Here is a 57,671-nt window from a genome sequence, read left to right on the forward strand (position 1 = left end):
CCTAGCATACAGTGGCGGGACCGTGCCGGAATTGCACCGGCTTCCCTTTTCACAGCCTGCACTACATCTGCCACAGGCTGACCTAATCCGCTGAGATTATTGTAACATGGACAGCTTCCCTTGCACTTACTTAGTGATTATAGGCCAAATAAGATAGGCTTACAACCGCCAGCTACTGGTACAAGTGAACAAAAAACAACTTCCTTATTCCAGCTCTACAGGTCCAAGGTAGCTTCCGATAATGCCATCTGCTGTGAACTTAAGCTCTAGTCGGACAGCCCCTCCCGGCTCCACCTGTACATCCCAGAAGTCTAACCCGGCAACGGTCATGGCAGCCAACTGACGAATAACTCCGCCATGGGTAACAGCCAGAACGGACAAAGGAATCAAGGATGGCAAAGTGACTAAGGGAGGCGATCCCTTCATATCCAGCTGATCCACAGATGAGACCTGACCGCACAACAGCCGCAATGTATCCACAAAAGAAAGCATCCGGGCTTCCATGCTACTCCAGCTCTCACCCTGTGGTGGCGTGAATCGACGTGGTTCATCAATCCAGGCCCGATATAGCGGGATCTCCTTCAGCGTAGCATAGGTCTCTCCTTCCCACGCGCCGAAATTCAGCTCACGCAGCCTTTCATCACGAATCGCCTTCGGCAGCAGCGCAGGAGCAGCGCACTCCAGCGTCTCCAGACATCTCCGGAGATCACTGCTGTAGATACGGTCAAAGCTCTGCGCGGAGAGCCAACTGCCCAATGAACGAAGCGAATCATGTGCTTCTGCCAATAGCGGCTCGTCCGTGTGTCCTAGATAGCGTTTCTCCCGGTTCCACTGTGTAGCTCCGTGGCGAACCAGCGTTAGCTCCACTTTGTCGCGCATCGCCTGATCTCCTTTCCCATCCAAGGTGAATGGTGCAATATCCACATTCAATGATCTTGATTCATGGACCTCATAATCCGACACTGCTGAACGAAATGGATAACAAGCCTTCAGATCAGCCTTTATTCATAAGCCATCCTGAGCATACACTAATTGGCTTATGCGATGAGAAGCCAGATGCCTGTAACAGCCAGACACAAGCCAACAAATAGATTACAGACCACGAACATAAGTCTTACTGTTCGGCGTATATGCTCAGCCTGCAGCTGCTCAAGTGGCTGTCCCATGTAAGCCCGGAATGAACAGACACCATGGTATACATTATATCCACCAAGCCGAATGCCCAGCGCACCTGCCACGGCCGCTTCCGGGTAGCCACTATTCGGGCTGGGATGCTGACGAGCATCCTGCCGCACCGCCTGAATACTACCACTGACGCTGCTGCCATTCAGCCATGCTGCGATGAAGAGCAACAACGCGGTCAGGCGTGCAGGAATATAATTGGCTACATCATCCAGACGAGCTGAAGCCCAGCCCAGGTCCTTGTACTTCTCGTTCTTATACCCAACCATGGAATCAAGCGTATTCACCGCCCGATAAGCCATCGCCAGCGGTACTCCACCAAGCAATGCGTAGAAGAGCGGTGAGATAATCGCGTCCACGATATTTTCAGCCACCGTCTCGACCGCACCTCGTGTAATCTCCGGCTCGTCCAGCTCGTTGGTATCCCGCCCAACAATCATGCCCAGCTCCTGTCTGGCTGCAGGCAGATTCCCCTGCACCAGCTGCTGATACACCGCCATGCCAGCATCCTTGAGTCCTTTGGAGGCTATAGTTGTCGCTAGTAGTATAATCTCAGCCCCGATGGCAAGCCACGGATGAAGTATGGCGAGCCCCGCAATAAGAAGCCAGGTTATTCCATAGGCTCCACCTGCGATGCAGAGGGGCAAGAGCAGGCCTGCCCATTTAAGCGCCTGAGGTGACTGCCATCTGCTCCGAATTCCTTTTTCCAGCAGAGTGATGCCCTTGCCCATTCCGATAACCGGATGTGGAATCCAGCGTGGATCGCCGATGAGACGGTCCAGCACATACGCTGCCGCGACAATGACACTAACGACCACTTCGCCGTTCCCCCTCCAGCACAGCTTCCAGGACGGACAGCAGCACCTGATTGGCTTCCTGATCCTTGACCGCAATGCGAAAATGGCTGTCTGTCAAGCCAGGATACATAGCACAGCTGCGAATCAGTACACCACGACGTCCCAGAGCATCCTGAAGCTCTACTGCCTTCCACATTCCTGGTGCCCGAACGAGCAAATAATTAGTCTGACTCGCCGTCACTCCGCAGCCCAGCTCGGATAGACCGCTTAGCAGACGTTGTCTTTCCTGAGCTATCAGCTTCAGCGTCTGATCTTCGTAAGCTTGTCCACTGCTCAGACAGGCTTCGCCAGCCAGTAGAGCGAGTCCGTTCACACTCCAGGTCACCTGCTGGTCCGTCATGCGACGAATGACGTCAGGTGCTGCCAGCGCATAGCCCAGTCGCAGACCCGGAATGGCATAAAATTTCGTCATGGAGCGGATCAGGATCACCCGTGAATAGCGTTCGAGGTCCGGCAGCAGTGTGATTCGTTCAGCTGCCGGAATGAAATCCATAAATGCCTCATCCAGCACCAGGTAAGTCCCTGAACGCTCAGCAACTGCGGCAACAGCCAGCAGCTCATCTCTCCCATATTGCACCCCGTTCGGATTGTTCGGCTGCCCCATGAACAGGATATCCACCTCCGAGATCAAGCGCTCGATGTCTTCCACATCCGCTCTCCATTGAAGAGAAGCCTTGCCATATACCCGACTGAGGCTTGCCCCGAACTTGAGCGACAGCTCGGCATACTCCGAGAAGCAGGGCTCGACCAAGCCGACCCGTTGTGGTCTTAATCCAAGCAGAATGAGCGCCATGCTCTCAGCTGCGCCATTGCCGATGCTGATTCGCTCTGGAGAGACGCGCAGTCTTCGGCTTAGCAGACTCTTCAGAGAACGGTGACCCGGATCAGGATACCTGATGACAGACTGCAGCCCGCTCATCAACGCCTCCTTTACCTCTTCGGGTGGTCCGAGCGGATTGATGTTGGCACTGAAGTCAAGAAAATCCGCAGCAGGTAAGCCATACAGCCCTGCGGCTGTCTCACGGTCTCCCCCATGTCCGTATATTTCAATCATACCGATTCATCCTTTCTGGGCGAACATGCCCAGTAGCTGGTTCCCATTATGGGGCCGTCCTTCCTGCTCCGTCAATTCAAAATCAGATCAGGCGGTGCAGAGAGCGTCTGTGAATGTTATAATTTTGATAGAATCGACAAAATACGTTCGACTTCGATGCGCATAATGAGGAATCTCAGTATACGAACTGACTCGGTTAGCAGAGCTATCTGGCACATTCTATGGACGTTTCACCTTTTGTGCCATGTATCTCGCGCTACATACTTCGTGTGCCTTCTTCATGAAAGCTTGAGAGCCTCTTGCTGAACGTATGCATTATGCAGACAATATTGCTTAGACGGAGGAATGAACATGCTGTTCATCGACAATCAGGGCATTACCGACCCTGCGATTAATTTGGCAATTGAGGAGTATGCCCTTAAGCATTTACCGCTGGACGATAGTTACTTGCTTTTCTATATCAACAAGCCTTCCATCATTATCGGGAAGCATCAGAATACGGTGGAAGAGATCAATGCCGAGTATGTCAAGGACAATAATATTCAGGTTGTTCGTCGTCTGTCCGGTGGCGGCGCGGTCTATCATGATCTTGGCAACCTCAACTTCAGCTTCATTACCAAGGACGACGGACAGTCATTCCATAATTTCCGTAAATTCACCCAACCGGTAGTCGATGCGCTTCACGACATGGGCGTACCTGCAGAGTTGACTGGACGGAATGATCTACAGGTAGGCGAACGCAAAATCTCCGGGAATGCCCAGTTCTCTACACGCGGCCGGATGTTCAGTCACGGCACACTGATGTTCAATCTGAATCTGGATGATGTACAGGCTTCGCTGAACGTCAATCCTGAGAAATTCAAGTCCAAGAGCACCAAGTCCGTACGCAGCCGCGTAGCCAATATTGCGGATCTGATGGACAAGCCGATGACGATTGAGGAATTCCGGGCGGAGCTGCTTCGCCATATCTTTGGCATGGAGGCCGAGCAGGTGCCTCAGTATCAGCTGACCGAGCAGGACTGGACCAAGATCCATGAGATTTCCAAGGAACGCTATCAGTCCTGGGCCTGGAACTATGGTCTGTCACCAGCAAGTAACATCAAGCATGTCAAGAAGTTCCCGATCGGTCTCATTGATATTCGTATGGATCTGAAGGATGGTCACATTGAGGAGATCAAGATCTATGGCGACTTCTTCGGTGTAGGTGATGTTGCGGATATTGAGGACGCTCTGCGTGGCCAGCGCTATGAGGAGTCGGCTGTGAGAGAAGCCTTGTCCTCCCTGGATCTCAAGCATTACTTTGGTAATCTGGAGACAGACGATTTCATCGGATTGGTACTGCTTGAGGACTAGTACCTCGACCAGCTCAAATGCAGCATAGACCAGTTGCAATCGAGGAGCCATGTTGAACATGGCTAGGCTTGCTGAATTTATGCCAGACAAACAGGGTAAGTAACCCTAGAGAGAATTTACAGAGAGAATAGGAGCGAGAACCATGTACAAATTGATGGCTATTGATATTGATGACACGCTGATTAACGATGACAAGGAAGTAACCCCTGCTGTCCAGCAGGCGCTGGAGGCTGCAATCGCCAAGGATGTTATTGTGACGCTGGCTACAGGCCGCGCTTATTCGTCGGCTCAGGCTATTGCCCGCCAGACAGGTCTGAATGTGCCAATCATTACTTTCCAAGGGGCTCTGATCAAAAATCTGCTCGATGAGCAGGTGCTCTATGAGCGCTATCTTCCACTTGTAGCAGCTCGCAAGCTGTACGAGTTCTGTCTGGAGCGCAATCTTCACCTGCAGACCTACATCGGTGACAAGCTCTATTCACGCGAGGAGAATCAGAAGCTCATTGATTACTGCGCTCTGAACAAGACACCTTATTATATTGAGCCGGTATTCAGCAAAATGGTCGAGCAGCCTACGCACAAGATGCTCGTCATTGATGAGCCTGAGGTGCTGGATGAAATCGCTCCGATCCTACGCGAAATGCTGGGCAATGAGGTGCATATTACGAAGTCCAAGCCGCACTTCCTGGAGTTCATGCATCATGAAGGTACCAAGGGCCATGCCTTGTCATTCCTTGCGGACCATTATAAATGCGATCTGTCCGAGACCATTGCAATTGGCGATTCCTGGAATGACCATGAAATGCTGGAATGCGCAGGCCTTGGAGTAGCCATGGGCAACGCAATCCCTGCATTGAAGGAGCTTGCCGACTACGTAACCTTGAGCAACAATGAGGATGGCGTCAAGCATGTCATCGACAAGTTTATTTTGAACGCCAACTAAGGAAACTGCCATTGTATCGACTTTTTGGGGTTGGTACACCACAACAGCCCTGATTCCCATGAAGCTATTCGCGGATCAGGGCTGTCTATAGTCTATAGCCTTTAATCTATAGAACCTTGGCCTTATCCTATGTGAGGGTGTAGTTATGGCCTCCCTCTGTCCGTTACTATCCACTAACGCCTAGACTCCCCAGTTCTTTCAGCTTGATCTCATATCTGGTCTGGTCACGTCACTGATGCTTAATTGAGCCAGACAGCCTCACCGAATTCTTAACCTGAACGGAGGAATATCCAATTGCGTACCCGGAGAGCTCCATTGTATATTTTGCTGTCTCTACTCGTTGTTGTCCTGAGCGCACTTGCATACCGCCAATACTACATTAGCAATCGTGATACCGAAGTCGAAAGGTATTTACTACAGACACAAGGATACCAGCAATCCGATATCCACCGCATCGACACCAGTATCGGAAAAGCTCCTGTCGTTAGCACCGAGGTCATTTTCACGGATGAGCCAGAGGCAAGATACTTCTACAAAAAAGAAAACGGGAGCATCCGCCAATACAGCAGCGCCCCCGTCCATGACGTGAATGCCCACGTCAACTACAAGCATCTGGATAACCTTCAATAGGAGTCTGTGAAATCTGTAGTCTGTGAAGTCCGAATGTCGGAGATTTCCGATACGAAGCCCTATTCCTCTGTTCATAAGGTTCTCCTGCCGTATCGTCCCTTCCACTTCACTATCCTCCATATGACTACCCTGTCATGACATCTGCTTTGGAACAGGTGCCGTACGTCCCATCCGTGCTCTGATCCAGCGCATGACGCCTTCATTCATTGTCAGCAAACCAGACACAATCAGCACCACACCAGCCCATGTCATCCAGGTGACATGCTCACCGTAGAACACCACTCCCAGCCCTACAGCAATTGGCGGTGAAATATACAACCATGTTGCTGGAAATAAGGGATTGGTACGTGCTACCAACCAGTAGAACAGGCTGTGCCCGACCATAGAGCCAATCACCGTCAAATACACCAGTGACCAGACTGCAGGCGATACAGTAATGGCCGTGTAGTCCCAAGCTTCTGTGAAGCATGACAGTATCCCCAGAAGCAGCCCACCGTACATCATCTGCACCGCATTCAGCGCAACAGGGTGAGATTCCTGGAACTGAACAATGACTCGTTTGGAATACAGCGCTCCAGCGGCATAGCACAGCTCACCCACCAGAATGACAATACATCCCCACATCCACAGCCCGCCTCCTGCAATAGACAGACCCGGCAGCATCACCAGCACAACACCGGCAAAGCCCGTCACACAGCCTGCCAGCATACGGACCGACATCGGCTGCCGTAGCAGCAACGTCTGGATCATCATAATCATCAAGGGACCTGTAGCCGACAGGATCGCTCCAATGCCTGAGCTGACATACTGTTCTGCCCAATATAATGCCGCGAAGGTGCCAAAGGTAAGCCCTAAGCCCGTCAGCAGCATCTCCTTGCGAAGCAGCAGCGACCACTGCGCCTTCCCTCTCAGCTTCATCCAGGAATACATTAGTATCCCGGCCACCAAAAATCGCAAGCCTGCGGACAAAAATGGCGGTAGCCCTGCTTCCACACCAATCTTAATAGCCAAGAACGTCGTGCCGAATACTAGACACATCACAATATAACCTAATGCAATCATCAGAGCCCCTCCTTCATCTGTCATTCATCATACAGCAGCTACCATAGAACAGAATGAATATGACAGAACAGATTGTGATGATTTCGAGAGGATTTGCGGTACAATAGAACACAACATCATCCAAGTTCGGGAGGCCCCATATGAAAAATGGTCAGTTGCAGCATAATGGTCAGGCAGATCAGGGTCGGCCCCCATCCAGACTTGAGCCGAGCCATCGCCTGAAGCTGTATGAGCAGGTAATTGAATATTTACGGGTGCGAATGGATAGCGGTGAATGGAAGACGGATCAGAAGCTCCCTTCTGTACGCAGCTTGGCGGAGGAGCTAGGAGTTCACCGCCTTACGGTGTTCAAAGCGTATCAGGTGCTGAAAGAGGAAGGCAGCATCTATGTCAGAGACAAGTCTGGCTACTATGTCGGAGGTAAGGAGGCCACTGCTCCATCTGATCTGGCGGACGATCCCGCCATCTCGGTCTGGCGTCACTGGGACTCACTCCCGCGCATTCATTCATTACAGGCGACCTACCAATTCTCTCAGTCGCTGATTGATCCCACTCTCCTGCCGAACCATTACTGGAATGTACTGTTACGCTCACTGACCGAACAGTATCCACGCTTGCTTGGCAGCTACTCCACTCTGGCTGGTGACGCCGAGCTACGTGAGGCACTCGCGATGCAACTAACGGAGAAGGAGCATCTCTATCTCACTGGCGATGAGATTCTCATTACTTCAGGAGCCCAGCAGGCTATTGATCTGACCGCGCGGGCACTCGTTCGACCTGGGGATCGGGTGCTCCTAGAGCGTCCCTGCTATGGTCCAGCTATGGAAATTTTCCGTAAACAGGGCGCACAATTGACCTTCCTCGATATCCATCCCTATGGATATGATCTGGAGGAGCTCGAACGGATATTACGAGTTGAGAAGCCAAGGGTGTTTTATCTGACGCCGACGTTCCACAATCCCACGGGATTTACAGTTCCGACGGAGCAGCGCAAGCTGCTACCCGAGCTGGCCGAAAAATACGGCTGCTATCTGGTGGAGGATGACAGCACCTATGATATTTATTTCAAAAAACATCCCCCGGCCCCCGTCTTCGCTTACGATACCTCCGGGAGAGCCTTATATATTCGCAGCTACAGCAAGTATGTAGCTCCAGGTCTGCGCATAGCGATTCTGATCTGCCGACCTGACTTAATGCCGTTACTGCATGCGGTAAAAGCGCTCGCGGATAATGGATCGCCGCTGCTCAACCAGAAGCTCTTCCTTCAATATGTACAATCCCCACGCATGGAGCAGCACCTGTCCAAGCTCCGCACAGCCCTGCAAATGCGCAAGGATGTCATGGAAGCATGCCTGCGGGAAAGCACGTGGACATGGACCAGCCCGCATGGTGGACTGAATCTGTGGGTAGAATTGCCGCCTGGAGTCGACACCGCTCACCTTCTGTACCAATGTATGGAGGCATCTGTCTCCTTCGTCCCAGGGAAGGTATTCGACTCATCCCCCTACAAGCACCATGGCTGGATACGTCTGTCTTACTCTTACGTGAATGAGTCGCAGATTCGGCTAGGCATCGGTAAGCTGCTGGAGATTGCACAGAGGCTGTGAGCAGAAGACATAATAGCCAGACGCGCGAATTTAAAATAGCATGGCATAACAAAGAGGCTGTCTCATAAGTAGATATTCTACTGGCGGAGATAGGCCCTCTGTCTTCTCAAAAGCTTAAAACGTCAATAGAGCAGCGATTCTCCCATTATTGGAGAATCGCTGCTCTGCGTTTTTGGTCATTTGCTGCTAGCTTCAATAGATTATGGGCGAGCGAAAGCCAGCCGACCTCCAGTATCACCTTTTTCGATGCCGCGAAGCAGAAATCGCCGGAAACCCCGCTTGTTCTTCAGTTGTCCAAATACGCTTTCTGGCTCCGTCATTCGGCGTACGGCTAAGAGGTATCCTTCCTCGCTTTGCAGCAATTCCCGAGCCTGTTTCTGGTACCGTAATCGTTCCAAACTCACCACGACTTCCCGATTTCCCCTTGCCTTCGTGCAGCTTTCTTTTCGTCAGCCAGAAACTGAAGCACGGCGGTAAATACGGATTCGAGAACGCTCTTCATCCGCTGGGAACGGAAGCGGTTCAAGGTACGAAAGTCCGGCCGCTGCCGGCCGGCGAGCCACATGAAGAGGATGTTCTCCCGGATGGATTTAGCGATTTGGCGGGAGGAATACATACGCTGAGTGTAGGCGCAAATGATGACTTTGGTAAGCATTTTAGGGTGATAGCTGTCACGGCCACCACCAGGGTAGAAACCTCTCCTTTGAAATGGTTGGTCGCACTTCCTTTTTACCAAAAGTGATGTTTCTTTTTTTGTGTTTGTAAAAGATGGAGGATTGGTTTCCCGCTTAAAACAGTGGAGAGGACGGACTGATTGTGGAAAAGCGGCAGCGGTCGCCTTTGTCCCCGGATTTTCACCGCTTAGGAGAATAAATAAAATCTGGGGACAACAGCGATTGTAACAACGGTCCGTTCACGGAGCGTCCACCCAAAAAGCCTACGTATATCCTACGTAAAAACAAGGCTGACCCAAGCAGCCATTTCATGGCTTTTGGGACAGCCTCATATGGACTTGCCTCTTCAATCGGAGCTTGTTCCTTCCATAAGGATACGCTTGAATTCCTCGAATGTCCCGGCTTCACACAACCGTAGCATTAATGAAGAGTCGTGCACGATTTCCTGTATGAACAGTAACAGATCCCTGGCCTCATTACTCTTGGCCTGTGCAATAACGAAGACGATCTTGACTGGTAAACCCGACCAGTCGATGCGCTTGTTAAGAATCCCTACACCTACCTTGGTGACGACCGAGCACAGTTCAATCGGGTGGACAAGAGCAATCCAGTTGCCAAAAGCAGTACTCGCCAGATTCTCACGAATCAAACACAGCTCCTCAAAATTAGGGGGAACAATTCCTGTCTTGTCCATTCGGCTACAAAGCTGACCGATAGCCTCCTGCTTCACTCCTGCATCCAAAGACCCGTAGAATAGATCCTCTGAGAAATAACGATCAATCAGCCGCTCTTTGTCCTTCCTCCGTTGATAGACAACCAGCTTCTTGCGGTCCTCTGCTGTAAAAAAGGGACTAATAATCTCAACAGGATAGCTCCCTACCTCAATAGGTACGGTGGAGAATACAATATCAGGCTCAAATTTCAGAATCTCTTCTTTATTAAAAAGCGAAAACGTCCTGACATAATGCGCATTCGGAAAGGAATGTTGAATCTTGAATTTCAATAGCTCCGAGGTGCCTTTCCCCGTTGTACACACGATCGCAATCCGATCAAAGGTCTTCCTAGACAGCTTTACATCTCGTTCCAGTGCCAAGCCAATATGCATGGTGAGGTAGGCAATATCATCCTCTGTTAATGCTTTATTGTAGATCTTCGTAATTTCATCCGCGCACAGCATGCCCAGATTGAAGGCAAACGCAAATTGTTGCTTAATCTCCTGCAGGATCGGATTTTTATAATGAACATCATTCTTGAGTCTGCTGATCAATGGCTCCAGATGAAATTGTAGGCTGGTTCGTAGATGGGCGTCCTCCCATAAGGATACATCATAGATCTCTTCGATCTTCTGGAGAAAAGAATCAATAATCATGTGCACCTTGACTCTGACTTCATCCAGATCCTGCTGCTGGATCGACGCCACCTGCCCGATAATACAGGATACCAGGTAGCCCTTTTCGATACTGGGTAATGTTCCTCTCAGCTCTTGCTCCAGACGATTCCAGATATGATCGGTCAACTGCAGATTGGGATTAAGGTCATAGCTATCGTGTGTGTCCAGCTTGATGACGTGTCCGTTCGTACAGCGCTCCAGCATAATCTGGATATGATAGATCAGATGCTGCAGGATCAGATCCGAGCAAGGGATCTCAAATCGACGGAATTCCTCAACAACAATCGACTCTACAACTGCATATTCCTGATGCTGGATGTACTGCTCTACTTTCAGTATGGATGCAATAGCCAGCCTGAAACCAAGCTCCTCACCTTTCAGCTTCATGCCATAGTGAGGCTTGGACTTCAACGTTAATCCAAAGGGTTGGATCAACTGCTTGATGTCTCCCAAAATACCATTCAGTTTGCTCTTACTAATGTAGAGTTGCTCACAGATATAGTCCATCGTAACGTATTCGTGTAAATCAACCATATGCCGAAATACTTCAATGACCGAGGCCTCCTCCACAGATACGGATTCCTCGAGCAGCAGCTTGACAGTAGATCTATCACGAACCACTAAATGGTAGCCTTTGCCCCGCTCTAGTACAATTTCACCCTGCCCGTCAAGGAATCCTTCGTTCAGGCTGCGGATCATGCCTCGTAATGTCTTATCACTGATTTCCAAGCTGAGCAATAGCTGCTTGATAGGTATAGGTTGCTCTTGAATCAATAGCTGCCTAAGGAGATTAGCTTCTTTGCTTGTCAAGTTCAACGCAATCACCTTTATCTCTATAGTTCCATCAGGTTCTACGATCATATCTGTGTGGGACAACATCGCCCGTCTCGAAGAAATGCTTCAGCATTCGCTCCTTCATGCGTGCAATATCTACGGCGTAGTGCTCATCATCAATCAGATTATGTCTCTCGTAGGGGTCTGCCTGCATGTTATAGAACTCATCCTTCTCATACAGCCTATATACGTACTTGTACTTCTGGTCCCGAATCATCATGGCTTTCGTATGCTGAGGCATTTTCTCCTGCTCGACAGTCCTCGCCCAGTACTCATTGCTTGGGGCATGTCCTGCATCCTTACAGTGCTCTTCCCCATCAAGACGACCGCCCTCGGCGAACACAACATCACGAAGCTCATCTTCCCCTGCCAGCACTCCGCGCAAAGACTTGCCAAAATGGGTGTAGGCAGGACGAATGTCCAGCAGATCGAGTAACGTGGCCTGAATATCAATCAGCTCTGTCATGGCCTCTGTCACACGAGGCTTGGCTTCGACTCCTGCCGGTGGCTTAATGATCAGTGGCACCCGTGTCAGCATATCCTCGAAGGTATTCTGGTTTTTTTCGGCTATTTCGTAATCACCCGTATAATCTCCATGATCACTGAAGAAGACTACCATTGTATCATCATACATACCCGCTGCCTTTAGCGTCTCAAGCAATTGTCCAATATATTCATCCAGCTCGGTTCCCATCGCATAATAGACACGCTTCATCTCTTGAAGCTGCTCATCCGTCCACTCGTATAGCTTTTGGTTGTTGCGAATCCCCCTTAAAATGGATGGTTTCCCATCCCATTCTTCTTCGGTAAGTCGAATGGGTGCCGGGACCTCTGCCGGATCAATCTGGCTATACCATTGCTCCTTTACCTGGTAGGGTGGATGTGGCAATGCCAGTGCGAGATAAATACAAAACGGCTCATCTGACTGATAGCTCTGCACGAACTTGATAGCGTGTTCGATCTGATCACGGTCTACGTGCTCAGCCGATTCCGTAACCCCGTGATAATGTGAGTAATCATGCTCGACTGCTTGCTCACGACTTGAAGCCGTCTCCTGTTGCTGGCGCGCCTTCAACTCTCTCATCCGCTGGAAGAATGCGCGGTACTGGTCATCCCTCGTACTGCAATAATCCTCTACCCTGACATCCTCTCGTAAAAAGTCATTGCGCCCTCCCCAGTACACATGGTAGCCGTCTTCCTTCAAAGTCCGTAAAATATTGGCATCCTCCGGGCCCATAAGATGATGCATCGTGCGAAAGCCCTTGGTGTGCGGATACCAACCTGACAGGAACGAGCTGCGACTCGGTACGCACACAGGAAGCTGACAATAAGCATTGGAGAAGCTAACTCCTTCTCGTGCAAGCTCATCCAGGTTAGGGGTCACAGCACCTCCGCAGCCTGTATATCCGATGGAATCGGCTCTCCATTGATCCGCAACGACCATGACAATGTTTGGTTTCTTATTCATGGCTGTTCCCTCTAGTCTACGAGCTCGATCGCTCTGGCCAGTAGCTTCTCCCCATTGGCAAGCGCATAGATGCGGCTGTCAATGACTTCACATGGCTTGCCCTTCTGATCGCAAACCTTCTGTACGGCACGCAGCTTATGACGAATCTGTGGACCAAGAAATACAACATCATACTCGTCAATCAGTTGCTCTAGCTGGTCTACTGCATGAGCCTCCACCTTCCAGTCCGAGCGCTCTGGACCCATTGCATTTCGAATGCTCTTCTCCAGGATACTAGTAGAAATACCTCCAGCACACACCAATAATATATTCATATTAAAGCACCTCCATAAATTTTTCAGTCATATCCCGTATAGCAAGTGTTGTCATCAGATGATCCTGAGCATGGACCAGCAGCACGGTCATCTCCACCTTCTGCCCACCTGATTCGGCATGCAGTAGACTAGTCTGGCTGCGATGTGCCGCCTTGAGTGCCTGATTAGCCTCCTTGAGCAGCTCCTGAATCTTCTCTTCGTTACGTGGCTTAAGATAATCCATCGCCTCCAGCAGAAGGGAGCGTGCAAGACCGCTGTTACTAATAATGTCCATACAGATCATTTCAACGTTGAACTCTTTCGTTTCAGTCATGGAATTCACCTTTCACATCTTAAATTTGCTTACTCTCATCAAAAATTTCTCAATCAATGTCACAGACTTCTCAACCCATGGCTCTCCCCACTCATTTATGCAGCTAGCTCTTGCAGCTCTTCGTTGATCATTTTCTTCTCCAGACGCTTGAAGAACGGGAAGTAGATAGCAAGGTCAACCAATATAATGAACAGAGCAACTAATCCGGCCTTGAACGAGGCAGAAGCCGCCATAGCAATCAAGATGACTGGAGTCTGGCTCGGCACATTCAAAATAGGAGCATTCAGAATATTGAACCAGTCAAAGGCTGCATAAGTAATGATGGTATTGACCACAGGCACCGTCAGGAACGGCACGAATAATAACGTGTTATAGGTTACAGGTGTACCGAACATCGTCGGCTCACTGACATTGAAGATTGCCGGGATGATCCCAATTTTCCCAACCTGCTTCAACCCCTTGGATTTACTGAAGAAATTAAGCAATGCCAGTGCGAAAATCCCCGCACCACCGATCATGATGAATCCGAACTGCACTGGTGTGGTGAACACCTTATCGTAAGGAAGACCTGCAGAATAGTTATTTAGATTTGATGCAATATTTTGTAGTTCAATCGGAAGTAAGATCGGCATGACGATACTTCCTCCGTGAATCCCCATGAACCAGAAGAGGTTGATGAGCAGCATGAAGAATCCGACCATATAAACATTATCAAAGTTCGATACCAGCGGACCAAAGATTGCCGTGATTAGTTGTGGAAGACGAATATCAAAGGCCGTCAGCAGTATCCGGTCCAAGCCAGCAAATACGATTACCGAAGCGACACCTGGCAAGATGGCGTTAAATGACGTCTGTACATAGCTTGGAACAGAATCCGGAAATTTGAAGCCAATATTTCGGCTGTGGAACAATCGAATAATCTCAACAACCACAATCGAGATCAGGATACCGGGAAAGATGCCCGTGGCTCCAAAGTTACTCATAGCCATCTGTAGCGTAGGAGCATCGTTCACCATCACGGTCTGTGGTTGACCTACGGTCATGAAGTAGATCATGGCACTATTGATTACTGCTCCCGCCTCATTTAGCTTATAATGACGGGCCAGACTGTAGGTAAAACCGAGCGTGAAGGCGATGCCGATAATTCCTGTCGATACATCATTAATGATGCGGAGCCAAGCATTCTCTGCCCCCCACGCTGCCCAGCCTTGCAGCAGAGATGGAACAAAGCCGTCTGACTGCATGATTATCTCTGGAATGGGCGGCTTTCCGATCAATACCGCAAGTGCTCCTACAATCGTGAGTGTAAGCGTACCCAGAATTGCCGTCATAATCGAGCGCAGATAGCGGTTATTGGAGGCCCAATCAGCCGCTGGACTCATGAACCTTTCTATAGATGCCATCATTTTATCAAACATATTCTAGACCCTCCTCTTAGCTGATACTTTAAGTATAAAAAAAATGATAACGCATTCAATTTGAATAATTCCGTTCGAAGTCGGAAAAAAACAAATGAAAAATCACCCCACCTGTCCAATTTGTTCACAGTCCCACTTGAGCTATAAGGCTTATCATCAGGCTATAACGTTCTAAGACAGGAGCCTAGATATGAATCGAATCTCGTCACCAGCCGACTCTCCCTATATCAAAGAGTCCAACCCATCAGCAATACCACAAGCGATTATGTGGAAGACTGTATCCGAACAATGTAACCTGGCATGCCAGTATTGCTACTATAGTCATAGTCAGGGCCAGCTTCATGGAGGAGTACAGCGAATAGCACCAGCTCTGTTACAAAAGGTCATTCGCGAAATGATGTCCGCCGCCCGTGGTAATGCGACCTTCTTATGGCAGGGGGGTGAGCCGTTGCTCGCAGGTCTTCCTTTTTTTGAACAGGTCGTATCCTTCCAAGCCCAGTATGCCCGTCCCCATACGCTGATACACAACGCAATCCAGACCAACGGGACGTTAATTACCCGGCGCTGGGCAGCTTTTTTCAGGAGATATGCCTTTGTTGTAGGGGTCAGCCTGGATGGTCCTCAGCATATTCATGATTCGCAGCGGATCACTTCCTCTGGTGCTGGCACATACTCCGCTGTGATGAAGGGTGTGCATACTTTGCGCACGGAAGGCGTAGACCCCAACATACTGATGGTACTGCACGAGGATCATATTCAGCGTCAGGAGGAGCTGTTCGCTTGGATCGATCGGGAGGCATTCCGGCATGTCCAATTCATTCCGTGTATGAGCTTCACATCGCAACAGTCCACTCTGAACGCCAATTACGCTATCAGCGCAGAGCAATATGGTCAATTCCTGTGCAATGCCTTTGATTGGTGGTATCGCGGGGGGAGGCCTGAAGTCTCTATCAGATTGTTCGAGGACTGGCTACAGCAGATACTTGGTCTGGAAAGCTCAAGCTGCATTCATGCTTCTAGCTGTCCGAAAGTGTTGGTGCTGGATCATCTGGGTAATGCTTATCCGTGCGATTTCTTCATTCAGCCCAGCTTCAAGCTCGGCAATGCCAACGCTCAGACATTAGCTGAACTGAACCAGGCTGCTGCCTGGGAATTTTTTCGTCAGGCCAAATCCGATCCTCCTCTATCCTGCAAGCAATGTGAGTACGTTCATTATTGCCGTGGAGGTTGCCCTCGCAACCGTCCTATGTCGGATTCCTCTGCAAATATAGGTTGTGATTATTTCTGCACAAGCTACCGCATGCTGTATGCTTACGCCGAGGATCGTATGCGCTTGCTTGCTCAACAGATATGATCAGCAAGGCTTAGTTGATACAGGGTTTCCGAACAGAAGCAACGCTAATCTCTGCTCTACAAGAAAAAGGTTCCCAGCCCACAATGATGTGAGACGGGAACCTTAGAACAATACAATGCCAACTGCAGCGGACAGTAGGATAACTGCAAAGGGATGAAGTCTGTACTTCGCAATCGCGACCAGACAGGCGCCGCAGATGAATAGCATACCTATCGTATTCCAGCTCATGATGGGCTCCTCAGACACAGCCCCCATTCCAAAATGAATGGCCGCATATACAATCAGACCTGTGACAATCGGTCTCAGACCATAGAAGGAGGAGTTCATCCAGCGATTATTCTGCAATCTTAAGAAAAAGGCCGCACAGCAGATCACGATAATCAATGAAGGCAATATAATGCCTGCTGTCGCTACAATTGCTCCTAATATCCCAAGCTTGGAATAGCCTATCAGCGTCGCTGTATTCGTAGCAATAGAGCCAGGTGCCATGCCTGCGATCGTCACCATTTCCTGAAACTGACTTGGCTCAATCCATCCCCGCGCCGTGACCTCTCGCTGTATCAGCGTCATTACTGCGTAGCCGCCCCCGAACGAGAAGGCTCCTATTTTGAAGAACAACAGAAAAAGCTGCCAAAGCATTGTGCATCACCTTCAAATGTAATATTCAGGATAAGTCATGTCCTGCTGCCGTTTGGCAGTTCGTTTCTCCGTAGCCGTGTTCATGCCCAGTGCCGACTTGATGGCGATCACGAGTACACCCACAATCGGGCCACCCAGCACCAGGTAGAGTGAATGAACAGAGGTGAAGAGCAATATGGCTACACAAATTCCTGCAATGATGAGCGTGGAGATATCAAAAATAGAGGACTTGAACATCTTGAAAGCAGCAATGAGAATTAATGCAACGATTGCTGCATGTACTCCCTTGAGTGCTGCTTCTACTTTGGGTACATCTTTGAACATCATGCCAAAAATGCTAAGGCAGAATACGATAACAAACGTCGGTAAAGTTATACCCACGACTGCCATGATCGCTCCAAGCACACCTCTAAGGCGATATCCGATAAAAGTAGCTGCGTTTACCGCCACACCGCCAGGTGCCGATCCGACTACCGAGATCATGTCCGCCATTTCAGAGGGCTGCATCCACTTTTTGTTATCTACAATTTCGCGTTCGATGGCTGCCAGCATCGCATATCCGCCACCGAAGGTAGACGGACCAAGCTTCAGAAATACCATAAACAATTCAAGAAGTGAGGTGTTGTAATCTTTTTTTTGCGTAAGCTGATACTGATTCATAGCTTCTCATCCATTCTGGTGATGTCTTAATCCTTTTCTAGTAACCCCATTATAGCACGTTTATTTCATTTTGGAATAAAGCAAGATTAAAAAAGCACAGAAAAGGCGAATATAAGCCTTAGATCTAACCTACAAATGCCATAAATCGGAAAGTTAATTCCATTTTGGTATAAATAAAGACTATTCCTATCTTAATGCTATGAAAAAAACACCTTCAGGCTGAGAAGTCTACTCCTCTCGCTCAAAGGTGTGTGTACATCATTCTTAAGCATCGGCCACACAGCGAAAGCCTGTATTGCCAGACGAGCTGTCTGGAGTATTCTTGTTGCGTGCCGCGACGCGATACCTATTGCAGTAGGAATGGTGGCACAAGTATGAGCCCCCTCGCATGGAACGTGCATGACCTTGGCTTGGTCCCAGGGGATTATGCTGGCTGGATTTTACATGGTAACGTGGGTCGAACCAGTCCGAGCACCATTCCCACACATTGCCGGCCATGTTATACAAGCCATAACCATTCGGCTCAAATGAATGAACAGGCGCTGTACCGATGTAGCCATCCAATGCTTCATTGTGGGTAGGGAACTGTCCCTGCCAAATATTGCACATATGCCGCCCCTCCGGGGTCAGTTCATCCCCCCATGGGTAGCGTGCCTGTTCAAGACCACCACGTCCCGCATATTCCCACTCTGCTTCAGTGGGTAGACGCTTCCCCGCCCACTGACAATAAGCCTCGGCATCGTGCCACGATACATGAACCACCGGGTGATCCATTCGTCCCTCGAGATTGGACAACGGCCCCTCAGGCTGGCTCCAATTCGCTCCTTGAATAACATGCCACCAGGGAGTCTGCGGCACACTCGTGGAACGGTCAGCGCGCTGCTCGGAGGTCAACAATAAATGGAATACGAAGGAATCGCCGTATCGTTCGGCCTCAGTCTTATACCCTGTAGCGTCCACAAATGCTGCAAAATCCGCGTTCGTGACAGCATAGGGATCAATATAAAAAGGCGACACGAACACCTCTCTGACGGGTCCTTCTCCATCCTGTGGGAACCCTTCCTCATCCTCAGTTCCCATGAGGAATGATCCCCCTTCCAAGCGAATCATAGAGGCATATTTCTTTTGCTTTTTCGTACAGCAGCTATCCGTTTTAAGGGTAATTAATTCCTCCGTCTGCGGCTGTTCTCGTCCGGGTGTACAACAGGAACTCGGCTTCTCTTGAGGTTGTTGGTTCATCTTAATCATCCTTTGCTCTAGACTCTACTACTTACTGTGGAGGTTGTCCCGAATCTCCTTTATGCTACCTAGCTTTCGCCAAATCAATCACCAGCCCGGTATGCGCCAGTTGAATATCTGGACTCAGATCGTAGCTCTGATGAAGATCTACATCATGCGACATATGTGTAAATATCGTCCGCTTGGGCTTCAGCTCCTTCATTAGCTCTGCAGCCTCCCGCATGTCGTATACCGAGCGCGTCTCGAACGCAGCCAGCTCATGCACGAAGCTCGTTCCCAGCACGAGCAGGTCCAGTCCTGCCAATGGTCTCTTTTCTTCCAGCTTCAGATTGATGGCATCCGAACAGTACGCCCAGACGTAATCGCCTTTGGTCAGACGAAAAGCATAGGAGAATCCATTCTTCCCATGGCATACCTTCCAGGAATGAATGTGCCATCCGTTCAGCTCGATATCTCCATCGGTCTCCATGAGATCCATATGACCCCGAAGCCATGGGAACTGCTGTGCAATCGTTAGTAGTACCTCCTGCGGTGCGTATAGCTTGCCACGAACGCCTAGCCAACGACAAGCATCTGCCCATTCTGGAAGACCACCAATATGATCAAAATGAGCATGTGTGATCAGGATCGTCGAAATCATACGAATGCCCTGTGCCTCCATCTGCTCTCTCCAATCCGGGCCACAATCAATCATGAATGGCTCTCCGCTACCGCTTATCAATACTGAGGAGCGTCGGCGGCGGTTCAGCCCGGTACTACGAGCCTCCTCACAGACCCCGCAATCGCAGTACACGCGTGGGACTCCCATAGCATCACCTGTCCCCAGAAAAATAAGCTGATCGTGATTCATCGTACAAGCCCCTCTCTATGTCTCATCCTGCTTCTACGATGATTCTAAGCCTCCTTGATTTTTTTTGCAAAAAAAAGCCGCTAAGTGCCGCTGGAACATTTCGGCTGACCCTTAGCGACAATCTTTTATGAATGCAAGCTTATAGTGGAGTTCTACTCTGTATGAAACGAATTTATTCGTATAAGAGCTACATATTTATTGCTTTAGGCCAAGACGTTCGAACTCTTCCGCCGGGGCTGCTATCTCCTTCATTTTCTGGATTAGCTTTTCAATCATTTGTCGCTCCAGCTCAGGCTCCTGTAACGGATGCTCTTGATTCGGGTCTTGCGCCATATCGAACAATAAATGACCGATTTGATATGAATTAATGTAATTAGGCACTGATAATTGCAGGACTGGCATGCCATTGCTAAAGCGATTTCCTTCCACCAGCTTGATCTGGGACAGAGATTGATCGTCGAAGAACCCCCTCATTCGTGTTACGGCCAGAGTCTGATTAATAAGTGGACCGTTATCCGGTCTTGCTGAGCTGCGCATATACAGATATCTTCCGTCATATATACTGACATGCCCTCCATTGACTCCGAATAATATTTCCGCATGCTGTTGCTTCTCTTCCTTAATCATGGAGAGCAGGGATATACCATCACGATCATAGCTATCCTCGACATTGAAATAGTCTAACAGTGTAGGAGCAAGATCAATAGTCTGGCACACCCCGTCATAGACGTATCCGTCATAGTTCGCTTCACCAGGAATGTGCATGAAGAACGGTAGATGAATAATCTCTTCATACATCGGCGCTATATTTTTGCCTAGCCAATCATGCTCTCCCAGCAGGAATCCGTGATCCGTATTGATGATGACCAGCGTGTCGTCCCACATGTTGTGCTCATCCATGAAATCCAGCACTCTGCCGAGATGATGATCGCACATCGTCAGCAATGCCGCGTACTCTTTTCGCATCGCTTCTACCTGTTCAGGATTGCTGCTCTCATCAATTCTTTGGTATTTAGGCCAGAATGGAATATCCTTGTCCTCACTGCATGCGTACATCTCTCGATACTTCTCAGGGACATAGAACGGCTCGTGCGGATCGAAGCATTCAATCTGCAGCAGCCACTGATCCTGATCATGATGCTGTGCCAGGAAATCCAGTCCCGCCTGAATCGTCTGTACACTTGACATATCCTCTTCAGTCAACTGCCGTGTTCTATTGGCATAATGCTGAATGGCCGACACTCCTTCTTTATTCAGTGGATGATGGTTGTCTGTTGGCAAGGCCTGACTACGTGGAACCCAACGATCCCCTTCCTGCCCCCGAAAGCCTTCCCAGGTCGAATAACGATTGTGATAGGTCGCTCCCCCGTCCTCAAAATAATGAGAATGATCCGTCACTAGATGGCAGTATACTCCCTTTTCCTGTAATCGCTCGAACACGGAATTGTCGAAGCTTTCAAGTGGCCCCCAGCCCCGATGCAAGAAGTTATATCTGCCTGTCTGCAGCTCTCTTCTGGCTGGCATGCAGGGCATGCTCCCACCATAGAAATTGCCGAAGGTCGTTGTCTTGTCACGCAAACGCTCAAAGTTAGGTGCTTTAACCCATTCATTCCCATAGTTCGGTAAATAGCTGCGTGTGAGGGTATCAAACATAATCATAATGGCTCTCATGTCATCACAATCCTTTATTATTACTCTTATATATTTAACTTGCCATCAAGCGCCGACAAGCCGTAGCAGTCTTGCTAGATACTGATCCAAAAAGTCCTGATAACCGCAATAAGATTCCTTGTCATTGACATAGCAGGCTTCCTTCATTCGTTTGCAGCCCCCGTTGCACATCTCCTTATAAGTACATGCCGTGCAATATTTCGATAAGGGCGGCTTATCTTGAATAAAGCATCCTGCTTGCTGCGATCTCGCAAGCTCACTAAGTCTGTGCTCCGTGATATTTCCAATACACCATTCATCCAGCACGAAGAAATCACATGGATATACACTACCATCAGCTTCTATAACATACTGCAGCTGGCACTGACCTATCATGCCGCAGGTGCCGACTGTGCCGTTCGCGAATAGCTGCAAATGATGATCAAAAAAGCTCACATGCAAGTAGTTGCCCTTTCGACATTCCTGCTCCCATAACGGGTACAATCCTTTGTAGAAGGAGGCAAATCTCTCGGGTGTCAGGGCGTACACTGATCTATCTCGTGAATCCAGCTCATTGAGACAAGGGATGAACTGTATATAACGAATCTGATGCTCCAGCAAAAAGTTAAATACCTGTCGCGGATGTCTTGCCAACGGATTCGTCAGCACGCATAGCACGTTATATTCAATGGCATGAGCATCTAGCCACTTCTTGGCAGCCATGACCCTGGTATACGTTCCCTGCTTCCTTGCATCCTTACGATATTGATCATGAGAGTCCTTCCCGCCATCCATGGACAGACCCACTAGAAATTTATGCTCCTTGAACAGCTTGCACCACTGATCATCCAGCAGCGTCCCATTGGTCTGAATTCCATAATGAACGACTTGCCTGTCTTGCTTGTGCGCCACATAGTTTGTAAAAGCCTTGAAATAATCCAGACCTGCCAAGGTCGGCTCCCCGCCTTGAAAGTTAAAGGTTACATGATCATATGCCTCAAGATCCATAAACACATGATCCAGCATGCTCTCCATAACCTCAATGTTCATTTTGCCAAAGGAGGTGCACGCTCTCTTCTCACTCACATCGGCATAGAAGCAGTACTCACAGCGCAAATTGCATGCTGAAGAAGCTGGCTTGATCAGTACAGATATATGCTTCACGAGCTTCACCTCCTTTGGTTACCCGCTATATGCGTTTTATAAATCGCCTGCGTCCCTCTGTACAATGCTATTTATTGACACCGTGGCGGTCTTGTTATTATTTAATAGCGTTAACACTCTTGCTGTCGTTCCAGAAGAAGAAGGTTAGCAGGAATGCAATAATGAAGGCAATCGTAATGCCAATGACTGCACCATAGAAGCCCATGTCAAAAACACCGTTGTTGATATAGTTAGGCAGAGCCAGAATACCCATACCGCCTACAACGTAGGCTTTGGAGCCCAAGAAGCCCATCAAGCCTCCACAGGCAGAAGCCCCTACAAGCGTAAAAATAAAGGGATACTTGTTCGGTAACGTAATCCCATATATGGCAGGCTCCGAAATCCCGAAAATTCCAGTGGCAAAGCATGGAACACACAAGGTCTTCAGCTTGGAGTTCTTGGTTCTCAGGAAGACCCCAAGCACAGCCCCCAATGTCGCAAATGGCGTACCCAGCATTAATGCCAGTACGGGATCAAAACCAAATTGTGCGATGGTAATCAGGGCAATCGGAATCATTCCCCAATGCAGACCGAACATTACAAGCACCTGCCACAGTCCGCCGATGAACATCCCTGCCAGTGTTGGGTTCAGATCATAGGCACCTTTGGCCAAAAAGCCCAGAATAGCGCCCAGCCAAGTGGCGACGGGACCGATCACAGCAAAAGTCAGCGGAATAACAATTAGCAAGGTGAGGAATGGTACCATAAACATTTGTATGACTCTAGGTAGCTTGCTCTTCAGCCATTTTTCTACCTTGGCGGCAAAGAAGATGGCTATGATCGACGGAATCACCGACTGTGCATATTTCATAAGAAGGATTGGTATGCCGAATACTTCAAAATAGACAGGCGCCTGAAACACGGTTCCTTCGAATAAGGTATAGATCGGCTGGCCTCCACTAAGTAAGGACGTTAGACCTGGATAGACCAGCGAGGCGCCAATGATAATTCCTAGAATCGGAGACAGCCCAAATTTATTAGCTGAAGTGTAAGCGAGAACGACTGGGAAGAAGTAGAAGAAGGTGTCACCGATCGCCCACAGCATAATATAAAGTCCAGATTGAGCAGTAACAGCCTGCGTAGCCAATAAGATAGCCGCCAGACCTTTAGCCATACCCGATGCTGCTAGAAGACCCAAAGCAGGAGTGAATACTCCTGAGACCACGTCGATAAATCGGTCAAGCACTTTGGCCTTCTTTGCTGGCTTTGGCTCTGCCCGGACTTCCGCAGCAGCTGTCGAGCTCCCTTGCTCGTTCACTTTTTCAACCTCTTTATACACCTCCGCTACATGAGGTCCAATGACGACCTGGAATTGGCCACCACTTTTAACCACGGTTACGACTCCTTCTAATTCCTTGAGCGCCTCTGCTTCTGCTTGTCCTTCGTCATGTAATTTGAATCTTAAGCGTGTCGCACAATGCTCCAGACTCGACACATTGCCGGGTCCGCCTACCTTCTTCATAATTTCCTGCGCTAACTTCTGATAGCTCATATCTTAGATCCCCTCCCATAGCTGCTAGTGCCTCTAATGCTGTATGTCCGGACTGTTGCATTAAAGCAAGCGCTTACGATAAACTCAGTATACATTCCACCTTCGACAAAAAATACGCTTCCAGAGCACCTTGGGAAGATGTCCACCATTCAGAAAATAACTGGAAATGAAAGGATGAATCCAGATGAAATTCGAACATATACTGGAAAAAAACCATGCAAAACTTAATGAATTGGACCAACAAATTGCATCTTTTATTTTGAATCATAAAGCAGAAATTCCAAAGCTGAGCATCGTGGAGCTAGCTGAAAAAAGCTATACCTCGAAGTCCTCCATATTTCGATTTGTACAAAGGCTGGGATTCTCAGGCTATTCGGAATTCAAATACCTGATTGAGTGGGACAACCATGAACTCGGTACAGCACAGGTCATTTCGATTGAAGCTGTGGGGCAGCAGCTAATTCATATATTGAATAAAGTAAAGCAGACGGATTTGCTAAAGCTGTATAGCAGATTGTCCAGCAGCAAGCGAATTTATTTGCTATCTACCGGACTCACACAGCAGCTGCAAGCTCAGGTGCTGCAACGTAACTTCCTCAAGATCGGCATCAGTATGAGCTTGATCCCTTTAGATATCGGAACACATTTAACCAGCGCCGTCGTTGAGAAGTTGGAGCCTGAGGATTTGCTAATTGTGTTCTCCTACTCTGGTGAGAATCTGGCACTAAAGGAAGCACTAACAATACCTTTACTCAAGAAGATTCCCGTGATCTCCATTACCAATACCCAGCAGAACTGGCTGAGTCAGCAATCCTATTTCCATATCTCAACCTATATCGAGGACTTCAGGGAGACTAATCATTTCACCTCCAGCTTCGTACACAATATTATTGATTTTATTACCTATGAATTTGAACAATATCATAAGGAAAAAATGAGTCAAAGGTTGCAATGAACGACTGAAATTGAACAACCGACTTTCAAGCAATGCAAAAAGCCCTGTACCCCAATTGCTGTGGTAACAGAGCTCTTTGTTTATTTCCCCTATAAATACGTCCCTTGCTCAGGGCTAATGATCAGGCCAGTGCTCGAAGCTTGAGCGTCAGCTCTACGCCTTTGTCCGCCTCATTCGTGTCCGTTACAACCCAGTTCGCAGCCAGTCGTTGCTCCAGTACCTCGGCTTGTTCCTTGCTCAGCAGCAGACCTGAGATAACACCCTCTCCAACGGTAAAATCGACGTCAGGCTGCAAACCGAACCGCTTGGAGATCCAGATGCCGAGTCCTCCCCGTGTATTGAAGGTGATCCGATACCCCTCCGTGACTGCTGTCTCCAGCTCCTCCCCGTGCTCCTTCGCATAGGTGAACAGATCGGTATAGCTCAGGTCTTCATCAGCGACGGCGTCAAAGGCTGCGGTGTCTTCCGCACGAATCGCCTGAAGTAATGCTTCCTCGGACATGCCGCGCTGACGGGCATTTTCCAGACGGATGGCTGTAAATTGAGATATTTTAACAACAGTACTCATGCATTCGTTCCCCTTACATCCTTAACTAATGCAGCAGCCATTCTGCCGCTTCATCTTCCTTATCTTACTTCCAGTCACATTAGCTTGGCAATGACGAAGCCGAACTCCGTTTCTCCGCAAGCATTACAAAGATTAGAGTTTTTGAGATACTATCCGAGTCCATTTCATAACTCACTTAAGATTGATCTTTGTAGCTGGAAATAGTCAAATCTTTTGAGCTAATCTAGTCCCGATTAAAACAGCTAAAGTTATAATGAATTGATTCATTCATATGGAATTTCTACACGAACATCGTCTAATGCAGGCACGTTGCTTATTAGTCCTTCAGATTTTAGCCAATCGATGTTTTCCTGCCAACAGGAATCATTTTGACTCAGGAAATCAGCCTTATCATTCTCCATCAGGGGAAGAAGTATGCCTAGGCTCTGACGCTCAACATTCTCAGATAAAGGAAAATTGTCTGCATTCTGATGACTTAATAAGATTTGTAATGCAGCCTCTGGTTCAGCCTTCATATCATTAAAGCCTTTTTTAGAGGCGCGCAAAAATTTCGCTAACGTGTCAGAATCAGATGCAATCATAGCATCATTAGCGAGAAAAACGCCTTCATAATAGGATGGCACACCATATTTCTCCAAAGTAAACCAATTAATATCAAAGCCCTCCTCCTGAAGCTGAGGAACCTCGTGATTAATTAAGCCACCGATTGTGGCATCTACATTATCCGTTGTCATGGAGCTCAAGAGCTCAAAGCCGACATCAACCATATTGACATCACTGCTGTCTGCACCAGCACGAGTCATGACGCTACGAATAAGAGCCTCGGATAACTCTGTTCCGGAATAGCCAATCGTTTTGCCTTTTAAATCCTTTGGAGAAGTGATGTTCTTATCCGCTAAAGAAATGATTGCATTAAGTGGAGCTTGTACAACAGCACCAATGGATTTTACAGGTACTTGCTGATTCGCTCTTGTAATAATTACATCCTGCTGATAATAAAGTCCAATATCCGCTTTTCCTGCTGCTACAAGTGAAATTGCGTCATTACTGTTAGAAGGAAATTGCAGGTTTACTTTCAACCCTTCTTCTTCGAAGTAGCCCTTCTCAATGGCTACATAGAGAAACGCATGTAAGGCATTTGGATACCAATCCAGCACAACATTAATCTCGCGTAAATCCTGAGGGGATGAGGCAGATGGTGTAGACGTATTTTTGGGTGTACATGCAGTAGCTGCTAACAGGATAAATATTAGTGTAAAAATAACCCCTGTTTTTCTCATGAATTCGTGCCTCCATATTCGTTTAGGACTCACCACGCCAGTGAACGAAGCGGCGCTCTAGCAGTGCGATTAGTGCGACCGAGGCCATAGCAACCACAGATAATAGTACAATTGGTGCAAACACACCTGCACCATCGAGCTGAGTCATCATGCGGCGTGAAAAATAACCTAGACCACTCTGTGCACCTAGCCATTCTCCTATGGCTGCCCCTATGACACTAATGGGAATTGCCATCTTTATAGCTGAGAAAAAATAGGGCAAGGCGCAAGGGAATTTGATTTTGAAGAAGATATCTCGTTGAGTAGCACCATAGGTAAGGAGAAGCTCCTTCATATCATGACGTGCACTACGTAAGCCGTCGTAAACGGTAATGGTGATCGGAAAAAATGTAATTAATATGACTACAAGCACCTTGCTCCATATCTCATAACCGAACCATAAAACAAACAATGGTGCGATAGCTGTAGTAGGAATTGTCTGAGAGCCTACAACGATCGGATACAGACATTTACGCAATAGCACACTGACATCCATTAGTATAGCTAACGCGACTCCAAGGACTATGGATAATACGAGCCCAATACTGGTAATCAGCAGAGTGGCGGGCAGATGAACTGTAAATAATGGCATACGCAGATCCCATATTTTTCTGAAAATCTGAATTGGGCTTGGCAAAATATAAGCGGCATTCAGGTTCATCGCTCCCAGTTGCCACATCATCAGAAGCGCCAACAACACAATAAGAACTGGAAAATTATTATAGTGGGGTAGCTTCCTCATAGGATCACATTATTCCTTAATGTATGGATCAAGTCTTCTCGCAGTGCTGCTATTTCTGGTCTAGCGAGTGATTCTCGCCCTCTAGGATAATCTCCAGGAACATCTATTTTATTGAATTGCGTTATTGGTGTGCTTGTTACCGCTAACACACTTTGCGAAAGAAATAATGCCTCATCTACATTGTGAGTAATAAAGAGAATCGTTTTTTTGTGCTGCTCCCATTGCCCAAGCAACCATTCCTGCATACTAATGCCAGTTAAAAAATCCAAGGCAGAAAACGGCTCATCCAGTAATAGCAAATCTGATCCGGTTAGCATAGTACGGGCAAATGCAGCTCGTTGACGCATGCCACCTGATAATTCATGGGGCATCTTGTCGTAGCAACGATGTAGGCCTACATTGTCCAGCGCCTCAGCTATTAACTCCTTGCACTGCGCCTTGGAGTAGCCACCTATAATTTCTAAAGGCAGGGCAAGATTCTCTCCAACGGTTCGCCATGGGAACAGCATATCCTTTTGTGGCATATATCCGCAGTAATGCTTCCGGGTTCCGATCGGCGCTCCATCGATTAGAATAGAGCCTGACTTTGAAGGGAGTAATCCATTAATGAGGTGAAATATCGTGCTTTTACCACAGCCAGAGGCGCCAACAATACAGTGGAAGGAGCCCGCTTCAACATTAAATGACAAGGTATCAATAATGTCAAAATCCTCAGAAGCATACTGATAGGACACATTTTGAAATGTTAATGAACTCAATGCTCAAGCCTCCATGCCATCTCCCAAAAATCAAGCTCAAAGCGACTGCACATCACGAAAATATCCTCCATCCGTTGGTAGACCTCCTCGCTACAGCCTTCTAATAGCTTGTTGGTTAACGTCACAAGGGATTGATTGTTCTCATTATACTCCGAGGATGCATAGCCTTTTATCCACTCACCGTAAAATGCATGATCAGCTGCGCCAGGCTTTCGGGCAAGAGCTTGACCAATCTCTGCATAACTCCATGAGCATGCTAATATGGATACGAGCACCTCTGCTACGCCACCAGCATGCGAGACAGAGAGCATATAATGGGTATAGGCTGCATTTTTCAGTGCTGGTTGTACCCGAAAAACCTGATCCTCCGTAATTCCTAACCGCTGCATATAAGAACGATGAATTTTCATTTCCCCATTAAGGATGTTGTCTACTTTTTTACTAAAGAACTGCATTAATCTGGGGTCCTGTGACTTGACGACCCCTAGTGCAAATACACGGGCATACTCGAACAGATATAAGTAGTCTTGTAACAAATAATAGCGAAATTGCTCTACAGCCAGGGAGCCGTCCCCAATCCCTGTAACAAAGGGATGCTCTAGACATTCCTTCCATACAGGCTGTGCTGCCTGATATAGTCGTTCTGTAATAGTCATTAGTTGTTCCTCCAATCCATAATGTAGGTATGATAAATTAAGCAATCCCTCTCGTGACTAGGAAGCAGCATGGCTTAGCTGCGCTGTGAGATCATTTGCTGTGCTAGCTGTAGCAAATGTGCAGTGGCTGCGCCTGGATTTCGCTGTGCAAATATGGCAGAGATGATTGCGACACCATCTACCCCACTGCACGAAAGCTGTAGCACATTCGTGTCATCAATGCCCCCAATAGCGACGACAGGGATGCTTACGGCATCTACAATTTCTTGTACGTCAGCAATGCTTAAATACTCTGCATCGTTTTTGGTAGTGGTGTTAAACACAGCTCCGACCCCGATATAATCAGCTCCTGCTGCTTCTGCATCCTTTGCGCTAGCTACTCCATTGGCGGAAATGCCAAGAATTTTATCTGGGCCGATCAGGGACCGAACATCCTTCCCTACAATATCGGATTGCCCCACATGAACACCATCTGCCCCGCATTCCAGGGCGACTTCAATATTGTCGTTGACTACAAAGGGAATATGATATTGCTGTGCAAGGCGGCGTAGTTCAATCGCTTCTGCCAAAAATTCCTTGAAGGGCAGCTCCTTCTCACGCAATTGCAGAAAGGTTGCACCATTCTGGAGCACCTCTTCGGTCACTAGTGCTAAGGAACGGCCTTGCAGCCACCTACGATCTGTAATGGCATACAGCAGCATGGATGATCGCAGAGCTTGCTTAGACCATTTCAATGCGAGCACCCCGATCCAACACCTGTTCCGTCAGATTAAACATGGCATCAATAAGGTCCGTTCTAAAGCTTGCATTGCCGGTTCCATTTTCCAGACGACGCGCATCTGCTAGCTCACCAGATAGACCCATGGCGGCCATCGCAGCTACCGTTGCCTCAAAATTAGATTCCGATGCGCCTGCGCAGAATGCTCCAATCAAGGACGTAAGCATACAACCGCTGCCCGTGATCCGTGCCATCGTTGCACAGCCGTTGTGAACTATGGCATGCTGCGATCCATCGGTTACGATATCCATTGCACCGGATATGGCAATAACACTTCCTGTTTTTTGAGCCAGCATACTGGCGATTTCCACTGCTTGAGGAAGATTTTCCTTGGTCACTTGATCGAGTGTACTCACATCTACGCCACTACCAAGCTTTTTTCCAAAGGCGATCGCTTTAATCTCCGAGGCGTTACCCCGTATGGCGGCAAACTGTATTTCGTTCATAAGCTGATGTACAGCATCCAATCTTAGAGACGTACCTCCTGCCGCAACAGGGTCCAGTATGACAGGACGTTGAAGACGATTCGCTTCTTTACCAGCCACGAGCATCGCGTCCAGATCCTCAATCGTCCCCATATTAAGGACCAGCGCATTGGCCGCAGCCACCAGCTCTGCGACCTCATGCTTGTTGTGAGACATGATGGGGGAAGCTCCGGCAGCCAGAAGGATATTTGCACAATCGTTAACGGTTACATAATTCGTAATACAATGTACTAATGGATTGTTGCTTCGTACAGGAGTGAGGTACTGGGATGGATTCATTGCTATGGCTCCTTTCGTTATATCAATTTTGGTGATTTCCTAGGATATGTCCTTGTAGATTGCCGCCCTCTGCGATAGCATAATTGTGGTGTAAAGGCCCATTGCCTGCTCCTAGATTCAGACCCGCATGCAAGCAGGCGGTGATGTAGGTCTTGGCACGGTCGAAAGCCTCCGGAAGGCTGTGTCCCATGGCTAAAAAGCTTGCAATTGCAGAAGACAGCGTACAGCCCGTGCCGTGAGTATTGATATTTTCTATTCGTTTTGCCCTATACCAGTAAGACTCGCCATCCATCATGAGAAGGTCATCAGCATCCGTCAGGCTATGCCCCCCTTTCAGGGCAACTGCACCTGTGAGCTTGCATCCGATCGTATCAGCTGCCCTAAGCATGTCCTCCTTCGTGTTAATCTCGAAGCCACACAATTGCTCTCCCTCTTTCAGATTCGGGGTAATCACTTCTGCCAAGGGGAATAGCTCCTCTTTTAACGCGGTGAGTGCATCATTTTGCAACAATACACTTCCACTTGTTGAGACCATGACGGGATCTACAACAATATGCTCTGCCTGATATTGCCGTAATTTAGCTGCGATGGAGCGGATAATAGCGGCATTGGATACCATACCAATTTTGACAGCATCGGGTCTTATATCTGTAAAAACACAGTCTAACTGCTGCTCAACAAACTCCGGTTCAGACTCCAAGATTCCAACTACACCTGTCGTGTTTTGGGCTGTCAGCGCTGTAATGACACTCATCCCATATACACCCAAGCAGGTCATCGTTTTTAAGTCTGCCTGTATTCCTGCGCCACCACTGGGGTCAGATCCAGCAATGGTCAATACAGTCTTCATATGTGTTAGTCTCCTTTCCATGTTCAATGACAAAAAAAAGCGAAACATCCGTAGGATGTTTCGCTGACAAAATAAACTAGTACAATGGTATAGCATGAGCTAACCATGTATAGCATTCTATCGTTGCGTCCCTACGTTGGCATTATCCAAATCAGGTAAGGTCGGTGTAACACCCTCTCAGCCGGTTAAGGCTCCCTTGCAAACGGTAGTATTCAATTATGATCTTAGATGTCCATATGTCCGAAGTTGAAGTGAGTTAAGTATATCAACAGCTATTTAATATAGTCAATGCAGATTTGTATCTTGAGTAGCCCCCTGATTGGAGAACTGGGGAACAGCTACAGACCGGCAAGCACCTGATACCACACTCCACGCTTCGAGTACAGCGTCTCGCGCACAGCATCCCAGCCGCCCAGATATTCGATATCGAACAGGTCCACTGGATCAGGGAATCGCTCCTTCTCAGCTGCGAGTACCTGCTCATTGACCGAACGAAAGCCATGCTTCGCAAAGATCCGTTGTGCCTCATCGGACTGCAAATAATCAAGAAGCGCCTCGGCAGCTTCACGATTCCCATGCTTCTCCACGTTGGCATCGACGATCGCAGCCGGATTTTCAATACGGATCGTATCACGTGGAATGATCACCTCGTATTTTACACCCTTAGCGATCCGAGCCAGCAGCTCGTTCTCATAGGTAATGATGACGTCGCCTACACCGTATTCAAAAGCCGCCATCGATGCCCGTCCGCTCTTGTCCAGGGACTCCACATTGCGGTGCACATCGACCAGGAATTGCTTGGCTGCGGCGGGACTTTTCTCCCCTTGACGTTCGGACATCTTGAGCCCGGCACCATAGAGCGCATTAATATCCCACTGTGCTCCTCCTGACGTCTTCGGATTAGGATATAGCACCTTCACCCCTGGCTTAGTTAGGTCAGGAAAATCACGAATGCCACGCGGATTGCCTTCCCGCACTCCCATGACGACAATCGAGCGAGTAACCATTCCACCGTATGGCCGATCCTTCCAGGCAGGAGCAACCAGCCCTGCATCAACGAGCTTTTGCACGTCACCTTCCATAGCCAGCAGGGTCACGTCTGCCTCAAAGCCGCCAGCAATCGCTCGTGCCTGTGTACCAGAGGCCTCGTAGGATTCCTGAAAGCGAATCGTCTGTCCGGTCTTCTCCTTGTACTCCTCACGAAAGCGTGGCAGAAGGTCTGCCATCGCATCCTTGACCACGCTATAGGCACCAATGACGAGCGTAACATCAGCCGTATCCCCAGGCGTAGGCTGCTCACCGACAGAATCAGACGTTGCCGCTGTGCAGGCCGACAAAATCCCCAAGCATAGCAGACAGAGCAGTGCAGCCCTCATATGGCGAGTGTATCCAACCAGCTTCCTTCTCATGGCACAGACTCCTTGCTGTTCATCTCAGTTACACAATCATCCCAAACATCTTCTGTTAAATCATAATCGGCATCGGATCTTCCTTCAGCCTGTTCTCGACCATCCAGCTGCCTTCTTCATTGAACAAATACGCCCGGTGAATGAGTACACGCACATTTTGACCCGGTGTGAGCGTCTCCTTCTCCAGCGAGCGATAGGTAATCAGACGCTGGCCCTTGATCTCGACCTCAACCATCCATTCACTCCCGCGAAAATGAAGCTGGTGAACCGTACCTTCTTCTGTCGCGGAGCGCAGAGTGAACTCATGATCCAGCCCCATCTCGATATACTCGGGACGAATTAGCGCCTTGATCCCGGCTCCTGCGGCTTCCTCGAAGCCCCTGAGCGCTGACGCCTCCTCCACGATGGTCGATTCGCCAATAAAGGAAGCAACGAACGGCGTGCCTGGATTTTTGTAAATATCCCACGGTGTTCCCTTTTGCTCCAGTCTACCCTGGTTAATGATCATGATCTCATCAGCCACCTCGATGGCCTCATCCTGGTCATGTGTCACAAATATCGACGTGATCCCTACCCGCTCAATCAGCTCCCTCAGCCATGTACGCAGCTCCTGCCGGATCTTCGCATCAATCGCCGCGAACGGCTCATCCAGCAGCAGCAGCTGAGGCTCAGGCGCCAAGGCCCGTGCAAAGGCTACACGCTGACGCTGGCCGCCAGACAATTGATGAGGATAGCGATGCTCGAAGCCTGCGAGACCCGTTAGCTCCACAAGCTCTGTGACACGCTCCTTGATCTGCGCCTTGGACAGCTTCTTCACCTTCAAGCCGAAGGCTATGTTATCGTAGACGGACATGTGCTTGAAGAGCGCATAATTCTGAAAAACAAAGCCGATACCGCGCTCCTGCGGAGGCAGCTCGTTCACCCGTTGTCCGTGAAACACAATCTCCCCGGTATCCGGCGTCTCCAGGCCGGCAAGCATTCGCAGGATCGACGTCTTCCCCCCACCGCTGGGGCCGAGCAGACCAATGAGATGACCTTTGCGAATCTCAAATGACACATCCTTCACGGCGTGAAACTGTCCAAAATGCTTGTTGAGCTGACGAACCTCCACATGCTGCATATCAGTGCACTCCCTTTCTTTTTTTGGCCAGCTCCATGAGCAGCAAGAGACCTGCCGAGAAGGCCACCAGAACTAAAGCCAGGCCATTGGCCGCCGTTACATTGAAGTTCTCTACATCCTGATACACCAGTGTAGTCGCTGTCTGGGTCTTGTTCATGATATTTCCGGATACAACCAGCACTGCACCGAATTCCCCAAGAGAGCGTGCCACAGTGAGCACAACTCCATAAATAACCGCCCAGCGGATGGAGGGCCAGGTTACCTTCCAGAAAGTCGTCCAGCCATAAGCGCCCAAGGTGGAAGCGGCCTCTTCCTGCTGCGCTCCGATCTCCTGCAGCACAGGCATAATTTCACGCACCATGAGCGGAAAGGTCACGAACAGTGTAGCAATCACCATGCCTGGGAAAGCGTATACGATCTTGAAGCCACTATCCTCGAACAAGGCTCCCATAACGCTATCCGGTCCCAACAGCAGGACGATCATTAACCCGCCGATGACAGGCGACACCGCATACGGCAGATCGACGATGCTATTCAGGACGTTTTTGACACGCTCACTTAACCAGCCTGCTCTCACTAGATAAAGTGCCGTCATCATACCGAATAGGGTATTCATCAAAGTTACGACGAGGACGATCAAGCCTGTCATCTTCAGCGCATGGAGCGCTTCTGGACGAAGCATGGCTGTCACGAAGCCATTCCAGCCCTGATCGAAGGCTCCGAATATGATCCGAGTCAACGGAATAATGATAATCACAAGAATAAGAACATAAGTAAGTGTAATCCACCATCTTCTCATCGGCTTCTCCCTCTGCTCTGTACCGTATTAATGCCCCAAAGGATCAGGAAGGACAGGGTCAGCAGCAGGATCGACACCGAGGCAGCTCCCACCGTATTATCACTTTCGACCTCTCCGAAAATATAGACCGATGCCACTAGCGTTCTGCCGGGAATGTTACCAGCTACGAGCACGACCGCACCGAACTCGGCAAGTGCACGCGAGAACGCCAGCATGCCCCCACTGATCATACCGGGTGCCATGGAAGGCAGAATGACCTTCCAGAACGTCACCCCACGGGATGCTCCCAGCGTGTAGGAGGCTTCCTCCGCTGAGGGATCAATCTCCTCCAGCAATGGCTGCACTGCACGAATAACGAATGGGAATGTCACAAATACCATCGCTAGTACAATCGCAGGCTGGTGAAATACGATCTCCAGCCCCCAGCGTCCTGCCGCTGTTCCAAGCAGGCTATTCGGTCCGAGTAACAGTAGAATCATTAATCCTCCTACCGCAGTCGGTAGCGCGAAGGGCAGATCAATTAGACTATTCATCAAGGTCTTGCCCGGGAAGTCATAGCGGTTCAGCGTCCAGGCAATAATCGTTCCGATCAGCACATTAATCAAGGCGGCTATGGCAGCCAGCTTCACAGTCAGCAGCACGGCCTTCCAAGCAATCGGGTCGCTTAGATTCTCCAGCAGCGTGTGCCAGCCAAGGGTAAATGCATTAAAATATACGCCTGTAACCGGCAATATGACTAGTAGTACGAAATAGAGCAGTACCGTCGTGCGGAACCCCCACGGGTGCCGGATAACCGTATTCATGCCAGCTTACCATCCTTTCTCGTGCTCTCCTTATCCTAAATACCCATAAGCATACTTGGTTTTACTTAACAGCTACTTTACCAATTGATTGAACTTACGTCAATCCCTATCTCATATTTCCATGAGTAGAATATAATAGAAGTGGGTAAACAAATGAAAAGTCAAGATCGAACAGGCTCTAGTAGAGCACAACGAAAGGAGAAATACATATGCTACATACAATAGAGATCACTACAGCCAAGCGGGATGAAATGCGTGATGTGACTCGTGAAGTGGCCGCCTTCGTGGATCAGATCGGTATACAGGAGGGACTCGTGGTGGTGTACTGTCCACATACAACAGCAGGCATTGCCATTAACGAAAATGCAGATCCTGATGTGAAAAAGGATGTATTAATGCGGCTGAACGAGGTCTATCCGTGGGAGCACCCGGAGTATCGTCATATGGAGGGCAATACGGCGTCCCATTTGAAGGCCATTACAACAGGGAACTCTCAGACGGTGATAATTCATAAAGGTAGATTGCTGCTTGGACGCTGGCAAGGCATCTATTTCTGTGAATTTGACGGACCGCGTACACGCCAGATTCATTTAAAGATCCTTCAGGGCTAGTGCTCAACAAAACAAAAAATAGACGAGGAGTTCTTACCTTATTAGGCTCCCTCGTCTTTTTCGTGTTGTCACCATACATTTCCTTTCGCAATGCAACGTTTTGAAGTATCAAAGTTAATAAAAATGCCGTCAAAAAATCATCGGCAAGCGTGCAGATCCTATATGCTTTTACAGAGCAGCTGTACATGCGCAATGGCAGTAGGCTTTACCTCTTCAAATGTAATTTTGTCCTGGATGTAGTACGAGATAAATCCATGCAAAGCCAGGAAAATACTATGCGGGACCCTTGCTCTGGACTCATCTGTATGCGGTTCGGCACCCAGATGATTTCTTACGATCGAAGCGAACAGCTCCAGACATCTGCTTTGCTCAGCACGACAGTAGGCCAGCAACTCCTCGTCACGAATGAGGAACATAATCTCATACTGGTACGGATTTTCAATGCCAAAACGAATAAATTCCAGCAGTAAATACTCCGCCTTGCTCAGCCCCTCTTCTGGGGTCGCATTAACGGCGTGCATCAGAATATCTCCCAGTGCCTTGAAGTCCTCCATTACAATGGCGTAGAAAAGCTCAGCCTTCTCCTTGAAATGATAATACAAGGATCCGTGACTGTATCCCAGATGCTGGCCAATGCTGCGCATGGAGATAGCACGGTATCCCTTGGTAATAAAAAGATGCCTGGCGGCCTCCAATATCCTCTCTCTTGACAACTCCTGATCAACTGCTCTTCTAGCCATAGTATTTATTCCCCTTCGATAAAGTAAAGCTGGCTTCCCTTCGTTAAAAGGCACTGTCCCTGGGTCAAATCTGTCATCCAGTGCTGAAAGGCCTCCGCTTCACCACTTACAGGATAACAGGCCAACACGACCTTATCCGTGAATACAGTATCCCCCGTTCGGACTCCACGACCCCGAAGCTCATTTTCTACCTTGCCCAGCCATGTGTAGTCCAATTCAACCTTTATTTCCTGATGTAGCACTCGCGTAATAGCTTCCCCTGCCTCAATGGCAGCAACCGCACCATCCGTATAAGCGCGGATCAAGCCACCGGCTCCCAGCATAATTCCACCAAAATACCGAGTTACTACAATAGCAACATTCTTCAAGCCTTGATTGCGGATGACCTCCAGGATCGGTTTGCCAGCTGTTCCGCTAGGCTCTCCGTCATCCGATTGCTTCTGAATCTCATCGCGCTCGCCAATCATATAAGCGGAGCAGTTATGCGTGGCATTCCAGTTCTGCTTCTTGATTCCGTCAATAAACGCAATCGCTGCCTCTTCGTCTTCCACCGGCTGCACATATCCGATGAAGCGGGACTTCTTGATGACAATCTCACGATGCCCGGCCTGACGAACAGTTCGATAGCTTTCCAACATATGCGTAACAATCCAATCTTATCAGATTTTGCAAGAAAGCAGTCCACGTCTTGCATACAGTGAACTGCTTTCTTGTCTTGTTATGCAGAGGCTACTTGATGACGCAGTCTCTGTGCTTCAGTTCCGAATTACTCAGTCAATCTTGCTTCCAGCTTCGCTTTCTCTTCCTCGAAGCCTGGTTTGCCCAGCAGTGCAAACATATTCTTCTTGTAAGCCTCTACGCCCGGCTGATCGAACGGATTCACACCCAGCAGGTATCCGCTGATGCCACAAGCCTTCTCAAAGAAGTATACCAGATATCCGAACGAATAAGGTGTCATATCTGGAATGTTCACAATCAGGTTAGGAACCTGACCGTCTGTGTGAGCAAGCATCGTTCCTTGGAACGCTTTTTTGTTAACAAAATCCATAGTCTTGCCAGTCAGGAAGTTCAGACCGTCCAGATCATCTGCATCTTCCTCAATGGTGATATGACTAGGTACATTCTCTACCTGAATAACCGTCTCGAAAATATTACGGCTACCCTCTTGGATAAATTGACCCATGGAGTGCAAATCTGTTGAGAAGTCAACCGATGCCGGGTAAATTCCCTTAAAGTCCTTACCTTCGCTCTCACCGAACAGTTGCTTCCACCATTCCGATACGAAGTGCAGGGAAGGCTCGTAGTTCACGAGAATCTCAGTGCCTTTGCCTTTACGGTACAGAGCATTCCGTACAGCGGCATACTGGTATGCTTCGTTCTCAGCAACATTAGGATTGCTGTATTCCTTGGAAGCGTCAGCAGCACCTTGCATCATCTCTTCGATGTTGATTCCAGCAGTAGCGATAGGCAGCAGGCCTACAGCCGTCAGCACGGAGTAACGTCCGCCTACGTCGTCAGGAATAATGAAAGATTCGTAGCCTTCTTCATTCGCCAGCTTCTTTAATGCACCACGTTCTTGATCCGTTGTAGCATAGATGCGTTTGCGAGCTTCTTCTTTACCGTACTTCTTCTCCAGTGCTGCACGGAAAATACGGAAAGCAATTGCTGGCTCCGTAGTCGTACCGGACTTGGAGATGACATTGACGGAGAAATCCTTGCCTTCAATCAGATCCAGCAGATGGTTCACATAAGTGGAGCTGATGTTGTTACCAGCAAAGTAGATTTCCGGAGTCTTACGCTTGTCCTTCGGCAGCATATTATAGAAGGAATGAGACAGCATCTCAATCGCTGCACGCGCACCCAGGTAAGATCCACCGATTCCAATGACGATCAGAACTTCAGAATCACTTTGGATTTTGGCAGCTGCCTTTTGGATACGTGAGAACTCTTCTTTATCATAGTTGGTCGGCAGATCAATCCAGCCGAGGTAGTCAGAGCCTGCTCCCGTCTGGTTATGTAACTGTTCATGAGCCAGCTTGATGGGCTCAGCGAAATAATCAACTTCGTGTTGGCCTACAAAGCTCAGTGCCTTGCTGTAATCAAATGTTACTTTTTTGGACATGGATAGAACCTCCTGTTTTACCATTGCCAATGGTCAGGGCATTTGCCTCTGATGCGACTTAGCAATAGAATACTTTAATTTAAAGAACCTGACAAGCGTATGCCACAAAGCGGCCCTTGACCATGATGCCACAGGGCAGCAGCTATAGCTGTGATATAAGTCAGACTGAGTAGTCCTGCTATGATGCTGTAGTACTGTTCTGCTGTGGGATAGAAAAAGGGTAAGACCGTGATATCACGGTACCTACCCTTCGGCAGCCTCCGAAATCAAGTACCCGCTACATCGCTGGCTTAGCTCCCTCAATAGGAATTGTTCCAGCCAAAGTGGGTACTGTTCTCGGTAAGCTCCCTCCACTCACATTAATCTGCCGGGTAAGAGCAGCAGTAATCCGTTACACTGCGCACTTCCAGCTTGAAGGAGGATTTGGCAGGAACATGGAAAGTTCCTTCTCCTTGAATCTCCAGCCATTGCTCTTGACCAGGGAGCTGTACACGCAGATCGCCAGCGAGAATCTCCATAATCTCACGAGAATCAGTCCCGAATTCATAAGAGCCTGGAAGCATGATGCCAAGCGTAACCTTGGAGCCATCCTGTAAAATGACGGTACGGCTAGTCACCTGACCATCATAATAGATATTTGCTTTCTTAATAACGCTAACGTTGTCAAATTGCCCCATGGATGCCGCTTCTCCTTTGTCCGGTCAGATATATTGCCAAAAGCCTAAGGCTTATAGTTAAGACTACAGCAATGCTTTCACTTTGCTAACTACGTTCTCTACAGTGAAGCCATACTCACTTACGACGCGGTCGCCAGGTGCGGAAGCACCGAAGGTGGAAATACCCAGGATATGTCCTTGGTCACCCACATACTTCTCCCAGCCCATCGGGTAAGCCATCTCTACAGCCAGACGAGCTTTTACAGATGGAAGAATTACAGAATCCTTATACGCCTTGTCCTGCTTCTCGAACAGATCCCAGCTCGGCATACTGATGACACGAACATGGATGCCTTCGGCAGCCAATGCTTCGTGAGCCTTCACAGCCAGTTGAACTTCGGAGCCTGTAGCGATAATTTGCGCCACTGCAGTACCTTCCTTAGCATCAGCCACGATATAAGCACCACGGCGGATCCCTTCACGTGCATGCTCTGCTGTAGCAGACAGGATCGGCAGGTTCTGACGAGTCAGCACCAGCGCTACCGGATTGCCCGTATTCTCCATCGTATAAGCCCAAGCTGCGGAAGTCTCATTACCATCTGCTGGGCGAATTACAGTCAAGTTTGGAATAATACGCAGGGAAGCGAGTTGTTCGATCGGCTCGTGAGTCGGGCCATCTTCACCTACAGCAATACTGTCATGCGTAAGCACGTAGGTTACTGGCAATCCCATCAGTGCAGCCAGACGTACAGCTGGACGCAGGTAATCGGTGAATACGAAGAACGTACCGCCGAAAATCTTCACACCACTGTGCAGAGCCATACCGTTCATGGCTGCTGCCATACCGAATTCACGGATACCGAAGTAGATGTTGCGGCCCGCATAATCCTCTGGAGTAAAGTTGGTCAGATTGTTCAGATGTGTCATCGTAGAGCTCTCAAGGTCTGCAGAGCCGCCAGTCAGGAACGGAATGTTCGGTGCCAGGCCGTTCAGTGCATTACCAGAAGCTACGCGAGTGGAGATAGCCTTGTCCTCAGCGGAGTACTTAGGCAGGTCACGATCCCAGCCTTCTGGAAGCTTGCCGCTAATGGCGATCTCGAATTGTGCTGCCAGCTCTGGATAAGCCTTTTTGTACTCAGCGAACAGTGCATCCCACTCTTTGTTAGTGGCGATACCTTTTTCCTTCACGCTCGCGAAATGCTCACGAACCTCTTGTGGCACATAGAAATCCTCTTCGTATACCCATTTGTAGAATTCCTTGGTCAGCTTCGCTTCTTCCGCGCCCAGCGGAGAACCGTGTGTACCACCATGGCCGCCTTTACCTTGCTTGTTCGGGCTTCCGTAGCCGATGACCGTCTTCACTTCGATCAGGGTAGGACGGATCGCTTCGCCTTGTGCCTCAGCAATAGCCTTCTCGATAGCAGGAAGATCGTTACCATCTTCTACACGCAGCACTTGCCAGCCATAAGCTTCAAAGCGCTTAGCTACGCTCTCGCTGGAGGAAAGATTCAGCTCACCGTCCAAAGTAATATCGTTGGAATCGAACAGTACAATCAGCTTGCCAAGGTGCAGACGTCCAGCAAGGGAAGCTGCTTCGTGGGATACACCTTCCATCAGGTCTCCATCGCCGCAAATCGCATATGTAAAGTGATCTACGACTTTGAATTTATCCTTATTGTACGTAGCAGCCATTTGAGCTTCAGCCATAGCCATACCTACAGCCATTGCAATACCTTGTCCCAAAGGACCCGTAGTCGCATCTACGCCAGCTGTGTGACCAAATTCAGGGTGACCTGGAGTCAAGCTTCCCCATTGGCGGAACTGCTTAATTTCTTCCATAGGCAGATCGTACCCGCTCAGATGGAGCAGGCTGTATAGCAACATGGAGCCATGTCCAGCGGAAAGTACAAAGCGGTCGCGGTTAATCCATGTCGGATGATCAGGGTTGTGGTTCATCGTCTTCGCAAACAATTGGTAGCCCATTGGAGCCGAACCCATCGGCATGCCCGGATGTCCGGATTTGGCTTTCTCAATAGCGTCAATAGCCAGTGTACGGATCGTCGTAATGGACAGGTTATCGATCGTTGAGTTCTCTTCCTTATGAATCGCTTGCTTGTCGTCAGTCATGGTAAGCCTCCTCATAATAAATAACAAAGTATACCGTTGGTGAGTCGTGGCACAGAGGCGTCCCCAGAGCAGACAATGTTGGTCATTGCGCTGTCCGATGGAATCCATCTGCTTGAATCTTTCAATTTGACTTATTCATTCTCATGTATTGTACCATTTGCCACGCGGCTTTGCCAGATGTCAAAACGCTTTGAAGCCATTATCAAATAATATACCCGTTATAAGTAAAGCAATGCTCCATTGTCAAACCAGAATACAATTCGGACCGTGTCGTCACTCGGAATACCCCTCTCCCCGGCTACCATGCGAACTGTATCATTATGCATATTGGTAGAGAACTCCAAAATAACGCAAATAAGTTCCCTTCACCCATGAGGGTAAAAGGAACTCATCTCTGCGAAGGCCCTTGACCAAAATAGCTTATACACACTGCGTGTGGGTTAGTATTTAACTCTCTCTATTGGGTCTCAAAAGGTGGAGCCAACTAGTCTGAAGCATTTCTAGCGGCATGGTTTTCCAGACTACTTCCAGTTAGGATCATTGCCCGCTTTTGCTTCCGGCATCCGTTGCAGTTGAAACATCCGATGTGCTGCCAGAGGCGGCGCCATCTGCTGCTTGATCTCCATTTGGCTTGGATGGTGGATTGCCCTCCCCTTCCGGCGGTGCACCCTCAGGAGGTGTTCCATCTGGTGGTGTTCCTTCTGGCGGTCCACCTGCCGGCGGCGTGCCTTGCGGTGGCGTTCCTGTCCTGCCATCATTTGCAGCCTGAGGGGTTGAACCATCCGTTCCACTGCTTATGTTCGTATCCGTACTTCTTGTACTGGTGTTCATATCACTACTTGTGTCGGTGTCGGTGTCGGTGTCGGTATTGGTGTCAGTATTAGAGTTCGTGCTGGATACAGCGGAGGAGGAATTGGTTGCACCTGAGCTAGATGTATCATTTGTACTTCCGCAAGCGCCAAGGGCAACGGTCATCGTGATCATGGCGGCGATTGTAGCTAATTTTTTCTTTTCCATGGGATTAGGCCTCTTTCCATTGATAATAGTAAAGATAAGATTGGTACGAACTCTTGATTCCCTCACATTATCTCCCATGAAGCTGAAGCACTTATGAATGCACGTTGAGTATTTCCTGAATGCACCAATAGTCAGTAAGTAAACACATAGCATACAAACAATGAAGCAACGTAATAGTACTCTACGGCACCCCATGAAAAATAAAGTAGCTACATGTCAGCAGTTCATAACTTTATATGCCATACACACAAATGACAGAAACATATGTAACACAAACATATATAACACAAACACAAAACAGCTTTACAAACAGGGATACACAAGTAATACACAGATGGAAATGTACAAGTGATACACAACAAAATACACGACAGATATGCATCAACCTGTGCACCAAGCCAAGGTATAAAACCAAATATAGCCCATAGAGTCCGTTCTCAAGGAACAGCTTCTACAGGCTATACAAAAAAATTGAATTAGAATATGGTCATTGATTAGAATACAACCGTCTTGTTCTCATGCACCAGAATACGATCTTCTACATGCCATTTGACCGCACGGGCTAAGACGACACGCTCAATGGTCCGTCCAATCCGCTTCAACTCATTTACATCATCACGATGGCTGACCCTTTGAACGTCCTGCTCAATGATCGGACCGCCGTCCAGCTCCTCGGTCACATAGTGTGCCGTAGCCCCGATAATTTTAACCCCACGGTTATATGCTTGCGCATAAGGCTTTCCCCCCACGAAGGCAGGCAAGAAGGAATGATGAATGTTAATAATGCGATTGCGGTAATGCTCAATGAACTTAGGTGAGATGATCTGCATATAACGAGCCAGAATAATAACATCAATCTCGTTACCGATCAGCTCCAACTGTTGCCGTTCTGCTTCAGCCTTCGTATCCGCCGTTACAGGTACATGATGGTACGGAATCCCGAATGATTCAACGTACTCCTTCATATCTGGATGGTTACTGATGACCATAGCGATATCCGCATCCAGATCACCTGCCTGCCATTGCCACAACAGCTCTACGAGACAATGATCCTCCTTGGAGACGAAGATCGCTAGCTTCTTCTTACGGCTCACATTCGTGATCGTCCAATCCATATTGAACTGGGAAGCCACCTGCCCAAAATCCTGCTCCAGGCCCGGCAGCGAGGAATCTAGTTCGGGAAGGTCGAACTCGACACGCATGAAGAACATTCCGCCTTCTGGGTCCATTGTGTACTGATCGGATTGAACGATGTTCGCACCGTGCTCATGCAAAAAGCGTGAGACAGCTGCAACGATGCCCGGACCATCCGGACAGGAAATCAACATGCGTGCACGATTAGCATGAGTCGTGTGTGCAGCATTGTGTGTGTTCTTTACATGAAGCTCCATTTGAAAAATGATCCCCCTTGATTATGCATTCACCAACAGCTCCTTGCCTGACAGCAGGGCAATGAGGCGGTGGTTAATCTCTTGTTCTGTAAGCTCCGGGAAAATAGACGCCTGCACAACGGTATCGTACAATCGCTCCAGTGGCTCCCTTGGGTCAGCTTTTCTCGCTTTAGCATCACTCTTCAGCAGATCCCAGGTACTCAGGACAAATTCCCGAAGATTCGTATCGGACTTGCGGAAAAATGCATGCAGCTCTTCTACTTGCGTCAAGAACTGCTCACCGAAGCGCTCAGCTACATTACCGCGCAGAAGTGCGATTTCAGCCTCATACATCGGCTGCTGCGTCTTGGCATCCTTACCAATCCATGGTGTCTCCAGAATGAACGGACGATCCTTCAGCAGCTCATGATTGACGATATTGCGAATCGTGTCATATCCGATGTATCCCGTGCCGATAGGTGTATGTCTGTCTTTGCCAGCGCCTACCGGATTCTTGCTATCATTCAAGTGAACGACTGCAATACGATCCACACCGACGAGCCGATCAAATTCCTGAAGCACCCCATCCAGGTTGTCCACAATATTATAGCCCGCATCGTGAATGTGACATGTATCCATACAGACCGTCAGACGCTCATTGTGCTCGACCTTATCCATAATGGCCGCGATCTCCTCGAAGCTTCTGCCAATCTCCGTGCCTTTTCCCGCCATCGTCTCTAGGGCAATATTGACTTCCGTCTCCTTAACCCCGCTCAATACCTCATTAAGACCGTCGGCAATGCGGTTAATCCCGTATTCCTGATCCTTGTCCGTAAAGGCACCCGGGTGGAGCACGATATTCTTCACGCCAATCGCATGGGTGCGGCGAATCTCTTCCTGCAGGAAGCTAACGGCAAGCTCGTACGTTGCTTCTTTATAAGATCCCAGGTTGATGATATATGGGGCATGAACGACAATCTCGCCCATCCCTGCCTCAGCCATTAGTTGCTTACCTTCGTCCAAATACATGGACTCCATCGGCTTGCGACGTGTATTTTGTGGTGCTCCTGTATAAATCATAAATGAACTGGACCCGTAAGATACCGCTTCCTTCGTGGCACTTAGCAGGCCCTTGTCCGAGAAAGATACATGGGAACCGATTTTCAACATGTTGCATCCCCCTTTTAACCTTCGCGAATTATTCCCCTATTCTAACGTGATTATCACGTACAAACAACATTAATATCCTAGAAGATATGAGAATATAAGAGAAGTGTCAATGTGATGGCTTGGTTGATGCAAAGGATACGATGGATATCTTGGACAGAATGATGATTAATAATGGATACGATGGATGCAATGATCGGTTGATCACATGAAACCATAGATACAAAGAAACCCATGGATGCGGTACGACCCATAAGATACGATGGATGTGTACTATGAATGCGAAGGGTACTGTGAATGCGTTGGATAAGCTACATCTGCATTTCTTCTCCTTTTGATTCCAGACAATTATTTCCGTTATGATAAGAATCACATACACACCTGCGCCATAAAAGTGTCAAGCATCTGTACACGGGTATTTTAATTTAGAAGCAACGTATATATCACTCCATTGAAGAGGACGGAGATACACTTGAAAATAGCTATTTGCGGTGGAAGCGGGCTTATTGGCAGCGCACTGGTAGACTTCAGCAAAAAAAACAACCATGACATCATCATCGTATCGCGAAAAGCTCCTGATCGAGCTGCAGCAGACCCCGCTACTACTTATGTAACCTGGGATGAGCTGAAGCATAATCCAGAGCCTTTGGAAGGACTCGATGCCCTGGTTAATCTCGCAGGCGAGAATTTGAACCAACGCTGGACGAGTACAGCCAAGAAGCGCATCCTGCAATCCAGACTCGATACAGTTGCTTCTGTTGCCAGCATTATAGCAGCTCTCAAGCACAAGCCCAAAGTAGTCATCCAGGCTTCGGCCATGGGCATATACGGCACCTCGGATACAGCTACTTTTGTAGAGAACTCGCCCACTCGTACTGACACCTTTTTGGCTGAAGTCAGCTCAAAATGGGAGCAGGCAGCCGACGCCATCCGAGATACACGCTTAGTGAAGCTTAGGATCACCGTGGTACTGAGCAATAAGGGCGGAGCCTATCCTTTGCTACGTCTGCCTTACAAGCTTGGAGTCGGCGGCAAAATGGGTGATGGACAGCAATGGACAAGCTGGGTCCACATCGCTGATATGGTTGGCATTATCAACCACTGCATTCATGATACCAGCATCTCTGGGCCAGTAAATGCTGTAGCTCCCCACCCTGTACGCAATGAGGACTTCGGCCAAACCATTGCCAAAGTCTATCATCGGCCTCACTGGCTGAAGGTACCTGGTTTTGCAGTATCCGCAGCCATGGGTGAAGCCAGCGAGCTCGTTCTGGAGGGACAGAAGGTACTCCCTGCCAAGCTGCTGGAGCATGGATATACCTTCCAATTCCCGACGCTGGAAAAAGCTCTGGAGGCTCTGCATCGGGAGGAGCAGGAGGGCCCTTAAGCCCTCCTGAACACTGCATGGCTCCAGTCACTTACTTCTTATCTATTCACTTGCTTCTCACCTATTCACTTGCTTGCCTCCAGTACTTCCAGACCATTCAAATATGGCTGTAGGGCTGCAGGAATTCGAATACTGCCATCCTCCAGTTGATAATTCTCCAGCAGTGGAATTAGAATGCGTGGTGAAGCTACGGCTGTATTATTCAAGGTGTGGCAATAGACGAGTTTGCCCTCCGCATCCCTGCAACGAATATTAGATCGACGAGCCTGAAAATCATGAAGGTTCGAGGAGGAATGCGTCTCCCCGTATGCATTACGGCTAGGCATCCATGTCTCGATATCATACTGTTTGTACGTTTTTTGCCCCATATCTCCTGTGCACACTGCAACCACTCGATAAGGTAATTCCAATAGCTGTAATAGCTCCTCGGCATGCCCTGTTATTTCCTGAAGCATGGCTTCGGATACATCAGCAGACGGCTCACACAGGATGACCTGTTCCACCTTCGCGAATTGATGCACCCGATACAGTCCTCTTACATCCCGACCACTGGAGCCTACTTCACTGCGAAAGCAAGTGGATGCAGCAGCAAGCTTTATAGGTTCACTTACATCAACAATTTCATCTGCGTAATAGGATACCAATGGAACCTCGGATGTGCCTACTAGCCATCTTTCTTCATCCTCCAGCTTATAGACCTGATCACGCCCTAGCGGAAAGAAGCCTGTATTGAGTAAAGCTGGCTCCCTGACCAGTAACGGTACCTCCAGAGGAGTGAATCCATGGCGTAGCAGGATATCCATTGCCAACTGCTGAACAGCTCGATGCAGCAATACGCCGGCGCCTTTCAGGACATAACTACGAGCCCCGCCCATCTTGACCCCACGTGCAATATCAAGCAGGCCATGAAGCTCCCCTAGCTCAACATGATCTCGAAAGCCCACCGGCAGTGAGGGAATCATACCTACCACACGTAGCTCTACATTATCCAAATCTGAATTACCAACAGGTGTATCTGGAGACACGACGTTAGGAATCAAATATAATAGGCGCTTCACCTCAAGCTGCACTTGATCCAGAGTAGCATCCAGTCTCGCCAGTTGTTCGTTGATGTTCAGCACCTGCTTACGCAGCGCATCTGCCTCCGGCTTCATCCCCTCACGCAGCAGTTGACCGACCTTCGCCGAATGACGATTCCGTTCTGCCCGCAGCAGCTCCGTCTCCTGCAATAGCGCACGCCGCTCCTCATCCCGGGCCAATAGCTCATCCACAGACACATCAATCCTTTTGCCGTTAGCAGCCTCCTGTACCTGCTCTGCATGCTCCCGAATCCATTTCAAATCCAACATCGTTACCGTCTCCTTTGGCTAAAAAAATGCAAAGAGCGCCCTCATCCCTTGGGACGAGGAGCGCTCTGCTCGCGGTGCCACCCAACTTGCCAGAGCATGCTTATGGTGCCTGCTTGGCCTCTTGGTCCGCGATAACGGGCGGTTCCGGTTAACTTGGAGAGTAGCTAGCTCCCCTGGCGATAACGCCTCCGAGTTGGATTCTCTTCAATGGCGTGATTCCGATCTATAATTGTACGGACCATTATAATGGAACTGTAGGCTACTTGCAAGTCATCAGCTTCATTTAGATCAGCTTACAAGGTCATCTTCACTTAGGTCGGTCGGCTTTACTTAGATCAATTAGCCAGCCCATGACTTTCATTAGATGGTCTCTCTGCACTAAGAGGACTTGAATATTGAAAAGCAACTCCGGGCAGCTTCAAAATATCCCTATGTTGAAGTAGATATTCCTTATACGGTATCATCGCTTCATTATTAAGTAGAGAGCCGTTAGTTGACGCCAGATCCTTGATCCGATACTCCCCCCTCGTAGACTCTGATATTTCTATATGCAGACGTGACAGACCTTCGGCATCTGAAATCCGGTAGGCACTCTCTTCGCCTCTTCCTATGGTGAAGCTACTCCGCGACAACCTGATCGGTACCGTCTCATTCAGGTAGTTGCCCTCTGTATCTAATAGATACAAGCAAGCGACCTGCGTGTCGTGCTCCTGCCGCTGTTGAGCAAGCTTACGATCCTCTGGTCCCAAAAAACGGGTTGCATCCGATGAACTGCTCGCAAGAATATCCGTATTTTCTTTTAATGAGGAATAGTATTCACATGAATTCACTTCTTGATAGTTATCGCTATCACTTGCCAAATACCGATCTGTACCGCCAATCCCCTCTCTCGTCCGCTCTTCTTCATGCCCCAGTCTACCTATGTGCTTGCCACGGTTGTTCTCCATTTCGGAGCCTTCTAGTTCCCCTTTTTTTTGCTGCTTGCTCATGTAGCCTGTAACACGATCGACTTGGAAACGTACTACCTTTGCTCCTATACCTGAATTCGCTGGCTCATAGTTCTCTAATTCACCTGAATCAAGCTCCGCTACATGCTCACTGTAATCTTCAACCCCTCTGCTGAGACGTAGCTTTCCGAACCATGCTAACAGCGTCACTGTGCTAAGTAGAACGGTGCCAGCCGATGCAATGATCAGATTGGAGAGACTTGGATGGTCCAGATAAAGATACCTCCACACGCTTGCAGTCAGGAGGATACATGCCGACATAATATATGTCCGATATTTACGAGGACCATTAGTTGAAATGTCCCCTTCCATCTCATCATCATCAGCCGGAGCCTCCCCATAATTCCACGCTGGTGGATCATTGAATGACGGAGCTTGAAGCTGGGGAGCCTGAGATTGTGCCATGTGCGAAACTCGCTCACCTCTACTGCGTCCACGTTGTCCCAGGAATGGTCCATACTCCCCTTCCCCCTCCGGTTGTCGTTCGGTCTTTCTTAGAGTAGTTTTGCTTAGATATGAATCCACAGCCGGGTTCGATTCAGAGAGATGATCACCTTGATCACCATCTGTTGAAATCTGGCTTTTCCGCTGAGCAACAAGACCTTTTGCTCTCGAAGAAGAGCTAGCATTAACAGGTGTAGCACCACCAGTATCTAGTACTGCAGGTGCTTGTGAGTATATGGCTGTCTCCGAGGCTGTAGCTATACTCATCTCTTTTGAATCGTTAGCTTCCAAATATTCTAGCAAGAGCAGCTTCATTCCCTGCAGATCAAATATGTCCTGATCGCACATTTGCAGCAATCGCTGCAGCCCATCTCCTTCCAATTCTTTTATGGAGCCGAGCAGACGAATAATTAATTGCTTAATGTCTTGCCCCACTGAGCATGCATCGAATCCCTCTCTTAGCGGGAGATAAGTCAGACGTACTGCATACTCAGCCCCCGTACCCTCTACAAAAATGTAGTCTTCATGAACAACGAATTGCAAAGGTGTAAGCATATACTCTCTGGACGAGTCTAACGCATCTAATATTTCATAAAGAAGCTTGTACAGCATCTGAATGGAGTGTCTGTGGGAGAACCATATATGCGAGAGCATTTTCAGACCTGTAACGTCATACTGAAATGTGATCTTATTATCTACTTCTTTAATTCTTAAGGCCAATAAGCGGTGGATCCGATTGGAGGTCAGCATGCCTGCCTGTGTTCGGTTAAGATCAGTTGAGCTCAGACCATTCTCGGTGTCGATCATCATAAAGATCCCGCCATTTTGAACAAAATCTCTTGTTAAATTCACCTCCTGCCCTCCTTATGCATGGATCAAATAGAAATAAGTACTGATAACCCCTGGAATTACAGCAATCATAAATGGAAAACGCAGATAAGAATCTCTTCCTGCTGCAAGGGCCACCTTACTTCTAAGTAATAGGAACCCTCCAATCTGTAGCAGCAAGCTTCGTAGACGACCTACCATCTCACGTCTCCAGAGAAGCATAATGACTCCAACCAAACCTGCGTACAGGATGGAATAGAATGCGGCATGTAATACGAAAGCAACACCAGTCCAAGCCCCAATCCCGCCAAATAGCTTCACATCCCCAGCCCCAACAGCACCTACCCAATATAAAATGAACAGTAGCCCGAATCCGGTGCCAAGTCCTGCAGCAGCAAAAAGAATCCCAGCCCAGCCATCACTATATCCGTGCAGTATCAGCCCTGAAAGTATAGTGGGTATTGTAAGCTTATTCGGTATTTTCATGGACCGTATATCCGTAAATAGTGCTATCAGCAAGAAGCATGCGCACCCTATATACATCCAGCTCAATATGGACGCCCCCAATTAAGTTCTTTAATTCAGCATTTTTTTATAATAAGTTCAGCTCTAATCAATCTGGAAATATCATATGGACTATTTGTTAGCTTTGTCTGCCACCTCCAGTGGACCCTCAAGCGTTGCTCCACTATCGCTCTCGATTACAAAACTCCATGTACCAAGGGTCGTATTCGTACCCACGAACCAGTTCCATTCAATGTAGCCTTGCTCATCTGCCACAGCCCATCCTACGTGTCTTGCCACACTTGCACCTGACTTGTAATAGATGGACAGATTAGCCGAGCCACCTGGCTCAATCTTGGCCCGTATTTTGTTATACACTCCTCGGATAGCTGGCTTCGGTGCTTCGATAAGCTGAATCGTACCCGTGACATCTGACGTAGCCTCATCTCCTACTTCTTCACCGGTATCCCCAATCCAGAGCCGCTCCTCTGCCGTCGCCTGCAGGACCAACTCACGCTGAACAAAAGGTATACGTATAGGAAGGACGTAGGATAGCTCGATCTTAAAATAAGGATCGCTTCTGCCCCGGAGTGCAGGAAGATGAACGCTGGTAACATGAATACGATCCAAGTCCAGAATACGGTCATCTATGAATGGCTTAAGCAACGGCTTGGCAACGGGATCAAGCATAGCCTCTGTAATCTTTCCTTTCATTCGATCAAATGGCTCAGTCCCCAAGCTTACAGCATCTCCTACCCAGAGCCCGATCGGCTCCGGTAACGATTGCCCGAACTGCTCTGTCATCTCTCCCATCGTAAGCTTGGGTACAATCTCCTGCTCCCCAAGATCTCCAAGAGTTGTATCCGCATTATTCAAGGCTAGCGATACAGGATAGATCTTGGTTGCTACCTGCTTGGCTACCTCAGATGCAACCGTCTGCAGAGCTGTTGAGAAGACCGTCATTTGTACGATGTATACCAGCAGGATCACGAAGAACATGAACACAGGCAGGACCAAAGAAGCTTCCAACACAATGCTCCCTCGCTCCAGTCCCCAGACCTTTCCAGATCGGTGCTTAATAAGAGAAATGTGCCTGCTTTCGGACATAATAGGTTCCATGCTCAATGTCCTCACCTTCTCCAGAAGCTGCTCCTACCATCTTCATTACTCCAGGCAGGAACCACAGCCTGATACCACTTCGCACCTCACCTGCTGCATAGGTCGGTCTTTCGGCCGGGTTTACCCCTGTCCCATAACGAATCAAGGCCAGCATGCGAGACAACTTCTGTTCTTTACTGCTGCGCATCATCATGAATAATCTGAGATGGTCCTTGTAGGTGAGCTTAATTCGAACGTAGTCGGATAAATACAAATAGCCTTGCTGAGCCAGCATCAGCATATCCTCTATGGCCTTCTCCACTCCGTACAGTAATGCTGCTGCTAGTACAGCAAGCGGATGTCCTAATGAAGAATATTTCTGTAGACCCTCCATCGTCCGAATGGCCATTCGCATAGTAAAAATCTCACCATAAGCAGCTGCCAGGTTACCCGTAGCATTATGAAACCCATAAATAATGTACTCAGCCTCCTGGTTACCAATCTCTAACTGATCACCCAAGGCCTGCGTTAACCCCTGCCTGGAGGTGCCTGAACCAATCACATCCTTGAATCTTCCAAAATCAATATGTGAGTAGTACGAGAGTGCATATTCATTCTGAAAAAATTCATCTCCCATGCTGCTCAGCATGCCTGCAGCCGCTTCATATAATTGGTCCATGGCATTCATTGCCGCTCCACCAGTTTCGGTGGGGTCAACCGAATGGTTCACCAAGCTAGCCCGCTGAGCTGCAGTTGAATTGAACGCGAGACTTTGTTCATAATATCCTTTCAGCTCCTGAAAAGAGTTGTTGGACTCCTTGGTCTTCGTTAACAGATCAATTAGCCCGTATGCTTCCTTCAGCCTCTCGGTAGCTTTTTTCTCCATCTCTTTGCGCTCACGATCAGACCCACGGGCACTATCGAGTGCCTGTTGCTCCTGATCCAGCTTATTGCTACTGCCTTTCGTTACGTACGCCCTCTCGTAAGCATACACACGGTCAAAAGCTCGTCTTACGGCTTCCTTCATTTCCAGGTCGGTATGCTCCCGCAGAGGAATTTTATTTAATGTTGTAATCATGCTCCTTATATTGTTGTTAGCTGCATTCCACGCATTTCTTTGTTGAGCGATCCCTGTCTCCACGGATCGGAATACATCCTCTGAAGTAAGCAATTCGCTCACTCTATCCCTGGTAGCCGCAAGACGGCCATCTGCAGGCACAGCGGCATTTGTGGGTGATGGTGATGAGCTCACCGTATCATAGCTGTCATTAGCAGCTCGCTGCTTATATTGGGCAATGACCAGCCTCATTTCACCATTAATATTTCTGGCCTCTGCTAGCAATGCCTCAGCTTTAACCAACCCCGTATCATGCTTCTGCCTGAAGCTGTCCAATTCGCTCTGGATATGAGCTAGAAGCCTGTTCAACTGTTGTCTGAACTCGCGAAGCTCCCTCTCTTTGCGTTCGGTAGGGTCCCTTTTGAATGCTTCATAACGATCTAGGTAATCCAGATATTGCGATGCTGCATCAGCAGCATTATCCATCTCCTCATAGATGTACTTATTCATCTCAAGTAAGCTCTGCCCCATGATAAGCTTACTAAGACTTGTGGCTCCCGCCGCTGCTTTACGCTGTTGGTTTAAGGCCTCATCAAGCTTGGCTTCACGCTGTTCATACAACTTATGCAGCCGCTTCAGCAAATCGACTGTATGGGAGGCCTCCTTCATCTCTTGGGAGATCGGCTTCAGCTTATCCACGATCTCGTATGCAAAGGTGACGGGTGCCCTGTACTTCATATCCTCTCGAATCTGAGTATTGAACACCCCATAGCTACCAAGCATCCTATCCATACTCAAGGTGCTGCTGTCCAGACGGCTCCTCATCAAGCCGAAGGCTCCTTCACGCGAAGTAACTATTGTACTGTCATTCAGAACCTTAGTCATTATGCGGTTACCTGTCCCTTCGCCATAAGCAAATAGCCCATACTGCTGCTGTAGCACCGGATCATAGGAGGACATTACAGATCGGACTGCTGCATGAGCCAGCTTTTCCGTCTGAACATGCAGGGCTGCGATACGAGCGTAATCAATGAATACAGCGGTGAAGGCAAAGACAAAGGCCAGAATAATAATTAAAAAAACAGAAACTGCACCTTCTTCGTTGTGCCTATGCCGGAACATCTTTACCTCTCCTCTTCCCACTCTGGGCTTAATTTTCTCTGGCTGCGTAATCCTGTAGCACTGCCCCTGCTGCGCCGGTCTTCAATGGTATCCCTTGACCAGTTCCCTTGAACTTCGGCCCATAATAGCGCATCAGTTCAATAGTTCTTATATATTCAACAGGGTCTACCACCCCGGCATAGCTTGAGATGGACAGTCTGTCTCCCTCCAGAACACGGCTTAATAAAGGCAGATGTATCATCTTGCTTAGCTCCGTCGTCACCCTCCGGTTAATCATAAAATTCTCATAATACTGCTGCCCCTTCATTCCGCCCGGTATGGCCCCGCTTGCCTGCGACATCTTCTTCTGTGGCAAGCCCTGCCCCGTTGACATTTCTGGTATAGCAACAGCCTGCCGTGTATCGGCCCCAGTCCAGCCAAACAGTGCCCCTATCATCGCATCATCTGTCATACGCCAATACAGAGGATCACGCTGCCCTTCCTCCACCGCACCATTTGTCGGTACTTTATAGCTATTGTCCCAACTATAAGCCGCTCGTTCGGAAGCAGTAGCGGCAACCTGAATGAGAATGGATTTCTGGTATAAATACAGACAGAAGAATAGCAGTATAAAAATAATGAACATAATGATAGGAAACACCAAGGATGCTTCTAGCGAAAAGCTCCCCGCCTCATCGGAACCCAGCTCCCGACTCATTTGCCGTCCATAAAATCACTGCTCTTCTTATCTGCCTTTTCTAGCAAGCTGGAAATAATCTCTGTGATTTGCTTTCGAAAAATAACAGCCACAGCAATAAGAATGGCAATAATCAGGATCATTTCCAGGGTGCCAAGTCCCTCTTCCTCCTTCCACAGTCTCTTCCAACCTGAAGCTATCGTCATTAACATCGCTTTCTCCTCCTACAGATCCATAATCATAAAAGCGGGTGCTCCAATTAATACAATGACCGTTAACAAGATCAGCGCCATGGGAAACACCAGCTTGGATGATGCCTGCTCCCCACGAATCCGACTGATCGAGGTCCTTTTGCTCCAAAGTGTCTGAGACAGCTCGTGCAGTGCCATGACAAAATCACTGCCGCCTCTACGCATATTTAACAACACCGTTGTGGTGAAGATCGTTACTTCCTGAATGGCACAACGCTTGCTTAACTGCTCAAGAGCTTGCTGAAATGAGTATCCGTTATTCCATTCCCCAATTGCTTGCTTCAGCTCCTTATACAGTGGATGCTCAGTAACCCCACTCTTCTCGTTCACGCAGTGCAGCATAGCACGCTGTACCGTCTCCCCTGCCCCCACGAGCAGCATGATCTTCCCCAATAGCTCAGGTAATTCCATGAGAATGGCCTGATCCCTGTTGATCACCTTCGTATGCAAATCTCTGAGCAGCGCAGCAGGAACAAGTAAGGCTAGTAGCAGGCTCAAGACAAGCCCCGCAGTGTCTCCACCCGTTATGACTGTTAACAGGCAGCCGAGAGCCAGTATTCCATAGCTATAACTCATCAGTTCAGCCAATAGTAGAATTGTTCTCTCCCCAAGCTGATCCATTCCATGCAACTTACCAATCATTCTTTGCAGTCGGAACATCAGAAGTGGACAACGCTGAGTCAAGCGCGACGACAGTATTATCCATATAAATGGACCCGACAACCTTTGTAGCCGTAATCCCGGCATTCTGATGCTTTGTATCGAACGATACTTCTTACCGTGCATTAGGTTCAGCACCACCCAGCCGCCCACTTGCAGAACCAGTACAACCAAGACAAATTCAATCATGTATTTCCCTTATCCCTTCCTCATACTTCAATTCTGACGATACGGCTCATCCACATTAGGCATAGCCCCAAGACCAGAAGACATAGTGTAGAAATTATTCTGCCTGCACCGCTATAGAGCGGCTCCATATAATCCGCGGCAGATAGGTTCATGAACAGTACGAACAGAAACGGGGCTGCGAACATCGCCTTGGCCTCAAATTTTTTCTGGGCAATCATAATTCGGATATCCTGTTGAATCTCCAGCTTCTCTCCAATCACGCTAGAAGTTCTGCGCATGACCTCAATTAGGTCTCCACCAGTACGCTTGCAGGTAACGAATACATCCGCAAAATTCGTGATATCCTCCATCGCAGCTCGCTGAGCAAAATCCAGCAACGCAGCTTCTACAGGCTCCCCGTACTCCATACGCGCTATAATAATGCCGAACTCCCGGATAAGATCATTCTCCCCTTCCGGGCTGAGCAGCTTCAGATCCTGAACGGCCTCTCGAAAGCTGTTCTCCACGGATCTGCCCGCAGCCAGAGAAGATGACAGCGAATATAATGCCTGCTTGAATTGAATACTGAGCGTCGCTCTTCGCCTTGCAAGTAAGAAGCGACTGTACGGTCCAGGGCAGGCTATTGCACCACTCGCAAGAATTAGAGCTATTAGTGCATGATGATAAAACAAGTAACCTATACCGTAGAGCAGACCACCTGAGAGCACTAAAATAACCCAACGCTGTCGCTTGGACAGCATATACACTGTATAGCTAGGCAGGATATGTCCTGAAGAATTGTCCGCGGAGGAATCCTCATTTCTATACTCACTTACCTTTTGTCCTATTATCTTGTTCTCTCTTGCCCTCCGCTCTTTAGGAAGACGATACAGGCGCATAAGTCTTCTCCCCCAAGACCACAGGGATTTCGAATCCGGACATCACTAACTTGTCTACATGCACCATTCCGTCCCCACAAGGCGCCCAGTGTCCTGTAATACGTCCATCCATCTCCCCATCAATCTGAAATTTGTACAACGGATTCAGCTCCACCTCTCCATCTCTTACGCCCACGACCTCAGTAATCTCCATCACGCGCCGTGAACGGTCCCTAAGTCTGGATAAATGGACGATAATATCAATCGACGAGCCAATCTGCTGCCGAACTACACTCAGCGGAAGCTCTGCTCCACTAAGCACCATGGTCTCCAAACGGCTGATCATATCGTGTATATTGTTACCGTGGCCGGTGGACAAGGAACCATCGTGTCCAGTATTCATAGCCTGCAGCATGTCCAGCGCCTCGGCGCCACGCACCTCACCGACTACAATTCGATTCGGGCGCATCCGGAGCGAGGCTCGAATCAGATCACGGATGGATATGGCACCCTTCCCCTCTGTATTGGCATTTCTAGTCTCCAAGGACACCAGATTCGGGACAGTGACAATCTTCAGTTCAGCCGAATCCTCAATCGTAATGATCCGTTCATCTGCTGGAATATACTGAGACAGCGCGTTGAGAAAAGTCGTCTTCCCTGACCCGGTTCCCCCACTGATGAAGATGTTGTATTTACTTCTTACAAGTAGCTTCAACAATTCTACG

General features: G+C 48.6%; 55 protein-coding genes, 1 pseudogene and 2 riboswitches (2 of these 58 running past the window's edge). Of the genes and pseudogenes, 8 read left to right on the plus strand and 48 right to left on the minus strand.

The window, feature by feature from the left end:
- A riboswitch (cobalamin riboswitch) is annotated at window positions 1-101 on the minus strand (it extends 100 nt beyond the left edge of the window).
- A gap of 103 nt (window positions 102-204) precedes the next feature.
- The 3 genes from K331_RS0106245 to cobD all read right to left on the minus strand — a co-directional run bounded on the left by K331_RS0106245 (window position 205) and on the right by cobD (window position 3,093).
- Window positions 205-879 carry a histidine phosphatase family protein gene (locus K331_RS0106245; RefSeq protein ID WP_028589614.1) on the minus strand — a complete coding sequence of 225 codons (675 nt, stop codon included), beginning with the start codon at window positions 877-879 and terminating at the stop codon, window positions 205-207.
- A gap of 158 nt (window positions 880-1,037) precedes the next feature.
- Window positions 1,038-2,000 carry an adenosylcobinamide-phosphate synthase CbiB gene (gene cbiB / locus K331_RS0106250; RefSeq protein ID WP_028589615.1) on the minus strand — a complete coding sequence of 321 codons (963 nt, stop codon included), beginning with the start codon at window positions 1,998-2,000 and terminating at the stop codon, window positions 1,038-1,040.
- Complete coding sequence (gene cobD, locus K331_RS0106255) at window positions 1,990-3,093, minus strand: threonine-phosphate decarboxylase CobD (RefSeq protein ID WP_028589616.1); 1,104 nt, start codon at window positions 3,091-3,093, stop codon at window positions 1,990-1,992. Before cobD ends, cbiB begins: the two co-directional genes overlap by 11 nt.
- A 351-nt stretch (window positions 3,094-3,444) precedes the next feature.
- Between cobD and K331_RS0106260 the strand changes: the two genes are divergently transcribed.
- From K331_RS0106260 to K331_RS31380, 3 genes are all read left to right on the plus strand, one after another.
- Window positions 3,445-4,446, plus strand: coding sequence for a lipoate--protein ligase (locus tag K331_RS0106260; RefSeq protein WP_028589617.1), 1,002 nt, complete (start codon window positions 3,445-3,447; stop codon window positions 4,444-4,446).
- A gap of 142 nt (window positions 4,447-4,588) precedes the next feature.
- On the plus strand, window positions 4,589-5,389 hold the full coding sequence (locus K331_RS0106265; RefSeq protein WP_028589618.1) for a Cof-type HAD-IIB family hydrolase: 801 nt from the start codon (window positions 4,589-4,591) through the stop codon (window positions 5,387-5,389).
- Between the two features lie 294 nt (window positions 5,390-5,683).
- Window positions 5,684-6,019 carry a DUF3139 domain-containing protein gene (locus K331_RS31380; RefSeq protein WP_166653237.1) on the plus strand — a complete coding sequence of 112 codons (336 nt, stop codon included), beginning with the start codon at window positions 5,684-5,686 and terminating at the stop codon, window positions 6,017-6,019.
- A gap of 132 nt (window positions 6,020-6,151) precedes the next feature.
- Here the strand turns inward: K331_RS31380 and K331_RS0106275 are convergent, their stop codons facing one another.
- Window positions 6,152-7,081: a DMT family transporter gene (locus tag K331_RS0106275; protein WP_028589620.1), complete on the minus strand. Its 930-nt coding sequence runs from the start codon at window positions 7,079-7,081 to the stop codon at window positions 6,152-6,154.
- A 140-nt stretch (window positions 7,082-7,221) separates the two neighbouring features.
- Between K331_RS0106275 and K331_RS0106280 the strand changes: the two genes are divergently transcribed.
- A complete protein-coding gene (locus K331_RS0106280) occupies window positions 7,222-8,688 on the plus strand; it encodes an aminotransferase-like domain-containing protein (protein WP_028589621.1) in 1,467 nt (488 codons plus the stop codon).
- A 200-nt stretch (window positions 8,689-8,888) separates the two neighbouring features.
- Here K331_RS0106280 and K331_RS32600 read toward each other — a convergent pair whose 3' ends face one another.
- The 7 genes and pseudogenes from K331_RS32600 to K331_RS0106315 form a co-directional block, all read right to left on the minus strand.
- The gene (locus tag K331_RS32600; RefSeq protein ID WP_036634245.1) at window positions 8,889-9,086 is read right to left on the minus strand and encodes a transposase; all 198 of its coding nucleotides are present in this window, start codon (window positions 9,084-9,086) and stop codon (window positions 8,889-8,891) included.
- Window positions 9,087-9,133: 47 nt separating this feature from the next.
- A pseudogene (locus K331_RS32605) lies at window positions 9,134-9,379 on the minus strand (transposase); the annotation flags it as partial.
- 329 nt (window positions 9,380-9,708) lie between these two features.
- Window positions 9,709-11,562, minus strand: a complete 1,854-nt coding sequence (locus K331_RS0106295; protein WP_226383536.1) for a BglG family transcription antiterminator — start codon at window positions 11,560-11,562, stop codon at window positions 9,709-9,711.
- A 34-nt stretch (window positions 11,563-11,596) separates the two neighbouring features.
- Window positions 11,597-13,054, minus strand: a complete 1,458-nt coding sequence (locus tag K331_RS0106300) for a sulfatase-like hydrolase/transferase (protein WP_028589625.1) — start codon at window positions 13,052-13,054, stop codon at window positions 11,597-11,599.
- An 11-nt stretch (window positions 13,055-13,065) separates the two neighbouring features.
- Complete coding sequence (locus K331_RS0106305) at window positions 13,066-13,368, minus strand: PTS sugar transporter subunit IIB (protein ID WP_028589626.1); 303 nt, start codon at window positions 13,366-13,368, stop codon at window positions 13,066-13,068.
- Window position 13,369: 1 nt separating this feature from the next.
- Window positions 13,370-13,681, minus strand: coding sequence for a PTS lactose/cellobiose transporter subunit IIA (locus K331_RS0106310; protein ID WP_018886568.1), 312 nt, complete (start codon window positions 13,679-13,681; stop codon window positions 13,370-13,372).
- A gap of 95 nt (window positions 13,682-13,776) precedes the next feature.
- Window positions 13,777-15,099 (minus strand): PTS sugar transporter subunit IIC, encoded by a 1,323-nt coding sequence (locus K331_RS0106315; protein ID WP_028589627.1) that lies wholly within the window; start codon window positions 15,097-15,099, stop codon window positions 13,777-13,779.
- A gap of 190 nt (window positions 15,100-15,289) precedes the next feature.
- Here K331_RS0106315 and K331_RS0106320 point away from each other — a divergent pair, with 190 nt between their 5' ends.
- Entirely contained in the window at window positions 15,290-16,453 is a 1,164-nt protein-coding gene (locus tag K331_RS0106320; protein WP_028589628.1) for an anaerobic sulfatase maturase, read from the plus strand.
- Between the two features lie 102 nt (window positions 16,454-16,555).
- Here K331_RS0106320 and K331_RS0106325 read toward each other — a convergent pair whose 3' ends face one another.
- From K331_RS0106325 to K331_RS29030, 7 genes are all read right to left on the minus strand, one after another.
- A complete protein-coding gene (locus K331_RS0106325; RefSeq protein WP_028589629.1) occupies window positions 16,556-17,092 on the minus strand; it encodes a chromate transporter in 537 nt (178 codons plus the stop codon).
- A gap of 12 nt (window positions 17,093-17,104) precedes the next feature.
- Window positions 17,105-17,752 (minus strand): chromate transporter, encoded by a 648-nt coding sequence (locus tag K331_RS0106330; protein WP_028589630.1) that lies wholly within the window; start codon window positions 17,750-17,752, stop codon window positions 17,105-17,107.
- 264 nt (window positions 17,753-18,016) lie between these two features.
- Entirely contained in the window at window positions 18,017-18,991 is a 975-nt protein-coding gene (locus K331_RS0106335; protein WP_028589631.1) for a formylglycine-generating enzyme family protein, read from the minus strand.
- 64 nt (window positions 18,992-19,055) lie between these two features.
- Entirely contained in the window at window positions 19,056-19,841 is a 786-nt protein-coding gene (locus tag K331_RS0106340) for an MBL fold metallo-hydrolase (RefSeq protein ID WP_028589632.1), read from the minus strand.
- 195 nt (window positions 19,842-20,036) lie between these two features.
- Window positions 20,037-21,512 carry a sulfatase-like hydrolase/transferase gene (locus tag K331_RS0106345; RefSeq protein ID WP_028589633.1) on the minus strand — a complete coding sequence of 492 codons (1,476 nt, stop codon included), beginning with the start codon at window positions 21,510-21,512 and terminating at the stop codon, window positions 20,037-20,039.
- Between the two features lie 45 nt (window positions 21,513-21,557).
- Window positions 21,558-22,655, minus strand: coding sequence for a radical SAM/SPASM domain-containing protein (locus K331_RS0106350; protein WP_028589634.1), 1,098 nt, complete (start codon window positions 22,653-22,655; stop codon window positions 21,558-21,560).
- Window positions 22,656-22,752: 97 nt separating this feature from the next.
- Window positions 22,753-24,186: a PTS transporter subunit EIIC gene (locus K331_RS29030; protein WP_051289665.1), complete on the minus strand. Its 1,434-nt coding sequence runs from the start codon at window positions 24,184-24,186 to the stop codon at window positions 22,753-22,755.
- A gap of 184 nt (window positions 24,187-24,370) precedes the next feature.
- Here K331_RS29030 and K331_RS0106360 point away from each other — a divergent pair, with 184 nt between their 5' ends.
- Window positions 24,371-25,141: a MurR/RpiR family transcriptional regulator gene (locus K331_RS0106360; RefSeq protein WP_028589635.1), complete on the plus strand. Its 771-nt coding sequence runs from the start codon at window positions 24,371-24,373 to the stop codon at window positions 25,139-25,141.
- A gap of 121 nt (window positions 25,142-25,262) precedes the next feature.
- Here K331_RS0106360 and K331_RS0106365 read toward each other — a convergent pair whose 3' ends face one another.
- The 12 genes from K331_RS0106365 to cysT form a co-directional block, all read right to left on the minus strand.
- Window positions 25,263-25,709, minus strand: coding sequence for a hypothetical protein (locus K331_RS0106365; RefSeq protein ID WP_028589636.1), 447 nt, complete (start codon window positions 25,707-25,709; stop codon window positions 25,263-25,265).
- A gap of 263 nt (window positions 25,710-25,972) precedes the next feature.
- Window positions 25,973-26,989, minus strand: coding sequence for an ABC transporter substrate-binding protein (locus K331_RS0106370; RefSeq protein WP_028589637.1), 1,017 nt, complete (start codon window positions 26,987-26,989; stop codon window positions 25,973-25,975).
- 22 nt (window positions 26,990-27,011) lie between these two features.
- Window positions 27,012-27,770 (minus strand): ABC transporter permease, encoded by a 759-nt coding sequence (locus K331_RS0106375; RefSeq protein WP_028589638.1) that lies wholly within the window; start codon window positions 27,768-27,770, stop codon window positions 27,012-27,014.
- Window positions 27,767-28,528 carry an ABC transporter ATP-binding protein gene (locus tag K331_RS0106380; RefSeq protein ID WP_028589639.1) on the minus strand — a complete coding sequence of 254 codons (762 nt, stop codon included), beginning with the start codon at window positions 28,526-28,528 and terminating at the stop codon, window positions 27,767-27,769. The genes K331_RS0106375 and K331_RS0106380 overlap by 4 nt, the downstream gene beginning before the upstream one ends.
- Window positions 28,525-29,184: a thiaminase II gene (gene tenA / locus K331_RS0106385; protein ID WP_028589640.1), complete on the minus strand. Its 660-nt coding sequence runs from the start codon at window positions 29,182-29,184 to the stop codon at window positions 28,525-28,527. The genes K331_RS0106380 and tenA overlap by 4 nt, the downstream gene beginning before the upstream one ends.
- 74 nt (window positions 29,185-29,258) lie before the next feature.
- Window positions 29,259-29,918: a thiamine phosphate synthase gene (gene thiE / locus K331_RS0106390; RefSeq protein WP_028589641.1), complete on the minus strand. Its 660-nt coding sequence runs from the start codon at window positions 29,916-29,918 to the stop codon at window positions 29,259-29,261.
- A complete protein-coding gene (thiM, locus tag K331_RS0106395; RefSeq protein ID WP_028589642.1) occupies window positions 29,905-30,726 on the minus strand; it encodes a hydroxyethylthiazole kinase in 822 nt (273 codons plus the stop codon). Before thiM ends, thiE begins: the two co-directional genes overlap by 14 nt.
- Before the next feature lie 22 nt (window positions 30,727-30,748).
- Window positions 30,749-31,576 carry a bifunctional hydroxymethylpyrimidine kinase/phosphomethylpyrimidine kinase gene (gene thiD / locus K331_RS29035; protein WP_051289667.1) on the minus strand — a complete coding sequence of 276 codons (828 nt, stop codon included), beginning with the start codon at window positions 31,574-31,576 and terminating at the stop codon, window positions 30,749-30,751.
- 110 nt (window positions 31,577-31,686) lie between these two features.
- Window positions 31,687-31,784: riboswitch (TPP riboswitch) on the minus strand.
- A gap of 130 nt (window positions 31,785-31,914) precedes the next feature.
- The gene (locus tag K331_RS0106405) at window positions 31,915-32,985 is read right to left on the minus strand and encodes a sulfate ABC transporter substrate-binding protein (protein ID WP_028589643.1); all 1,071 of its coding nucleotides are present in this window, start codon (window positions 32,983-32,985) and stop codon (window positions 31,915-31,917) included.
- A gap of 55 nt (window positions 32,986-33,040) precedes the next feature.
- Entirely contained in the window at window positions 33,041-34,105 is a 1,065-nt protein-coding gene (locus tag K331_RS0106410; protein ID WP_018886588.1) for a sulfate/molybdate ABC transporter ATP-binding protein, read from the minus strand.
- Window position 34,106: 1 nt separating this feature from the next.
- Complete coding sequence (locus K331_RS0106415) at window positions 34,107-34,904, minus strand: sulfate ABC transporter permease subunit (RefSeq protein ID WP_025681484.1); 798 nt, start codon at window positions 34,902-34,904, stop codon at window positions 34,107-34,109.
- A complete protein-coding gene (gene cysT / locus K331_RS0106420; protein WP_028589644.1) occupies window positions 34,901-35,707 on the minus strand; it encodes a sulfate ABC transporter permease subunit CysT in 807 nt (268 codons plus the stop codon). Before cysT ends, K331_RS0106415 begins: the two co-directional genes overlap by 4 nt.
- Before the next feature lie 209 nt (window positions 35,708-35,916).
- Here cysT and K331_RS0106425 point away from each other — a divergent pair, with 209 nt between their 5' ends.
- On the plus strand, window positions 35,917-36,318 hold the full coding sequence (locus tag K331_RS0106425; RefSeq protein ID WP_028589645.1) for a secondary thiamine-phosphate synthase enzyme YjbQ: 402 nt from the start codon (window positions 35,917-35,919) through the stop codon (window positions 36,316-36,318).
- A gap of 158 nt (window positions 36,319-36,476) precedes the next feature.
- Here K331_RS0106425 and K331_RS0106430 read toward each other — a convergent pair whose 3' ends face one another.
- The 8 genes from K331_RS0106430 to K331_RS0106465 all read right to left on the minus strand — a co-directional run bounded on the left by K331_RS0106430 (window position 36,477) and on the right by K331_RS0106465 (window position 45,520).
- Window positions 36,477-37,058: a TetR/AcrR family transcriptional regulator gene (locus K331_RS0106430; protein WP_018886592.1), complete on the minus strand. Its 582-nt coding sequence runs from the start codon at window positions 37,056-37,058 to the stop codon at window positions 36,477-36,479.
- Window positions 37,059-37,063: 5 nt separating this feature from the next.
- Window positions 37,064-37,696: a YigZ family protein gene (locus tag K331_RS0106435; protein ID WP_018886593.1), complete on the minus strand. Its 633-nt coding sequence runs from the start codon at window positions 37,694-37,696 to the stop codon at window positions 37,064-37,066.
- Between the two features lie 128 nt (window positions 37,697-37,824).
- Window positions 37,825-39,180: a glucose-6-phosphate isomerase gene (locus K331_RS0106440; RefSeq protein ID WP_025681485.1), complete on the minus strand. Its 1,356-nt coding sequence runs from the start codon at window positions 39,178-39,180 to the stop codon at window positions 37,825-37,827.
- Window positions 39,181-39,539: 359 nt separating this feature from the next.
- Window positions 39,540-39,857, minus strand: a complete 318-nt coding sequence (gene ppnP / locus K331_RS0106445) for a pyrimidine/purine nucleoside phosphorylase (protein ID WP_028589646.1) — start codon at window positions 39,855-39,857, stop codon at window positions 39,540-39,542.
- A 63-nt stretch (window positions 39,858-39,920) separates the two neighbouring features.
- A complete protein-coding gene (gene tkt / locus K331_RS0106450; protein WP_028589647.1) occupies window positions 39,921-41,963 on the minus strand; it encodes a transketolase in 2,043 nt (680 codons plus the stop codon).
- Window positions 41,964-42,500: 537 nt separating this feature from the next.
- Window positions 42,501-42,980, minus strand: coding sequence for a hypothetical protein (locus tag K331_RS31825; protein ID WP_028589648.1), 480 nt, complete (start codon window positions 42,978-42,980; stop codon window positions 42,501-42,503).
- 494 nt (window positions 42,981-43,474) lie between these two features.
- Window positions 43,475-44,371, minus strand: a complete 897-nt coding sequence (gene purU / locus K331_RS0106460) for a formyltetrahydrofolate deformylase (protein ID WP_028589649.1) — start codon at window positions 44,369-44,371, stop codon at window positions 43,475-43,477.
- A 21-nt stretch (window positions 44,372-44,392) separates the two neighbouring features.
- Window positions 44,393-45,520 (minus strand): deoxyribonuclease IV, encoded by a 1,128-nt coding sequence (locus K331_RS0106465; protein ID WP_025678143.1) that lies wholly within the window; start codon window positions 45,518-45,520, stop codon window positions 44,393-44,395.
- Between the two features lie 469 nt (window positions 45,521-45,989).
- Between K331_RS0106465 and K331_RS0106470 the strand changes: the two genes are divergently transcribed.
- On the plus strand, window positions 45,990-46,904 hold the full coding sequence (locus K331_RS0106470; RefSeq protein WP_028589650.1) for a TIGR01777 family oxidoreductase: 915 nt from the start codon (window positions 45,990-45,992) through the stop codon (window positions 46,902-46,904).
- Window positions 46,905-46,969: 65 nt separating this feature from the next.
- Here the strand turns inward: K331_RS0106470 and serS are convergent, their stop codons facing one another.
- The 10 genes from serS to K331_RS0106520 all read right to left on the minus strand — a co-directional run.
- Window positions 46,970-48,253, minus strand: a complete 1,284-nt coding sequence (gene serS, locus K331_RS0106475) for a serine--tRNA ligase (RefSeq protein WP_028589651.1) — start codon at window positions 48,251-48,253, stop codon at window positions 46,970-46,972.
- A gap of 335 nt (window positions 48,254-48,588) precedes the next feature.
- A complete protein-coding gene (locus K331_RS0106480) occupies window positions 48,589-50,556 on the minus strand; it encodes a DUF6382 domain-containing protein (protein ID WP_028589652.1) in 1,968 nt (655 codons plus the stop codon).
- Between the two features lie 12 nt (window positions 50,557-50,568).
- Entirely contained in the window at window positions 50,569-51,084 is a 516-nt protein-coding gene (locus K331_RS0106485) for an A24 family peptidase (protein ID WP_025678150.1), read from the minus strand.
- A gap of 84 nt (window positions 51,085-51,168) precedes the next feature.
- Window positions 51,169-52,143 carry a TadE/TadG family type IV pilus assembly protein gene (locus K331_RS0106490; RefSeq protein ID WP_028589653.1) on the minus strand — a complete coding sequence of 325 codons (975 nt, stop codon included), beginning with the start codon at window positions 52,141-52,143 and terminating at the stop codon, window positions 51,169-51,171.
- Window positions 52,112-54,313: a TadE/TadG family type IV pilus assembly protein gene (locus K331_RS0106495; protein ID WP_028589654.1), complete on the minus strand. Its 2,202-nt coding sequence runs from the start codon at window positions 54,311-54,313 to the stop codon at window positions 52,112-52,114. The genes K331_RS0106490 and K331_RS0106495 overlap by 32 nt, the downstream gene beginning before the upstream one ends.
- A gap of 28 nt (window positions 54,314-54,341) precedes the next feature.
- Window positions 54,342-55,010, minus strand: a complete 669-nt coding sequence (locus K331_RS0106500; RefSeq protein ID WP_028589655.1) for a TadE/TadG family type IV pilus assembly protein — start codon at window positions 55,008-55,010, stop codon at window positions 54,342-54,344.
- Entirely contained in the window at window positions 55,007-55,201 is a 195-nt protein-coding gene (locus tag K331_RS0106505; RefSeq protein ID WP_018886609.1) for a Flp1 family type IVb pilin, read from the minus strand. The genes K331_RS0106500 and K331_RS0106505 overlap by 4 nt, the downstream gene beginning before the upstream one ends.
- Window positions 55,202-55,213: 12 nt before the next feature.
- Window positions 55,214-56,089, minus strand: a complete 876-nt coding sequence (locus tag K331_RS0106510) for a type II secretion system F family protein (RefSeq protein WP_028589656.1) — start codon at window positions 56,087-56,089, stop codon at window positions 55,214-55,216.
- Between the two features lie 20 nt (window positions 56,090-56,109).
- Window positions 56,110-56,967, minus strand: coding sequence for a type II secretion system F family protein (locus K331_RS0106515; protein ID WP_028589657.1), 858 nt, complete (start codon window positions 56,965-56,967; stop codon window positions 56,110-56,112).
- A protein-coding gene (locus K331_RS0106520; RefSeq protein WP_028589658.1) for a CpaF family protein crosses the window boundary here: on the minus strand, window positions 56,945-57,671 show its 3' portion. Its footprint extends 536 nt past the window's final position; 727 of the gene's 1,263 nt are visible here — the last part of the coding sequence; its start codon lies off the right edge, out of view; the stop codon is at window positions 56,945-56,947. The genes K331_RS0106515 and K331_RS0106520 overlap by 23 nt, the downstream gene beginning before the upstream one ends.

Source organism: Paenibacillus massiliensis subsp. panacisoli DSM 21345, from assembly GCF_000426545.1.
Taxonomy (GTDB): domain Bacteria; phylum Bacillota; class Bacilli; order Paenibacillales; family Paenibacillaceae; genus Paenibacillus; species Paenibacillus panacisoli.

Coding starts and splice junctions, on each gene's coding strand:
- K331_RS0106245 (WP_028589614.1), bottom strand. CDS start 879: ATGCGCGACAAAGTGGAGCTAACGCTGGTTCGCCACGGAGCTACACAG.
- cobD (WP_028589616.1), bottom strand. CDS start 3,093: ATGATTGAAATATACGGACATGGGGGAGACCGTGAGACAGCCGCAGGG.
- K331_RS0106260 (WP_028589617.1), top strand. CDS start 3,445: ATGCTGTTCATCGACAATCAGGGCATTACCGACCCTGCGATTAATTTG.
- K331_RS0106265 (WP_028589618.1), top strand. CDS start 4,589: ATGTACAAATTGATGGCTATTGATATTGATGACACGCTGATTAACGAT.
- K331_RS0106275 (WP_028589620.1), bottom strand. CDS start 7,081: ATGATTGCATTAGGTTATATTGTGATGTGTCTAGTATTCGGCACGACG.
- K331_RS0106280 (WP_028589621.1), top strand. CDS start 7,222: ATGAAAAATGGTCAGTTGCAGCATAATGGTCAGGCAGATCAGGGTCGG.
- K331_RS0106300 (WP_028589625.1), bottom strand. CDS start 13,054: ATGAATAAGAAACCAAACATTGTCATGGTCGTTGCGGATCAATGGAGA.
- K331_RS0106305 (WP_028589626.1), bottom strand. CDS start 13,368: ATGAATATATTATTGGTGTGTGCTGGAGGTATTTCTACTAGTATCCTG.
- K331_RS0106310 (WP_018886568.1), bottom strand. CDS start 13,681: ATGACTGAAACGAAAGAGTTCAACGTTGAAATGATCTGTATGGACATT.
- K331_RS0106315 (WP_028589627.1), bottom strand. CDS start 15,099: ATGTTTGATAAAATGATGGCATCTATAGAAAGGTTCATGAGTCCAGCG.
- K331_RS0106320 (WP_028589628.1), top strand. CDS start 15,290: ATGAATCGAATCTCGTCACCAGCCGACTCTCCCTATATCAAAGAGTCC.
- K331_RS0106325 (WP_028589629.1), bottom strand. CDS start 17,092: ATGCTTTGGCAGCTTTTTCTGTTGTTCTTCAAAATAGGAGCCTTCTCG.
- K331_RS0106330 (WP_028589630.1), bottom strand. CDS start 17,752: ATGAATCAGTATCAGCTTACGCAAAAAAAAGATTACAACACCTCACTT.
- K331_RS0106335 (WP_028589631.1), bottom strand. CDS start 18,991: ATGAACCAACAACCTCAAGAGAAGCCGAGTTCCTGTTGTACACCCGGA.
- K331_RS0106340 (WP_028589632.1), bottom strand. CDS start 19,841: ATGAATCACGATCAGCTTATTTTTCTGGGGACAGGTGATGCTATGGGA.
- K331_RS0106345 (WP_028589633.1), bottom strand. CDS start 21,512: ATGAGAGCCATTATGATTATGTTTGATACCCTCACACGCAGCTATTTA.
- K331_RS29030 (WP_051289665.1), bottom strand. CDS start 24,186: ATGAGCTATCAGAAGTTAGCGCAGGAAATTATGAAGAAGGTAGGCGGA.
- K331_RS0106360 (WP_028589635.1), top strand. CDS start 24,371: ATGAAATTCGAACATATACTGGAAAAAAACCATGCAAAACTTAATGAA.
- K331_RS0106365 (WP_028589636.1), bottom strand. CDS start 25,709: ATGAGTACTGTTGTTAAAATATCTCAATTTACAGCCATCCGTCTGGAA.
- K331_RS0106370 (WP_028589637.1), bottom strand. CDS start 26,989: ATGAGAAAAACAGGGGTTATTTTTACACTAATATTTATCCTGTTAGCA.
- K331_RS0106375 (WP_028589638.1), bottom strand. CDS start 27,770: ATGAGGAAGCTACCCCACTATAATAATTTTCCAGTTCTTATTGTGTTG.
- tenA (WP_028589640.1), bottom strand. CDS start 29,184: ATGACTATTACAGAACGACTATATCAGGCAGCACAGCCTGTATGGAAG.
- thiM (WP_028589642.1), bottom strand. CDS start 30,726: ATGAATCCATCCCAGTACCTCACTCCTGTACGAAGCAACAATCCATTA.
- thiD (WP_051289667.1), bottom strand. CDS start 31,576: ATGAAGACTGTATTGACCATTGCTGGATCTGACCCCAGTGGTGGCGCA.
- K331_RS0106405 (WP_028589643.1), bottom strand. CDS start 32,985: ATGAGAAGGAAGCTGGTTGGATACACTCGCCATATGAGGGCTGCACTG.
- K331_RS0106410 (WP_018886588.1), bottom strand. CDS start 34,105: ATGCAGCATGTGGAGGTTCGTCAGCTCAACAAGCATTTTGGACAGTTT.
- K331_RS0106415 (WP_025681484.1), bottom strand. CDS start 34,904: ATGAGAAGATGGTGGATTACACTTACTTATGTTCTTATTCTTGTGATT.
- cysT (WP_028589644.1), bottom strand. CDS start 35,707: ATGAATACGGTTATCCGGCACCCGTGGGGGTTCCGCACGACGGTACTG.
- K331_RS0106425 (WP_028589645.1), top strand. CDS start 35,917: ATGCTACATACAATAGAGATCACTACAGCCAAGCGGGATGAAATGCGT.
- K331_RS0106430 (WP_018886592.1), bottom strand. CDS start 37,058: ATGGCTAGAAGAGCAGTTGATCAGGAGTTGTCAAGAGAGAGGATATTG.
- K331_RS0106435 (WP_018886593.1), bottom strand. CDS start 37,696: ATGTTGGAAAGCTATCGAACTGTTCGTCAGGCCGGGCATCGTGAGATT.
- K331_RS0106440 (WP_025681485.1), bottom strand. CDS start 39,180: ATGTCCAAAAAAGTAACATTTGATTACAGCAAGGCACTGAGCTTTGTA.
- ppnP (WP_028589646.1), bottom strand. CDS start 39,857: ATGGGGCAATTTGACAACGTTAGCGTTATTAAGAAAGCAAATATCTAT.
- tkt (WP_028589647.1), bottom strand. CDS start 41,963: ATGACTGACGACAAGCAAGCGATTCATAAGGAAGAGAACTCAACGATC.
- K331_RS31825 (WP_028589648.1), bottom strand. CDS start 42,980: ATGGAAAAGAAAAAATTAGCTACAATCGCCGCCATGATCACGATGACC.
- purU (WP_028589649.1), bottom strand. CDS start 44,371: ATGGAGCTTCATGTAAAGAACACACACAATGCTGCACACACGACTCAT.
- K331_RS0106465 (WP_025678143.1), bottom strand. CDS start 45,520: ATGTTGAAAATCGGTTCCCATGTATCTTTCTCGGACAAGGGCCTGCTA.
- serS (WP_028589651.1), bottom strand. CDS start 48,253: ATGTTGGATTTGAAATGGATTCGGGAGCATGCAGAGCAGGTACAGGAG.
- K331_RS0106490 (WP_028589653.1), bottom strand. CDS start 52,143: ATGTCCGAAAGCAGGCACATTTCTCTTATTAAGCACCGATCTGGAAAG.
- K331_RS0106495 (WP_028589654.1), bottom strand. CDS start 54,313: ATGTTCCGGCATAGGCACAACGAAGAAGGTGCAGTTTCTGTTTTTTTA.
- K331_RS0106500 (WP_028589655.1), bottom strand. CDS start 55,010: ATGAGTCGGGAGCTGGGTTCCGATGAGGCGGGGAGCTTTTCGCTAGAA.
- K331_RS0106505 (WP_018886609.1), bottom strand. CDS start 55,201: ATGTTAATGACGATAGCTTCAGGTTGGAAGAGACTGTGGAAGGAGGAA.
- K331_RS0106510 (WP_028589656.1), bottom strand. CDS start 56,089: ATGATTGAATTTGTCTTGGTTGTACTGGTTCTGCAAGTGGGCGGCTGG.
- K331_RS0106515 (WP_028589657.1), bottom strand. CDS start 56,967: ATGCGCCTGTATCGTCTTCCTAAAGAGCGGAGGGCAAGAGAGAACAAG.